Genomic DNA, 57,671 nt, shown 5'->3' on the forward strand with positions numbered 1-57,671 from the left:
GGCTGTAGCTGACCAGCAGGTTCTTGGTCTGCTGGTAGTGATCCAGCATCATCTTGTGGGTCTCGCGTCCCATGCCCGACTGCTTGTATCCGCCGAACGCGGCGTGCGCCGGGTAGGCGTGATAGCAGTTGGTCCACACCCGTCCCGCCTTGATGGCCCGGCCCATCCGGTAGCAGGTATTCGCGTCCCGGCTCCAGACCCCGGCCCCCAGCCCGTAGAGCGTGTCGTTGGCGATGGCGAGCGCGTCGTCGGCGGTCTTGAACTTCGTCACCGACACCACCGGCCCGAAGATCTCCTCCTGGAAGATCCGCATCCGGTTGTGGCCCTCGAAGATCGTGGGCTGGACGTAATACCCGTCCTTGAGCTCACCCGGGTGCACCCGGCGGGCGCCACCGGTCAGCAGCTTTGCCCCCTCCTTCTTCCCGATGTCGATGTAGCTCAGGATCTTCTCGAGCTGGTCGTTGGAGGCCTGGGCGCCGATCATCGTCTTGGGGTCGAGCGGATTCCCCTCGACGATCTGCCTGGTCCGGGCCACCGCCCGCTCCATGAACTTGTCGTAGATCGACTCCTGCACCAGCGCCCGCGAGGGACAGGTGCAGACTTCGCCCTGGTTGAGCGCGAACATGGTGAAGCCTTCCAGGGTCTTGTCGAAGAAGTCGTCGTCCGCTTCCATCACGTCGGCGAAGAAGATGTTGGGCGACTTGCCGCCCAGCTCCAGCGTGACGGGGATCAGGTTCTGGCTGGCGTACTGCATGATCAGGCGGCCCGTGCCCGTCTCGCCGGTGAAGGCGATCTTGGCGATGCGCGAGCTGCTCGCCAGCGGCTTGCCGGCCTCGAGGCCGAAGCCGTTGACGACATTGAGCACGCCGGGCGGCAGCAGGTCGCCGACGACTTCCATCAGCACCAGGATCGACACCGGCGTCTGCTCGGCGGGCTTGAGCACGATGCAGTTGCCGGCCGCCAGCGCCGGCGCGACCTTCCAGGCGGCCATCAGCAGCGGGAAGTTCCACGGGATGATCTGGCCGACCACGCCCAGCGGCTCATGCAGGTGGTAGGCCATGGTCTCGTGGTCGACTTCGCCGATGGTGCCTTCCTGGGCGCGCACGCAGGCCGCGAAGTAGCGGAAGTGGTCGACGGCCAGCGGCAGGTCGGCGGCCATCGTCTCGCGGATCGGCTTGCCGTTGTCCCAGGTCTCGGCGGTGGCGAGCAGCTCCAGGTTCTGCTCCATCCGGTCGGCGATGCGGTTAAGGATGTTGGCCCGCTCGGTGGTCGAGGTCTTGCCCCAGGCGGCCTTGGCGGCGTGGGCGGCATCCAGCGCGCGCTCGACGTCGGCCGCGGTCGAGCGCGGGATCTCGCAGAAGGCCTTGCCGGTGACGGGGGTGATGTTCTCGAAATACTCATTGCCGGCCGGGGCGACCCACTGGCCGTTGATGTAGTTGCCGTAGCGCTTCTTGAAGCTGACGGGGAAGCCGAAACGGCCGGGTTCGAGCATGTCCATGCGTGTCTCCAGGGAATCAGGGCACGGTGCCCTGCGTGTCACAGCGAAAGAGGCTGCGGGTTGCCTGGTGCCAGCGGCGTGCCAGCCCCGATCGGTCGCGCTGTCACCGCAAAAGGACCAGAATCGGGCGATTGGCCGCGGGTTGACCCTGAGCGCGCGTTCCAAGTTGGGCAGGTATGCACGGTCGTGCCGTACCGCGGCGGCGCAGCCTGCGCCAGGCGGGATGCCCGCGATTGCTGCTGATCAAGGCCGGCGTGCCGCGATGGGGCGATCGTCGCGAATCAGCGCCCCGCCGGCCGCCGGCATTCCCGACAGGAGAGCGTGGTGAACCCAGGCAGCCCCTTGCGACGAGAGGCCCAGCACTTCATCGACCCGCGGCGCGGGCCGTTGCCGGCTCCCGTGCGCTCGGTGCTCTTCGGCCTGGAGCGCTTTCGCCAGCATGGCATCAGCCTGGCGCAGGCGCAGCCCGTCGAGCGGCGGCGGGCCTGGCGGCGCCGCGTGCGCGCCCCGCGCTTCTTCCCGCGGCTCGAGTCCAACGTGCGCATGCTCGAGCGCACCCGGCGCTACCTCGAGTTGCTCGAGCACGAAGGCGACGCGCTCAGCCCCGCGGCCGAATGGCTGCTCGACAACTTCCACCTGATCGAGGCCCAGTTGCCCGACATCCGCAGCGGCATGCCGCGCGGCTACTACGCGCAGCTGCCCAAGCTGCGCACGCCGCCGCTGGCCGGGCTGCCGCGCGTCTACGGCATCGCCTGGGCCTACGTCGCCCACACCGACGCCAACTTCGACGCCGCGCTGCTCGCGCACTTCCTCAAGGCCTACCAGGAGATCGACCAGCTCACGCTCGGCGAGCTTTGGGCGCTGCCAAGCACGCTGCGCGTCGTGCTGCTCGAGAACCTCGGCCGGCTCGCCGAGGACGTGGCCACCGCCAAGGCCGCGCGCGAGGCGGCCAACTGGTGCTGCGACCGGGAGTCGACGCTGCCGCTGGCGCAGCTCGACGCCATGTTCCAACGGGTCGACGAGCGTGGCGTGCGCCTGGTCTTCCTGTCGCAGCTGGTCCAGCGCCTGCGCAGCCAGGAGCCGCCTGGCCCGGGCGCCGAGCCCTCGCGCTTCGCAGCCTGGCTGGATGACAAGGTGCACGACCCCAGCGCGCTGCTCGCCGCGGCGCAGGAGGCCCAGGCGGCCGACAACGTCAGTGTCGGCAACGCGGTGACGGCGCTGCGCAAGATCAACAACCTGGACTGGGTCGAGCTGGTGGCCCAGGTCAGCCCGGTGCTGCAGGTGCTGGCGCGTGCGCCGGCTTTCCTGGCCGACAGCGAGCTGACGCGCGACCAGACCACGCATGCGATCGAGCGGCTGGCGCGCCGCCTGCGCCGGCCCGAGCTGGAGGTGGCGCGCAAGGTGCTGCAGCTGTGCGAGGCGGACGCCGCGGATCCCTCGCACGGCCCGGCGCACTGGACGATCGGCGCCGGCCGACAGGCGCTGGTGGCCATGCTGGGCGCACCGGCCGAGGCGGCCGAAGAGGCGGTCACTCAGTGGTGGGGCCGCTGGCGCACCACGCTGTACGGCACCACGCTGGCGATGGGCGCGGCCGCGCTGCTGGCCTGGCTGCTGCAGGGGCAGCAGCCGCTCGGTGCGCTGGGCGTCGCCGCGCTGGTGCTGATGGTGATCCCGGTGCTGGAGTGCGTGGTCGCGCTGGTTCACCGCGTGCTGACCGAGGCCGTGCGCGTGCAGCGCCTGCCGCGTCTGGCGCTGGACGATGGCCTGCTGCCCGGGCACCGCACGCTGGTCGTCGTGCCCTGCCTGCTCAGCTCGGCGGCCACCGTCGAATCGCTGGTCGACCGGCTGACGCAGCACCACCTGGCGAACCCGGAAGCCGAGACCTCGTTCGTGCTGCTGAGCGACTGGGTCGACGCGCGCGCGGCCACGCTGGCGGAAGACGCGCCCTTGCTCGATGCGGCGCGCGCCGGCATCGAGCGCCTGAACCGCCAGTACGCCGGCCCCGACGCCGGCCCGCGCTTCCTGCTGCTGCACCGGCAGCGCAGCTGGAGCGAGAGCGAAGGCGTCTGGATGGGCTGGGAGCGCAAGCGCGGCAAGATCGAGCAGCTGCTCGCGTTGCTGGCGGCTGACGGGGATGACCCGTCTCCCTTCGTCGATCTGGGGCTGCTGTCACGCCCGCCCATCGGCGTGCGTTACGCGGTCGTGCTCGACGCTGACACCGAGCTGCCGCCCGGCGCGCTGCGCGAGATGGTGGCGATCGCGGCCCACCCGCTGAACCACCCGCGCATCGACGAACGTAGCCGCCGCGTGGTCAGCGGCTACGGGATCCTGCAGCCGCGCGTGGCGATGCCGTTCCCGGCCGCCAGCGAGATCACCGCCTACGGCTGGCTGTTCGCGGCGCCGTGGGGCACCGACGCGTACAACGGCGGCAGCTCCGAGGTCTACCAGGACGTGTTCGGCGAGGGCAGCTTCGTCGGCAAGGGCCTGTTCGACGTGCATGCGGTGCACGACGTGCTGGAGGGCCGGGTCGCCCCCGGCAAGCTGCTCAGCCATGACCTGTTCGAGGGCCTGTGGGCCCGCTGCGCCTTCCTCAGCGACGTCGTCGTGCTGGAGAGCCACCCGATGCACCCCGAGGTCGCCGCCTCGCGCGTGCACCGCTGGACGCGCGGCGACTGGCAGCTGCTGGCCTTCCTCGGCGCCGTGCTGCGCGGCGGCGTGGGCGCGGTGAACGTCTGGAAGGTGCTGGACAACCTGCGCCGCAGCCTGCTCGCGCCGGCCTGCGTGGCGCTGCTGTGGCTGGCCTTCACGACGGGGGTCGTCGGGCCGGGCGTGGCGGTCGCGCTGGTGCTGGCGGCCTATGGCCTCGGGCCGATGGTCGGCGCCGTGGCCGGGCTCGCGCCCGGGCGTGGCCACCTCGCCTGGGGCCACCTGGCCCGCGAGGCCGGGCGCGAACTCGGGCGGGCGGCCGCCGGCGCGCTGTGGCACATCGCCACGCTGCTGTACGCGGCCGCCTTGCAGCTCGACGCGATCGTGCGCGCGCTGTGGCGCATGGCGGTCAGCCGCCATGGCCTGCTGCAATGGACGACCGCGGCACAGGCCCAGGCCTTGTCGCGCCGCGACCTGGCCGGCTTCTGCCGCCGGCACGCCGGGGTGACGCTGACGGCCGTGGCCTGGGTGGCGCTGGGCTGGATGGTGCCGGGCGCGGCGCGCGGCTGGCTGCTGGGTGCCGGCCTGCTGTGGGCCGCGACACCGTTGTGGCTGTGGGCCAGCGCGCAGCCGCTGCGCCGCGCGCCGCGCGATGCGCTGAGCGGGGCCGACCGCGAGTACCTGCTCGGCGTGGCGCGCGACACCTGGAGCTACTTCGCCGACTGCGTGACGGCCGAAGACCACGAGCTGCCGCCCGACAACCTGCAGCTCGAGCCGCAGCCCATGCTCGCGCGCCGCACCTCGCCGACGAACATCGGCTTCTACCTGCTGAGCGCCCTGTGCGCACGGCGTTTCGGCTTCATCGACGTGGCCGAGCTCGGCGCGCGCGTCGACCGCACGCTCGCCACGCTGGAGCGCCTGCCGCGCCACCGTGGCCACTTCTACAACTGGATCGATACCGAGACGCTGCAGACGTTGCCGCCGGCCTATGTGTCGGCGGTCGACAGCGGCAACCTCGCCGGCGCGCTGTGGGCCCTGGCCCAGGCGTGCCGTGAAGAGGGCGGTCAAGCGTGGGCCGAACGCGCCGCCCGCGCCGATGCGCTGGCCGGCGCGATGGACTTCCGCTTCCTCTACGACCGCAAGCGCCGCCTGTTCCACATCGGCTACCGGCACGACGACGCGACGCTGGACCCGGCCTACTACGACCTGCTGGCCTCCGAATCGCGGCTGACCAGCTTCGTCGCAATCGCCAAGGGCGACGTCTCGCGCCGCCACTGGGAGTCGCTCGGCCGGCCCTTCGTCGCCTGCCGCGGCGACCCGGCGCTGCGCTCCTGGTCCGGCTCGATGTTCGAGTACCTGATGCCGGCGCTGCTGATGGAGGAGCCCAGCGGCGGCCTGCTGCGGCGCATGGAACGCGTCGCGGTGCAGGCCCAGCGCGCCTTCGGCGAGCGCCACGGCGTGCCCTGGGGGGTTTCCGAATGCGCCTACTTCGCGCAGGACCACACGCTGGCCTTCCAGTACTCGCCCTTCGGCGTGCCGGCACTCGCGCTGCGCCGCACGCCGCCCGAAGACCGGGTGATCGCGCCTTACGCCACCGCGCTCGCGCTGCTGGTCGATCCGCCGGCGGCGCTGGCCAACCTGCGCAGCATCGAGCGCCATGGCGGCCGGGAACGCCACGGCTTCATCGAGGCGCTGGACTTCTCGCGCTCGCGCGCCGGCGAGGGCGGGGCGCCGCAGCGCGTGGCGACGTTCATGGCGCACCACCAGGGCATGAGCCTGGTCGCGCTGACCGACTTGCTGTGCGACGGCGCACCGCGCGGCTGGTTCGGCCGCGCGCCGCTGGTGCGCGCGCACGCCCGCCTGCTGCACGAGCGCATGCCGCGCGAGATCGTGCTGCAGGAGCCGATCCTGTCGCGCGAGCCGCCGCCGCCGGCCGAGGAGGCCGCCACCGTGGTGCGAGAGTTCGGGCTGGCCATGCCGCTGGCGCTGCCGCCCACGCATTGGCTGGGCAACGGCAGCTACAGCGTCGCCTTGCGGCCCAATGGCGCCGGGCAGAGCCGCTGGCGTGGCCACGCGATCAGCCGCGCCCGCGACGACCTGCTGCGCGATGCCTACGGCAGCTGGCTGATGCTGCGCTGCCCGGGCCGCGCGGCTTTCGAATCCTTGACCCAGGCGCCGTGCCCGCGCCCCGGTGCCAGCTACCTGACGCGCTTCTTCGCCGACCACGTCGAGTTCCACCGCCGCTGCGATGCCTTCGAGGCCGAGACGGCGGTGTGGGTCAGCGCCGACGAGGATGTCGAATTCCGCCAGGTCACGCTGCACAACCTGTCCGACGCCAGCGTGACGGTCGAGCTGGTGAGCTGGTTCGAGGCGGCGCTGAGCCCGCAGGCGGCCGACGAGTCGCACCCGGCCTTCGCCAACCTGTTCGTGCAGGCCCATGCGCTGGACCCGCGCGCCGCGCTGCTCGAGCGTCGGCCACGCCTGCCGGGCGAGCAGGGCCTGTGGGTCGCGCATTTCCTCGGTGCCTGCGACGTGGAGCCCGAGGCGGTGGCGGTGTGCTGCGACCGCGAGGCCCTGTTGCCGCGCGGCGGCCGGCTCGACCAGTTGCACGGCGGCCCGCCGACCCGGCCGCTGGCCGACGGCCGGCTCGACACCGGGCTGGACCCCGTGGCATCGCTGACGGTGTGCGTGAGCATCGCGCCACGGGCGCGTACCACGCTGACCTTCGCCACCGCCGCCGCGCCCGACGCCGACACGCTGCTGAGCTGGATGGACGAGTACCGCCAGGACGTGCACGTCGCGCGGTCGCGCCGCATGGCCGCGGCGCTGGCGCGCATCCGCCAGCGGGAGCTGCGCCTGGTCGCCGCCGACCTGCATGCGACGCAGGACATGGCCACGCTGGTGGTGATGAACCGTTCGCACCGCCGCGCGCCACCGGCACTGGCGCTGGACCGGCGCGCGCTGTGGCGCTTCGGCGTCTCGGGGGACCGGCCGATCATCGTGGCGCGCATCGGCGCCGCGCAGGGCCTGCCCGCCGTGCGCGCGCTGCTGGCCGCACTGCGGCTGTGGGAGCTGGCCGGCCTGGCGATCGATCTGGTGATCGTCAACGGCGAGCCGGCCTCGTACCTGATGCCGCTGCAGGACCAGATCGCCAGCCTGCGCCACAGCCTGGATGGCGGGCGCATCGTGCAGCCCGAGCGCGGCTCGGTCGTCGTGCTGCGCCAGCCCGACATCTCGCCGGCCGAGGCCGCGGCACTGCACGCGGTGGCCCGGCTCGATCTGGTGACCGACGGGAGGCCGCTGCCGCGCCTGCTGGCGCTGGCCACGGCCGACGAGACCGCTTCGCGTCTGGCCTCCGCGCCGCGCCGGCCCGCGCCTTGGCCCGACGCGCTGGCGCCGAGCCGCCTTGCCGACGGCGGCCGCCGCTTCGAGATCGACATCGACGCCGCCCACGTCACGCCGCGCCCCTGGGCCAACGTGATCGCCAACAAGGACTTCGGCTGCCTGGTCACCGAATCCGGCGGCGGATTCACCTGGGCCGGCAACAGCCGCATGAACCAGCTCACGCCCTGGAGCAACGACCCGCTGCTGGACCCGCCGGGCGAGCACTTCCTGCTGCAGGACACCACCCACGGCGTCGGCGCCGCCCCGTGGTTCGGCGCCCTGCCGACACTCGACCGCAACGGCAGCGCCGGCTACCGGGTGCGGCACACGCAGGGCGTCAGCGAATTCACGCACGAGCGGCAGCGCCTGAGCGTGCAGGCGCGGCTGGCCGTGCACCCGACGGAGGCGGTGAAGTGCCTGCACCTGCGCCTGGGCAACCTCGGCGGCGAAACGCGCCGCCTGCGCCTGCTCGGCCTGGTGGAGTGGGTGCTGGGGGCACAGCGGCGCGAGCGCATGACGCTGGCCACCGAGTACGTGCACGACGCACAGGCCGTGCTCGCGCGCCAGCTCGAGCACCAGGGCGGCTTCGGCGAGGGCGCGGCCTTCCTGATGCTGCACGGGCTGCCGGTGCAGCGCTGGACCTGCGCGCGCAGCGAGTTCTTCGATGCCCACGGCGGGCTGGACGTGGCCGAGCGCCTGCAGGGTGCCAGTGGCTTCGGGCTGGACCCGTGCGGCGCGCTCGATGCGGTGGCGACGCTCGCCGTCGGCCAGCACATCGATGTCTACTGGGTCATCGGCTACGCGCCGGGCCGCGAGGCGGCGCTGGCGCTGGCGCGGCGCATGGCGGTGCCCGGCGCGCTGGCAGGCCTGGCCGACCAGGCCGCCGCGGCGTGGGACGAACGGCTCGGCGCGATCCAGGTGCACACGCCCGATCCGCTGTTCGACGCCATGGTCAACCGCTGGTGGCTGTACCAGTCGGTCGGCTGCCGCATGTGGGCCAAGGCGGGCTTCTACCAGGTCAGTGGCGCCACCGGTTTTCGCGACCAGCTGCAGGACGCGCTCGCGCTGGCCTGGGGCGAGCCGGCGGCCCTGCGCGAGCAGATCCTGCTGCACGCGACGCGGCAGTTCCCCGAGGGCGACGTGCAGCACTGGTGGCACGCGCCCACCGGCGCCGGCGTGCGCACCCATTTCAGCGACGACCTGCTGTGGCTGCCGTTCGCGGTGCAGCACCACCTCGCATCGCTCGGCGACGGCGGGCTGCTCGACACCGAGCTGCCGTTCCTCGACGGCCCGCCGGTGCCCGAGGGCGCGGAAGATGCCTACTACGTGCCGAGCACCAGCGCCCAGACGGCGACGCTGTACGAGCACGCCGCGCGGGCCATCGACCACGCGCTGCGCTTCGGGGCGCACGGCCTGCCGCTGATGGGCAGCGGCGACTGGAACGACGGCATGAACCGCGTCGGCCACGGCGGGCAGGGCGAGTCGGTCTGGGTCGGCTGGTTCCTGCTGGCCATCCTGCCGCCGTGGCAGCGCCTGGCCGAGGCGCGCGGCGACCACCAGCGCGCGGGGCACTGGGCCGCATCCGAGGCGGCGCTGGAACGCGCGATGCGCGATTCGGCCTGGGACGGCGAATGGTTCCGCCGCGCCTACTTCGACAACGGCCAGCCGCTGGGCTCGCAGCTCAACACCGAGTGCCGCATCGACCTGATCGCCCAGGCCTGGGCGGTGTTCGTGCGGCCGCCGGGCGACGCCCAGGCGGCGCAAGCCATGGCCGCGGCCGATGCGCAGCTGGTGGACCGCACGCATGGCCTGATCCGCCTGCTCGACCCGCCGCTGCAGCGCTCGGAAGACCACGCCGGCTACATCCAGTCCTACCCGCCGGGCGTGCGCGAGAACGGCGGCCAGTATTCGCACGCCGCGGCCTGGGCCCTGATCGCGCAGGCCCGGCTGGGCCATGAAGCGAAGGTGGCCGAGTACCTCGCGATGCTGAGCCCGGCCCACCGTGCGCGCAGCGAGGCCGAACAGCGCCGCTACCGGCTCGAGCCCTACGTGATGCCGGGCGACATCTACGCCGCGCCGCCCTACGAGGGCCGCGGCGGCTGGAGTTGGTACAGCGGCTCGGCGGCCTGGATCTGGCGCGCCGCCGTCGAAGCCATCCTGGGCCTCGAGCAGCGCCCGGGCGGCCTGCGCGTCTCACCCTGCCTGCCGCCGGATTGGCCGCAGGCGCGGGTGGATTTGCGGATCCAGGGCCGCCGCCTGCAAGTGCTGCTGCAACGCGCGCCGGTGTTGCCGGGCGGCGTGCTGCCGCTGCAGCGGGGCACCTGGGTCGAGCTGGCGTCGCTGGCCGACGGCGTGACGCTGGGGGTGCTGGTGCCGGCCGGCGCCGACCAGCCGGTCGGCGCGCTGGGCACGCCGATCGGTGCCGTGGGGCGCTGAGACCGCGAGCGTGCCGTCAGGCGGCCAGCGAAGAGGCTGCCGCCAGCAGCACCAGCAACAGCGCCGTGGTCACCAGGTGCTTGTGCAGGAAGGCCAGGCCGACCAGCACCACGTGGCGCAGGCTCTCTCGGCGGTTGTGCGGCCCCGCGCAGCGTCGCAGCTGGTCGGCCAGCGCGCCATGGTCGGACTGGACGAAATCCAGCACCTGCGAGTGCTGGTGCAGCAGACCGTGGTGGAAGTGCAGTCGCTCAGCCACGGCGAGTCTCCTTGGCGGCAGCGGCGAGGTGGGTGGTGAACCAGCGCCCCGCGAGTTGGGTCACGCGCTCCAGCGCGCCGCTTTCCTCGAACAAGTGGGTAGCGCCCGGCACGACGGCCAGCTCGCTGGGCTTGCGCAATTGGGTGAGCGCTTCGCGGTTCAAGGCGAGCACCTCGGCGTCGGCGCCGCCGACGATCAGCAGCGTCGGCGCGGTGACGCGGCGCAGCGCATCCTTGGCCAGGTCGGGCCGGCCGCCGCGCGAGACGACCGCCTTGACGCGCTTGGGCCGCTCGGCCGCGCCGAACAGGGCAGCGGCCGCGCCGGTGCTGGCGCCGAACAGCCCCAGCGGCAGGTTGGCCAGCGCGGGGCGGCGGTCGAGCCAGTCGATCGCCTCGACGATGCGCTGGCCGAGCAGCTCGATGTCGAATACGTTGCGCCGGTCCTCGGCCTCGGCCGGCAGCAGCAGGTCGAACAGCAGGGTGGCGAGGTCTTCGTCGTTCAGTGCCCGGGCCACCTGCTGGTTGCGCGGGCTGCGGCGCGAACTGCCGCTGCCATGCGCGAAGACCACCAGCCCGCGGGCCTGCGGCGGGACGATCAGGTCGCCATCGAGCGCCTGTGGCCCGATCTGGACCCGTTTGGGCGTCAACAGCAGGTCTTGCATGGTCCTTGTCTCCTTCAATCGATCGGCGGTCCCGAACGTGGGTGCTATTTATGCGCGGGTGGCGGCCGGCATGCTTGCGAAGCGTCAATTCAAGCGACGCGGAAATTGCGGAACTGCCAGGGGTCTTCCCGGTCGAGTTCCTCGTCGAACAGCCAAGCCCGGCCAACCAGCGGCGTCCAGTCGCTATAGGCGCCGACCAGGTCGCCCAGGTACGGCTGCATGAGATCCAGCATCTGCGCGAAAGGCAGGTCGTCTGCTTCCACGATGCCGGCGGCGGGATGGCGCATCGCCCAGACCACGCCGGCCATCACCGCGGCGGTCACCTGCAAGCTGGTTGCGCTGTTGTGCGGGCACAGGGCCCGTGCGTCGGCCGTCGAAAGGCGCGAACCGAGCCAGTATGCGCCTTTGGCGTGCCCCATGAGCAGCACGCCCAATTCGTCCCTACCGGCGGGTTCGATCTCGTCCTTCAGCACCCGTTCCCCTTCGCCGAGGCGCCACTCGCGGGCGGCTGCGTCGGCCAACGACAGCACGGCGTCGTCGCAGGGCCGGTAGGCGTAGTGCACGGTGGGCCGGTAGCGCGGCGCCGCCGCGTCGCCGAGCGTCAGGTGGTCGGCGATCGAGATCGATTCGGCGTGCGTCACCAGAAAGGCCTGCTGCGGCCCGGCCAGCGGCGTCCAGCTGCGCACCCGGGTGGCGGCGCCCGGCCGGTTCAGGTAGATCGCGGCCTGGCAGCCGCTGTCGTGGCGGCGGGCGTCGGCCGGCCATTCGCGCTCGTGGGTGCCCCAGCCGAGTTCGGCCGGCTGGTGGCAGGCCTCGTCGACGAAACCCTCGACCGACCAGGTGTTGAGGAACTCGCCGGGCCGGCGCGGCGGCTGGCCGGGCGCGGCCACCTGCCAGTCGCGCTCGGCGATGTGGATCACGCGCACGCCCAGGCCCTCGGCGAGCGCGGCCCAGCCGTCGCGCCGGGTCGGCGCGGCGACCGGCGCACCCACGTCGCGCGCCAGGTCGATCAGGGCCTGCTTGACGAGGTAGGACACCATGCCCGGGTTGGCGCCATGGGCGAGCAGCGCGGTGGGCCCCTCGTTGCCTGGCGCGCGCAGGGCCAGCGCCTGCTCGCGAAAGGCGTAATTGGTGCGCCCGGCCACTTGCAGGCGGGTGTCGGTGTAGCCGCCGTCCCAGGGCTCGACGCAGGTGTCGAGGTACAGCGCGCCCAGTTCCCGGCACAGGGCGATCAGCGCGAGGCTGCTGACGTTGACCGACAGGTTCAGCACGAAGTCGCTCGCGCCGATGCGGCGCTGCAGTTCCTGGCGCAGATTCGCCGGCGTCAGCTCGACCGCCTCGGCCACCACGCCGTGGGCGCGCGCGATGCCGCTCGGGTCGCCGCGGCGCGACAGCACCAGCAACTGCTCGGGTGGCATCTCGATGTGGCGCAGCAGCAGCGGCAGCACGCCCTGGCCGATCGAGCCGAAGCCGATGATCAGCAGGCGGCCGCCATATCGGTGATGGTGTTGTGGGTATCGGGCAGGGCCCATGTCTCGCTCCCGGGCAAAACGGCTGGTTGCATTCTTTGCACGCACGACCAGACTCGCTTGCGTGCGATCAAGCCACGACCGGGTACCGTGCCTAGAGTCAAAAGAACACCCGTCGTTGGGAAGGAAATCGTCGCCGTGATGAGCGCAAACAGCGTGCCCGAACCGCAGGGGCAGTCCAGCGCGGCCGAGCCGACGCCGAAGATGAATGCAGACTCGGGGTGGCGGCGAGCGAGTCGGAGTTGCCGCCTGCGCCCGGCGCCGACGGTGCGCGCCAAGCTGCTGCGCTTGGTACTCGTGTGCATCGTGCCGGTGTCGCTGGCCGCGGCCGCGGCAATCGTCGCGGTGTACCGGGAGAGCCAGGCCAGTCTCGTCGCCCATGCCCGGGCCGATGCGCGCGCGCTGAGCCTGGCGACCGACGCCGAACTCGGCCGGGCGGTGGCGGCGCTGCAGGGCCTGGCGACCTCGCCGGCCATCGTGTCGCAGGACTGGGCCCGCTTCCGTGCCCAGGCCCTGCAGGTGCTGTCCCAGCAGGATGGCAGCCACATCGTCGTGACCAGCGCCGACAACCGCCAGGCCCTGAACACGCTGCGGGCCGAAGGGACCGCGGCGCCCGAGGCGGACAGTCCGGCACGCCTGATGGACGCGATCGCGGCCGACAAGCCCGTCGCATCGGATCTGTACCTCGGCGCGGCGGCCCGGCGGCCGCTGCTGGCCGTGGCGGTGCCGGTGCACGAGGACGAGCGAATTCCGTACTACCTGGCGCTGGCCTTCCGGCCCGAGCGGCTGGCGGCGCCATTGGCCTCGGCGCCGCTGGCCGGCGAGGCGTTCGCATCGATCGTCGACGGCGCCGGCATGGTCGTCATGCGCACCGGCCAGGCCGGAACCGTCAGCGGTCGGCCGGCCTTGCCCGCGCTGCGCGAGGCGATGGCGCACGCGCCCGAGGGCGTCATCGACGGCGACATGCTCGACGGCGTGCCGGTGTTCGCCGCCTATGTGCGCTCACCGATGTCCGGCTGGACGGTGGTCGTCGGCATGCCGCAGGCCACGCTGCTTGCGGCCCTGGGCCCGTGGGTGGTGGGGCTGCTGGTCATCAGCCTGAGCCTGCTGCTGATCGCCGTGTACGCTTCGCGCCGCATGGCGGACCGGATCGAGCGCTCGATCGCTGCGCTGATCCCGCCGGCCGCGGCGCTGGGCGAAGGCGCACCGGTGGCCGTGCAGGCGCAGGGGCTGGCCGAGGTCGACGCGGTCGGCGCGGCGCTGACGCGGGCCGCCGGGTTGCTGAGCGCGCGCACGGCCGAGCGTGACGAGGCCACGCGAGGTCGCGAGGCGATGCGCGCGCGCAGCCAGCGCCTGGCCCACGCGGCCAGCCACGACGCCTTGACGGGCCTGCTGAACCGCGCACGCTTCGGCATCGAGATCGAGGCACGCCTGGCCGATGCCCGGCGCGGGGGCGGCCGGCTGACGCTGTGCTTCATCGACATCGACGACTTCAAGCCGGTCAACGACCTGCACGGCCACGCCGTCGGCGACGAACTGCTCCATGCCTTCGCGCAGCGCCTGCGCGACGGCGTGCGAGCTTCCGACCCGGTGGCTCGCCTGGGCGGCGACGAATTCGCCGTGCTGCTCGACGGCATGTCCCCGCACGAAGCCATGCCGGTGGCGCAGACCCTGATCGATCGCCTGTCGCGGCCCTACGCGGTGCGCCAGGAGCGCATCGTCATCTCGGCCTGCATCGGCCTGGCCGGCTTCCCCGACCATGCGGAGACGGCGGGCAAGCTGCTCGAGCAGGCCGACGCCGCGATGTACCGCGGCAAGCAGGCCGGCAAGCGGCACTGCACGGTGTCGGGCTTCATGGACCTGTGATCGGCCGGCAGCGCCCGAGTGCGGCGAACTCGCGCTCGAAGCCGCGCGCGATCGCCTCGGGGTCGGGCACCAGCCGCGCATCGGCGATCACGCCCAGCGTGACCTGGCCGGCGTAGCTGAGGATGCTCAGGCCCATGCCGACCTCGGTGCCTGGGTGCGGCACGCAGAACAGCAGGCGCTCGACCTCGGCACCCGCCAGCTTGACCGGCGCGCTCGGGCCGATCACGTTGGTCATCACGACGCTGGTCTTGCTCGCGAACAGCAGGCTCGCCACGTCCTGCACGGCCTTGGGGCCGCGGCCGAAGATGTCGAACAGCAGCCACATCGCCAGCGGCTCGGCCGAGTGTTTCAGCGCTTCCATCCGCTCGCGGGTCAGCGCGAGGCGCTGCGCGGCGCGGGGTGTGTCGACCGGCAGATCGAGGATCACGAGGCCGAACTCGTTGCCCAGCCGGTCGGCATGCTCGGGCGGCCGAAGGTCGACCGGCACCATTGCGCGCAGCGTGCGGCCGGTGAGCGCGGCGCCGCGGTGGTGCAGGTAGCCGCGCAGCGCGCCGGCCACGGCCGCGACCAGCACGTCGTTGAGCTTGGCGCCGTGCGCGGCACCGATGGCCCTGGTGTCGGCCAGCGGCAGGGGCTTCGACCAGGCCACGCGCTTGGCCAGGCCGAACTCGCCCTTGAACGGCGACGGCGGGTCCGGCCACTTCAGCAGGTCGGCGACGAGCGTCGCGCCGCCGCGCAGCGCCAGCGCGGCCTTGTCCGCCAGGCCCGGCGGTGCCTGGCGCTCGCGGCGCGGCGGAGCCACCGGGCGCGCGGCGGCGGGCATGTCGAACAGGCGCGCGCCGACGGTCATCATGGCCCGGCCGTCGCCCAGGCAGTGGTGGTAGCGCAGCACCAGGGCGCTGCCGCGGCCGACCCGCTCGACAAGGACCATCTGCCACAGCGGGCGGCTGCGGTCCAGCGGGGTGCTGGCCAGTTCGTCGAGCAAGGTGCGCAGCGCGGCCTGGTTGCGCGGTGCGGGCAGGGCGGCGTGGTGCAGGTGCGCGTCGAGGTCGAAGTCGGGCACTTCTTCCCAGGCGGGCTCGGGCAGCAGCAGGCCATGCTCGACGACGCGCTGGCGAAAGCGCGGAAAGCTCAGCAGGCGGCGCCGCACGAGCGCCCGCAGGCGGGTGAAGTCGACGGGCGTGCGGGTGATCGACACGCCGATCACCACCGCCGGGTTGGCCGGGCCGTCGATGTGCAGCCAGGCGGCGTCGACGGGGTCCAGCGGCTCGGCGGCGGGCGGCCCGTCCGGCGTCATGCCCAGCCGTCCTCGTCCGGCAGGTCGAGGTCGGGGTGGTGGTGCGCGGCCCATTCCTTGGCCTTGGCGATCGCGATGCGAATCGCCTTGCCTTCGTCCATGCCTTCGGCGAGCAGGGCGTTGGCGATCTCGATCGCCTTGTCGCGCACCAGCAGCGGCAGATGGCGCATCGAGACGGGGTAGCGCTCGGCCGTCCAGGGCATGGCTCAGCTCCGGCCGCGCTTGTCCGCCAGATAGACGACCAGCGCATCGAGCGAATCGACGCGGCCGTAGTCGGCCTCGGGCACCTCGACACCCAGGCGCTCGTGCAGCGCGATCAGCAGGTTCAGGAAATCGAAGGAATCGAGGTCGAGCTGCGCGCGCAGCGAGCGCGCCGGGTCGACGGTGGCGAAATCGGCCTCGGGGGCGATGGCGAGCACCGCTTCGATCACCGCTTGCCGGACGCTCTCACGGTCGTTCATGTTCAGTGCTCCACGGTGCGGCTGACCGGAAGGAAGCGTGGGGGCCGTTTCACGGCAGGTCAGGCTGTGCGAGGCGCCGCTGCACCGCGGCGAGGAAGCGCGCGCCGATCAGGCCGTCGCTGGCGCGGTGGTCGGCGGCGAGCGACAGGTGCACGGTGCGTGCCGCGATGACCGCGCCGTCCTGCACCACCGGGCGCGAGGCGACGCGGCCCAGGCCGATCAGTGCGACCTGCGGCGGGTAGATCACGCCGTAGACCATGTCGGTGCCCAGCTCGCCCAGGTTGGTGACGGTGGCGGTGGAGTCGGCCAGGTCCGAGCTGCGCAGCTGGCCGGTGCGCGCGCGCGTCAGCGCCTCGCGCAGGGCCTGCATCAGCTCGGGCAGCGGCAGGCGATCGGCATCGTGGACGGTGGGCACGACCAAGCCGCCGCTGCGCAACGCGGTGACGACGCCCAGGTGCACCGAGGCCGAGGGCTCGAAGCGCCCGCCGACGAAGCGGCCGTTCAGCTCCGGCGCCTCGCGCAGCGACAGCGCGATGGCGCGCAGCGCCAGGGCCGCGAACAGCACGCGGTCGGCCAGCGCACGGCCGGTGTTGAAACCCTCCAGCGCCCTCAGCGCAGGCTCGACCAGAGTCTCGCAGCCGAGGTAGTAATGCGGGATCTCGCGCTTGGAGCGGGCCATTGCGGCGGCGATCGCGGCGCGCATGCCGCTTTCGCCCGCCACCGGCGCCGCCCGCGGGCCAGCGGCTTGCTCGATATCGGCCAGCGTGAGCGGGGCGCCCGCGTTGGCCGCCAGCGTGTCCAGATCGACACCGAGCTCGGCGGCCCGGCGGCGCGCCGCGGGCGAGATGCGCAGCGCGGGCGCCGTCGCCGGCGCGGATGCAGTGGCCGGCACAGCCGCCGCCGGCGCGGTGGCCTCGGCCTGGCGAGCCACCGCGTGCCAATCCTCCGCGGCGTCGGCCAGCCAGGCCAGCGTGTGGCCCACCGGCAGGCGCTGGCCCGGTTCGGCGACGAGTTTCGCCACGGTGCCGTCCTGCCAGACCTCGACGTCGATCGCGCCTTTCTGCGTCTCGACCACGCAGGCGATGTCGCCGCGCTTCACGGCCTGGCCCGGCTCGACGTTCCAGCGCACGAACTCGGCGTCGTCCATGTCGGCGCCGAAGGAGGGCAGGCGCAGCTCGATCATCGGCCCAGCACCTCGTGCACCGCCGCGACGATGCGCGGCACGTTGGGCAGCGCGGCGTCCTCCAGGTGCTTGGGGTAGGGAATGGGCACCTCGGCGCTGCACACCCGGGCCAGCGGCGCATCGAGCTCGTAGAAGCCCTGCTCGACGATGGTGGCGATGATCTCGCCGGCCAGGCTGCCGGTCTTCCAGCCTTCGTCGACGACCACGGCGCGCCGCGTGCGGCCCACGCTGGCGGCAATGGCGGGCACATCCAGCGGGCGCAGCACCCGCAAGTCCAGCACCTCGGCTTCGATGCCCTCGGCTTCGATGCCCTCGGCAGCGAGCGCCTCGGCCGCCGCCAGGCAGCGCGGCAGCGAGCCGCCGAAGGTGATGAGGCTGATGTCGCGGCCCGCGCGGCGCACGGCGGCATGGTCGATGTCCACCGGCGCGGGCTCGCCGGCCAGCTCGCCCTCGGCGTTCAGCAGCAGCGCGTGCTCGAAGATCACCACCGGGTCGTCGCAGCGCAGGGCCGCCAGCAGCATGCCGCGCGCATCCTCCAGCGTGGCCGGCGCCAGCACGCGCAGGCCCGGCACGTGGGCGTACCACGCCTCGAGGCTGTGCGAGTGCTGCGCCGCGAGCTGCCGTCCGGCGCCGGTGGTCATGCGGATCACGACCGGCACGCCCACCTGGCCGCCCGACATGTGGCGCAGCGTGGCCGCGTTGTTGACGATCTGGTCCAGCGCCAGCAGGCTGAAGTTCACCGTCATCACCTCGACGATGGGCTTCATGCCGTTGATCGCCGCGCCGATGCCGCAGCCGACGAAGGCCGATTCCGACAGCGGCGTGTCGCGCACGCGCTCCTCGCCGAACTCCTCCAGCAGGCCCTTGCTGACCGCGTAGGTGCCGCCGTAGCGGCCGACGTCCTCGCCCAGCAGGAAGACGCGCTCGTCGCCCAGCAGCGCCGCGCGCAGGCCGGCGCGCAGGGCGTCGCGGTAGGTCGTGCGTGCCAGGCTCATAGGCGTACCTTCTGGCTCATGCGGCTCTTCTCAGCCCGGCAGGCGGCGCGAGGTTCGCGCGCAGCGTGGCGGCAAAGGCGTCGAGCTTGGCCCCGGCGGCGCCGGAATCGAGCTCGCGGTCGGTCACCGCCAGCGTCGCCAGCGGAGCCCGGCCGAGCACCTGCTGCAACTCGGCCAGCGCGGCCTCGGCGCCCGAACCGCCCAGCGTGCAGAACAGCGCGGCGCGCTTGATGCGCCCGCGGTGCCGCCCGGCGAAGGTGCGGGCCGGCGACGAGGGGCGCGAGGCCCACACCGGTGTGCCGATCAGCACCAGGTCGAAATCCGCCGGGTTGGTGGCGGGCAGGGCGATGTCGGCGTCGATGCGCCGCAGCGCCTCCCACGCCGAGCGCCAATAGCCGAAGATGCCGCGGCGCGAGCGTGCCTCCTCGATGGGCAGCAAGCTCGCGTCCAGGCGCTCGGCCAGCGCTTCGGCGGCGCGCTGCGTGTAGCCGCTGCGCGAGTAGTAGACGATCAGGATTCGGCTCATGAGGGGACTCCTGGGGTGGGTGCCGGGGCAGCGACGACACCGTCCATTAGATGCTCGACGGGCTCCCAGGTCCCAGCCTCGGCAAAAGCCACTGCGGCGGCGAGCTCGTCGGCGATCTCCCGCTCGATCGCCGGCACGTCGATCTCGATCCCGAGCGCCTTCAGGTGCGCTTCGAAGGCCGCGATCGGGCAGTGCTGCTTCCAGTGCTCGACTTCGGAGCGGGGCCGGTACAGCTCGGGGTCGAACATCGAGTGGGCGCGGAAGCGGTAGGTGCGGAACTCGACGAACATCGGCCCCTCGCCGCTGCGCACATGGGCCACGGCGTGGCGCATCGCGTCGCGCACCGCGCCGATGTTCATGCCGTCGACCGACAGGGCACCGAGCCCGTGGCTGCGCGCCTTGGCGCACAGATCGGTCTCGGCCTCCGATCGGGCCAGCGCGGTGCCCATCGCGTAGAGGTTGTTCTCGCACAGCAGCAGCAGCGGCAGCCGCCACAGCGCGGCGAGGTTGGCCGTCTCGTGGAACTCGCCTTCGGCCACGGCGCCCTCGCCGAAGAAGCAGGCCGCGATGCGGTCGGTGTGGCGCAGACGCTCCGCCAGCGCGAAGCCCGCGGCCATGGGCAACGCGCCGGCCACGATGGCATTGCCGCCGAAGAAGCGCCGGCTGGCGTCGAACAAGTGCATCGAGCCGCCACGGCCACCGCTGCAGCCCTCGCGCTTGCCGAACATCTCGGCCATCACGGCCCCCATCGGCACGCCGCGGGCCAGCGCGTGGCCATGTTCACGGTAGGTGGCGAGCACGCTGTCTTCGGGCCGCAACTCGGGCATCGCGCCGGCGGCGATGGCCTCCTCGCCGATGTACAGGTGCAAGAAGCCGCGAATCTTGCCGGCGCCGTAGAGCTCGGCGCAGGCTTCCTCGAAGCGGCGGATGCGCAGCATCTGCCACAACAGGCGCCTGGATTCGCTGGCGTCCGGCTTCACGACGGTTCCAGAGTCGAGGTGTCGCCCTCGGGCAGGCCGAGCTCTCGGGCGCGCAGCAGGCGGCGCATGATCTTGCCGCTGCGGGTCTTGGGCAGGTGCTCGGCGAAAGCGATCTCCTTCGGGGCGACCGCGGCGCCCAGGCGCTGGCGGGCAAAGCCGAGCAACTCGCGCTTGAGCGCCTCGGTCGGCTCCACGCCGGGCTTGAGCGCGACAAAGGCCTTGACGATCTCGCCGATCACCGGCTCGGGCTTGCCGATCACACCGGCCTCGTGCACGGCCGGGTGCTCCATCAGCGCCGATTCGACCTCGAACGGGCCGATGAAGTGGCCGCTGGACTTGATCATGTCGTCGGCCCGGCCGACGAACCAGTAGTAGCCGTCGGCGTCGCGCCGCGCCAGGTCGCCGCTCAGATACCAGTCGCCCGCGAAGCACTTGGCGTATCGGGCCTCGTCGTTGAGGTAGGCGCGGAACATCGACGGCCAGCCCTTCTTCAGCGCGAGCTCGCCCTCGACGGCCGGGTCGTCGACGAGCCGGACGCTGCCGTCCGGCTGGCGCTGCACGATGGCCGCCTCGATGCCGGGCAGCGGGCGGCCCATCGAGCCGGGGCGGATGTCCATCGCCGCGCAGTTGGCGATCATGATGCCGCCGGTCTCGGTCTGCCACCAGTTGTCGTGGATCGGCAGGCCGAAGGCCTCGATGCCCCAGCGCACCGCCTGCGGGTTCAGCGGCTCGCCGACGCTGGCGATGAAGCGCAGGTCGGGGCAGGCGTGGGCGCGGGCAGCCTGCGAGCCGCCGCGCATCATCATGCGCACCGCCGTCGGCGCGGTGTACCAGACGCTGACGCACTCGCGCTGCAGCGTGGCGTACCAGCGTTCGGCCTCGAACTCGGCCTCGTCGACGACCAGCGTCGCGCCGATCGCCAGCGGCGCGAGGATGCCGTAGGAGGTGCCGGTGACCCAGCCGGGGTCGGCCGTGCACCAGAACACGTCGTCCGGCCGCAGGTCCAGCGCCATGCGGGCCGTGGCGACATGGGCGACGATGGCCTCGTGCACGTGCAGCGCCCCCTTGGGCTGGCCCGTGGTGCCGCTGGTGAAGTGCAGCAGGGCGGGCGTCTGGGCGTCGGTGGGCGGAATGGCGTAGGCGGCATCGGCCGCGTCGAGCAGGGCTTGCAGATCCTGCGTGCCTTCGGGCAGCGGCGCCTCGTCGTCGCGCAACAGCAGCACGTGCTCGAGCTGCGGCAGCCCGGCGCGCACCGGGGCCACCTTCTTGCGGTACAGCGACGTGGTCGTCAGCAGCAGCTTGCCGCCGCCCAGGCGAAGGCGGGTGGCGATGGGCTCGGGCCCGAAGGCCGAGAACAGCGGTGTGACGACGCAGCGGTGCTTGAGCGCGCCGAGCATCGCCACATAGAGCTCGGGCAGCCGGCCGCTGAGCAGGAACACATGCTCGCCGGCCGCCAGGCCCAGCGCGGCAAGCACGTTGGCGAAGCGGCTGCTCTGATCGGCCAGCTCGCGGTAGCGCAACTCGCGTCGTGCACCGGCCTTGCCGAGCCAGCGCAGCGCGACCCGCTCGCCGGCGGTGCCGGCGGCATGGCGCTCGATCACCTGCGCCATGTTCAGGCTGCCGGGCGGCAGGCCCGTCTCGATGGCGCTGCGGGCGTCGCTCCAGCGGAAGCGCCCGCGTTCGGCTTCGGGGTCAGCCAGGATGGCCGGTTTCGCGGCCGCCGGCTTGCGAATGATGTCGGTGGTCTCGGCCATCGCGTTCGCCATTCCGGGCGGGCCGGTTGGCCGAGGCCTCAGGCGCCGGGGCCCGGCGCGTGGGTGGCGGCCAGGGCGCTCGCGACGCGGCGCTCGATCTCGTCCAGGCCGAAGCTGGTCAGGTCGAGGTTGATCGACGAGCTGGTGTGTTTCGTGGCCGCTTCGCTGAGTGCGCTCTTGAGCTCGCCGAGGAAGGGGTTGGAAGCGAACAGCACCAGGCGACCGCAGTCGCCGCCGGCCAGCGCTTCATCGAGCCGGCTCGCCACCACGTGGGCGAACTTCAGGTCGGCCTTGCGCTGCGGATCCAGCTTGGGCTCGAAGGCCACGCCACCGGGGCGGGTGTCGCTGCTGCCGTGGCCCGGCCGGTCGCCGCCGGCGTCGCTGGGCTTCAGATGGGCGTCCGGTTGCTCGAGCGTGGCCAGTGGGACCAGCGGTTCATCGGCCGAGGCGCGGGTGAACAGGCGCGCGACGCGGCTGTTCGCGATCAGGATCAGGTCGGATTTCATCAGGGAGCCTCCAGCAGAGTCGGTTGATTCTTTGCCCCGTGCCGCGGCACCCGTTTGAGAAATCTCAGTTCATGGCCTGGGGCCTTGCGCGATCGTGGGGCCATGCGAAACGAGCTGTTCCGAGATCGGGTCGACGCCGGGCGGCGCCTGGCCGAGGCGCTGAAGTCACGCGACTTCGCCGACCCGCTGGTGCTCGCGCTGCCGCGCGGCGGCGTGCCCGTGGCGGCCGAGGTGGCGAAGGCCTTGAAGGCGCCGCTGGACCTGTTGCTGGTGCGCAAGATCGGCGCGCCGGGCCAGCCCGAGCTCGCCATCGCCGCGGTGTCGGACGGCGCCGAGCCGGTGGTCGAGTTCGACGAAGAGACGATGTCGATGTGCGGCGCCACGCGGGAGGACGTGATGGGCGAGGTCCCCGGCCAGCTGGCCGAGATCGAGCGCCGGCGCCAGCTCTACCTGAAGGGCCGGGCGCCGCTGCCGGTCAAGGGCCGCACGGTGCTGCTCGTCGACGACGGCATCGCGACCGGCACGACGGTGCGCGCGGCGATCCGGGCGCTGAAGGCACAGGGGCCGGCGCGCCTGGTCCTGGCGGTGCCGGTGGCCCCGGCCTCCGAGCTGCCGCGGCTGCGCGGCGAGGTGGACGAGCTGGTCTGCCTGGAGGCACCGGCCTGGTTCGGGGCCGTCGGCGCGCACTACCGGCATTTCGGCCAGACCTCGGACGAGGAGGTCGTGGCCTTGATGGAGGCATCGACATGAGTACCCTGACCAAGTTGGTGCTCGGCGCGATGGGCGCCTTGCGCCCCGAACCGGTGCTGGGCGATGCCGAACGGCGCATTGCGCTGCCCGCCGCCGAGAGGAGCCAGCCATGCCCCTTGATGCAGGCCCTGGGTGAGCGGCGTTCGGTGCGCGAGTTCCGCACCGACCCGCTGCCCCGCCAGCAGTTGGCCAACCTGCTGTGGGCGGCCGATGGGGTCAACCGCGCGCACGGCGGGCGCACGGCGCCGTCGGCCATGGGAGCCAACGAGATCCGGCTGATCGTGGCGCTGCCGGACGGCGCCTACGCCTACGAGCCGGCGTCGCACGCGCTGGAGTTGGTCGCCGCCGCGGACGTGCGCCGGGTGACGGGCTACCAGGATTTCGTCGACGACGCGCCGCTGGACCTCGTCTACGTGGCCGACCACGGCCGGATGAGCCAGGTCGCGGTGATGCAGCGCGAGGGCTTCGCCTGGGTGGCGGCCGGCGCGATCGCGCAGAACGTCTACCTCTATTGCGCGGCGGCCGGGCTGGGTTCGGTGCTGCGGGCCTGGATCGACCGCGAGGCGATCGCGCGGGCGCTCGGCCTGCCGCTGGACCAGCACGTCCTGCTGTCGCAGACGGTGGGCTATCCGGCCTGAGGCGGGGCCACGAAACGCCCGGGCCGACCCTGACAGTGCAATCCCCCGGTGGGTATCGAAATCGCGCCGCCTAGAATCTTTGTGCAATCGCACAATCCCACCCACGTCCGCAGCGCACAACCCGCCTGCCCAAGGAGTCCCGCCGCATGTCCACCGCCCGCCGCACTGCCGCCGACGCCGCTCCTGCCGAGGCGACGGCACCGCGGGTGCTGAAGAAGTACCCGAACCGGCGGCTGTACGACACCAGCGCGAGCACCTACATCACGCTGGCCGACGTCAAGCAGATGGTGCTCGAGGGCACCGAGTTCGAGGTGCGCGACGCCAAGACCGGCGACGACCTGACCCGCAGCATCCTGCTGCAGATCATCCTCGAGGAAGAGACCGGCGGCGCGCCGATGTTCACCGCCAACATGCTGGCGCAGATCATCCGGTTCTACGGCCATGCGATGCAGGGCATGATGGGTTCGTACCTCGAGAAGAACCTGCAGACCTTCGTCGAGATGCAGGCCCGGCTGGCCGACCAGGCGCGCGGCCTGTACGACCCCAAGGCCTTCACGCCCGAGATGTGGGCCCAGTTCATGAGCGGCCAGGCGCCGGTGATGCAGGGCCTGATGGGCAACTACCTCGAGCAGTCGAAGAACCTGTTCATGCAGATGCAGGAGCAGATGCAGAAGCAGACCGGTGGGCTGATCCCCGGGTTCCCGGGCTTTCCGCCGCCGCCCTCGCAGAAGTAGCCCTCGGGCGGCTTGCCCAGGAGCCGGTTTGAGACAATCCGGCCCATGACTGCAGACTCCACCGCGCTGGCCGACAAGCCGGCGCCGACCATCGGCTTCGTCTCGCTGGGCTGCCCGAAGGCGCTGACCGACTCCGAACTGATCCTGACCCAGCTCTCGGCCGAGGGTTACCGCACCGCCAAGACCTACCAGGGCGCCGACCTGGTGATCGTCAACACCTGCGGCTTCATCGACGATGCGGTGAAGGAAAGCCTGGACACGATCGGCGAGGCCCTGGCCGAAAACGGCAAGGTCATCGTGACCGGCTGCCTGGGCGCCAAGCAGGGTGACGGCGGCGGCAACCTCGTGCAGCAGGTGCACCCCAAGGTGCTGGCCGTGACCGGCCCGCATGCCACGCAGGAGGTGATGGACGCGGTGCACGTGCACGTGCCCAAGCCGCACGACCCCTTCGTCGATCTCGTGCCGCCGGCCGGCATCAAGCTCACGCCCAAGCACTACGCGTATCTCAAGATCAGCGAGGGCTGCAACCACCGCTGCACCTTCTGCATCATCCCCAGCATGCGCGGCGATCTGGTCTCGCGGCCGGTGGGCGATGTGCTGAAGGAGGCCAGGGCGCTGTTCGAGGGCGGCGTGAAGGAGCTGCTGGTCGTCAGCCAGGACACTTCCGCCTACGGCGTCGACGTGAAATACCGCACCGGCTTCTGGGACGGCAAGCCGGTCAAGACCCGCATGCTGGACCTGGTCGAGCAACTGGGCGAGCTGGCGAAGGCGCATGGCGCCTGGGTGCGCCTGCACTACGTCTACCCGTACCCGCACGTCGACGAGGTCATCCCGCTGATGGCTTCGGGCCTGGTGCTGCCCTACCTCGACGTGCCGTTCCAGCACTCGCACCCCGATGTGTTGAAGCGCATGAAGCGCCCGGCCAGTGGCGAGCGCAACCTCGAGCGCATCCAGCGCTGGCGCGAGATGTGCCCGGAGTTGGTGATCCGCTCGACCTTCATTGCCGGCTTTCCCGGCGAGACCGAAGACGAGTTCGCCCACCTGCTGCAGTTCATGCAGGAGGCACAGATCGACCGCGCCGGCTGCTTCGCCTACTCGCCGGTCACCGGCGCGGCGGCGAACGACCTGCCCGGCGCGCTGCCGAACGACGTGCGCGAGGAGCGCCGCGCGCGTTTCATGGCGGTGGCCGAACAGGTGTCGATCGAGCGCCTGCGCCGGCGTGTCGGCGCGACGATGCAGGTGCTGGTCGACCGCGCGCCGTCGCTCGGCCGCCAGGGCGGGGTGGGGCGCTCGTACGCCGATGCGCCGGAGATCGACGGGACCGTGCGCCTGCTGCCGCCGACCAAGGCGTCCACCCGGCTGCGCGTGGGCGAATTCGCCAAGGCGCGCATCGTGGCCGCTGAGGGGCACGACCTGGTGGGCGAGCCCGTATGAGCGCGGACAAGGACAAAGCCACCGAGCTGATCCACCACGCCTACCAGCCGCCGGCCGGCTTCGAATCGCCCGTGGTCGGGGTGCACAAGGGTTCGACGGTCTTCTTCCCCAGCGTCGCGGCGCTGCGCAACCACCACTGGCTGGACAAGCAGGCCTACACCTACGGCCTGCACGGCACGCCGACGACCTTCACGCTGGAAGCGCGGCTGGCGACGCTGGAAGGCGCGAAGCACGTGATGCTGGCGCCCAGCGGCCTGGCGGCGCTGACCAGCGTCAACATGGCCTTGCTGGCCAGCGGCGACGCGGTGCTGCTGCCCGACAACGTCTACAACCCCAGCAAGGAATTCGCCCGTCACGAACTGGCGCAATGGGGCATCGCGCACCGGCTGTACGACCCGATGCAGCCCGCATCGTTGCGCACGGCGCTGGGGCCCGACGTGAAGCTCGTCTGGCTCGAGGCGCCGGGCTCGGTGACGCTGGAGTTCCCGGACCTGCCCGCGCTCGTCCGCACGGTGCGCGAGGCGGCGCCGCAGGCAGTGATCGCGCTCGACAACACCTGGGGCGCTGGGCTCGCTTTCGACGCCTTCGCGCTGGGGGTGGACCTGACGATCCACGCGCTGACGAAGTACCCATCCGGCGGTGGCGACGTGCTGATGGGCTCGGTCGCCTGCCGCGACGAGACCCTGTACCGGCGCCTGGCCATGACCCACAGCCGGCTCGGCCTGGGCATCGCGGCCAACGATGCCGAGGCCTTGCTGCGCTCGCTGCCGAGCCTGCCGCTGCGTTATGCCGCGCAGGATGCTTCGGGCCGGCGCGTGGCCGAATGGGCCGCCCGGCAGGGGCCGGTGGTCCGCCGCGTGCTGCACCCGGCGCTGCCCGGCTCACCCGGCCACGCGCATTGGGCGGCGACCTGCCGCGCCGCCGCCGGCCTGCTGACGCTCGAGTTCGACCCGGCAATCGAGCCGGAGAAGATCGATGCCTTCGTCGAGGGCCTGTCGCTGTTCCGCATCGGCTGGAGCTGGGGCGGGCCGGTGAGCCTGGCCGTGCCGTACCGCGCGTCCTTCATCCGCCAGCTCGGCAACGCCTACGCCGGCACGCTGGTGCGCCTGTCGATCGGCCTGGAATCGACCGACGACCTGATCGCCGACCTGGCGGCCGGCATCGAGCGACTGAAGGCCTAGAAGCGGCCGTCGCGCGCGAAGCGGTTCGTCGCGTCGACCAGCGCGGCGGCGATGCCGGGTTCGTAGGACGAGTGGCCGGCGTCCGGCACGATGCGCAGGTCCACGCCGGGCCACGCATCGGCAAGCGCGTGGGCGTAGCGCACCGGGCAGATCACGTCGTAGCGCCCGTGCACGATGAAGCCGGGCAGGTGGCGGATGCGCGCCATGTTGTCCAGCAACTGGTTCGGCCGCAGGAAGGCCTTGTGGCGGAAGTAGTGGGCCTCGAGCCGGCCGATGCCCAGCGCGATCGCGTCTTCGGTGAAGGCGTCGGCCGTCTCCGGATTCGGCAGCAGGTGCAGGCAGGAGCCCTCGTAGCGGCTCCAGGCGCGCGCCGCCGGGGTGTAGACCGCCGGGTCGGCGGATTCGAGCCGGCGGCTGTAGGCCGCGAGCAGGTCGCCTCGCTCGGCCTCGGGCAGGTGGCCGGCGAAGGCCTCCCACTCGCGTGGGAAGAAGTTGCGCACGCCGTGGAGCCACCAGTCGATTTCCTCGTCGCTGACCAGCCAGATGCCGCGCAGCACCAGGCCCAGGCAGCGCTCGGGGTGGGCCTGGGCATAGGCCAGCGACAGCGTCGAGCCCCACGAGCCGCCGAAGACCAACCAGCGCTCGATGCCGAGCATCTCGCGCAGGTGCTCGATGTCCTGGATCAGCAGCTCCGTCGTGTTCTCGCGCGTTTCGCCCAGCGGGGTCGACTGCCCGGCGCCGCGCTGGTCGAACAGCACGACGTGGTAACGCGCCGGGTCGAAGTAGCGGCGGCTCTTCGGCGAGATGCCGGCACCGGGGCCGCCGTGCAGGAAGAGGGCCGGGATGCCCTGCGGGTGGCCGCAGGTCTCCCAGTAGAGATCGTGCAGGCCGCTCACCGCGAGGCGGCCGCTGCGCAGCGGCTCGACCGCCGGGTAGAGAACTTCGTCCAGCGTCATGGCGTGTTCATTCCTTCGGACCGGATGAGACCTTGTGTCTCATCAGGCGTCCCTTTTCACGTTCCCAATCGCGTTTCTTCTCGGTCTCGCGCTTGTCGTGCTGGGCCTTGCCCTTGGCCAGCGCGATCTCGCATTTCACGCGGCCGCCCTTGTAGTGCAGGTTCAGCGGCACCAGCGTGAAGCCGCGCTGCTCGACCTTGCCGATCAGGCGGCGGATCTCGTCCTTGCCCATCAGCAGCTTCTTGGTCCGGTCGGCCTCGGGGTGCACGTGGGTCGACGCGCTGCGCAGCGCGTTGATGCGGCAGCCGATCAGGTACAGCTCGCCGCCCTTGATCACCACATAACCATCGGTCAGCTGGACCTGCCCGGCGCGGATGGCCTTGACCTCCCAGCCTTCCAGCACCATGCCTGCTTCGAACTGTTCCTCGATGTGGTATTCGAAACGGGCGCGGCGGTTTTCGGCGATGAAGGCGGACATGGAGGGCTTGGCGGCGGCACCTTCGGTTCGGAAGAGGGGTGCCTAGAATCGAGCCATTGTATGAAGCACGTGAAGAAGTCCGTCCTGCTGTGGTACTCGCCGGCCGAGATGTACCGCCTCGTCACCGATGTGCCGCGCTACCCGGAGTTCCTGCCCTGGTGCGAGCGCGGCGAGGTGCTGGAGCAGCACGACAACGGCATGACGGCGCGCATCAGCCTGGCCTACGCCGGCGTGCGCCACGCCTTCACGACCCGCAACGAGCATGAGCCGGACCGCCAGGTGCTGATCAAGCTCGTCGACGGTCCCTTTTCGTTGCTCGAAGGTTGCTGGGCGTTCGCGCCACTGGGCCGGCCGGGCGCCGACACGCCGACGGCCTGCCGCATCGAGTTCGACTTGCGCTACGCGTTCTCGAGCCGGCCGCTGGAGGCCGTGCTGAGCCCGGTGTTCGACCGCGTGGCCAACACCTTCGTCGATTCCTTCGTCACCCGGGCGGAGCAGGTCTATGGACAGCGATAGCGCCGCCGCCCTGGGCCCCCTGTCGGTGCAGGTCAGCTACAGCCCGGCGCCGCGGGAAGTCGACAGCGTGGCGCTGAAGATGCCGGCCGGCAGCACGGTGGCCGATGCCCTGCGCGCCAGCGGCCTGCTGGAGCGCCACGGCCTGGCACTCGATGCCGGCCTGAGCGTGGGTGTGTGGATGAAGGCCAAGCCGCTGGACACGCCGCTGCGCGAAGCGGACCGCGTCGAGATCTACCGCGGCTTGAAAGTCGACCCGAAGGAAGCCCGGCGACTGCGCTACCGCAAACAGCCGAAGTCCCGCTGAGTCAGTTGCAGTTCGCGTCGGCGACTTGGCGCGTGCGCGCAATTTCAGCCGCGCGGCCCTGGTCGTCGAGGATCTCGCGCTCGCCCTTGTCGTTCATGCGCCCGATGCGCTGGCCGCCTTCGAGCGCGGCCAGCTGGTTGCGGGCGCGCTGGCAGGTCTCGGCCCGGGCCTGGTCGCGCTTGGCCTTCTCGGCGGCCTGCTTGGCCTTCTCGGCCGCGGCCTGCTCGGTCTGGGCCTTGTTGCGCTTGGCCTCGAGGGCCGGGTCGACGCCCGACACGGCCGTCGATGCGGCCTCGCTGGCAGCGGGGCCCGGCATCGGCGCGCGCGCGGCGTGAGGCCGCTGCAGGATGTCCTTCTCCGGCACCTCCATCGGCGGCGGCCGGTCGCTGACCTGCACACGGCCGTCCTTGTCGCGCCACTTCCAGATGCTTTGCGCGGTCGCTGCCCCGGCGCCGACGGCCAGGATCAGTACGAGGAGGCCGAAACGCCCGATGCTGGCGAACGTGGGAGCGTTGTACTTCATGAAGTGGTGGCAGGTCGCCCGGGCCGGTGGGCGCTGAGGGTTGCAACGAGTCGTCAGTGTACGGCGTCGGCCCGTAACGAGGGGTTGCGCCGGCGCATCCGTATAATCCGCTTTTGCGTCTGGAGCTTTCCCATGCGCCTTCTAGGCAAAGCGCTCACCTTCGACGATGTGTTGTTGGTGCCGGCGTATTCCCAGGTGTTGCCTCGAGATACCTCGCTGGCCACCCGCGTTTCACGCAACATCCTCCTGAACCTGCCGCTCGTGTCCGCCGCGATGGACACGGTCACCGAAGCGCGCCTGGCGATCGCCATCGCGCAAGAGGGCGGCATGGGCATCGTCCACAAGAACCTGAGCCCGAAGCAGCAGGCGGCCGAAGTGGCGCGCGTCAAGCGCTACGAATCGGGCCTGCTGAAGGATCCGATCACGATCGCCCCCGGCGCCCGGGTGCGTGACGTGATCGAGCTGTCGCGCCAGCACGGCATCTCCGGCTTCCCGGTGGTCGAAGACGGCCGCGTCGTCGGCATCGTCACCAACCGGGACCTGCGCTTCGAGTCGCGTTTCGACGCCCCGGTGCGCGAGATCATGACGCCGCGCGAACGGCTCGTGACCGTGAAGGAAGGCGCGTCGCTGGCCGAGGCCAAGGCACTGATGCACCAGCACAAGCTGGAGCGCGTGCTGGTCGTCAACGACGCCTTCGAACTGCGCGGCCTGTTCACGGTGAAGGACATCACCAAGCAGACCACCTTCCCGAACGCCGCGCGCGACGCCAACGGCAAGCTGCGCGTCGGCGCCGCGGTCGGCGTCGGCGAGGGCACCGAAGAGCGCGTCGAGTTGCTCGCGCGCGCCGGCGTCGACGCGCTGGTCGTCGACACGGCCCACGGCCACTCGCATGGGGTTCTCGACCGGGTTCGCTGGGTCAAGAAGAACTTCCCCGAGGTCGATGTGATCGGCGGCAACATCGCCACTGGCGCGGCCGCGCTGGCGCTGGTCGAGGCGGGCGCCGACGGTGTCAAGGTCGGCATCGGCCCGGGTTCGATCTGCACGACCCGCATCGTCGCCGGTGTCGGCGTGCCGCAGATCACCGCCATCGACAACGTGGCCACCGCCTTGCGCGGTACCGGCGTGCCGTTGATCGCCGACGGCGGCATCCGCTACTCGGGCGACATCGCCAAGGCCATCGCCGCCGGCGCCAGCACGGTGATGATGGGCGGCATGTTCGCCGGCACCGAAGAGGCGCCGGGCGAGGTCATCCTGTACCAGGGCCGCAGCTACAAGGGCTACCGCGGCATGGGCTCGATCGGCGCGATGAAGGCCGGCTCGGCGGACCGCTACTTCCAGGAAAACGACGAGACGACCAACCCGAACGCCGACAAGCTGGTGCCGGAGGGCATCGAGGGCCGGGTGCCCTACAAGGGCTCGATGGTCTCGATCATCTTCCAGATGGCCGGCGGCCTGCGCGCGGCGATGGGCTACTGCGGCTGTGCGACGGTCGACGAGATGCGCGAACGCGCCGAGTTCGTCGAGATCACGTCGGCGGGCATCCGCGAGAGCCACGTGCACGACGTGCAGATCACCAAGGAAGCGCCCAACTACCGCCTGGAATGAAGCGCTAGATGGTGAACGAAGCGAGCGGGCCGAGCGCCGGAGGGGCTGGCAGGGCGGCGGCCATGCCATTCATCTTGATCACGGTGCTGATCGACATGGTGTCGATCGGCCTGATCATTCCCGTGCTTCCGCTGATCGTCGGCAGCTTCACCAGCTCGCCGACCGAGCAGACCTGGTGGTACGGGGTGGTGACGATCACCTTCGGCATCGCGAACTTCTTCGGCTCGCCGGTGCTGGGTGCGCTGTCCGACGCCCACGGCCGCCGCCCGGTGCTGCTGCTGGGGTTCTGCGGCCTGGCGCTCAGCTTCATCGTGACGGGCCTGGCCACGGCGCTGTGGATGTTGGTCGCCGTGCGGGTCTTCTCGGGCGCGATGCAGGCCAATGCGGCCGTCGCCAATGCCTACGTGGCCGACATCACCCCGCCCGAAGAACGCGCCCGCCGCTTCGGCATGCTGGGCGCGATGTTCGGCATCGGCTTCATCCTGGGGCCCATGCTGGGCGGCATCCTGGGCCGCTTCGACATCCACCTGCCGTTCTTCGCGGCCGGTGGCCTGGCGGTGCTGAACTGGCTTTACGGCTTCTTCGTGCTGCCCGAGTCGCTGCCGCCGGAGCGCCGCCAGGCGTTCAGCTGGAAGCGGGTCCACCCGTTCGCGGCGCTGGCCGGGCTCACCCGTCTCGAAGGCGTGGGGCCGCTGGTGGCCGTGATCGGCCTGGCCTCGCTGGCCCAGTTCACGCTGCACACGAGCTGGGTGCTCTACACCCACTTCAAGTTCGGCTGGGGTCCGTGGGAGGTGGGGTGCTCGCTCTTCGCGGTGGGCGCGATCGCCGCGGTGGTGCAGGGCGTGCTGCTCAAGCACATGCTGGCCCGCTTCTCGGCCCGCACGCTGGCGACGGTCGGCCTCGCTTCCAGCGCACTGACCTACCTCGGCTTCGGCCTGGCCACCGAGGGCTGGATGATGTACGTGATCATCGTCATCGGCGGCATCATCGGCGGTGGCGCCCAGGCGGCGATCCAGAGCATGGTCGCCAACGCGGCGCAGTCGCACGCGCAGGGCGCGACCATGGGTTCGGTGGCCTCGCTGAACAGCCTGATGGCCGTGCTCGCGCCGATGGCTGCCACGCCGCTGCTGGGCCTCGTGTCCCACCGCCCGCCGGGCGACTGGCTGATGGGCCTCCCGTTTTTCTTCTGCGCCGCCCTGCAGGCCGCGGGCGCGGTGATCGCGATTCGATTCTTCCGCCGGCGCGCGCGCCTTGCCGCGGCACCGGCCTGATGCCATGAACCACGACAAGATCCTCATCCTCGACTTCGGCTCCCAGGTCACCCAGCTGATCGCTCGCCGCGTGCGCGAGGCACACGTCTACTGCGAGATCCATCCGAACGATGTGACGGACGAATTCGTCCGCAGCTTCGCGCCCAAGGGCATCATCCTCTCAGGCAGCCACGCCAGCACCTACGAGGAACACGACCTGCGCGCGCCGCAGGCGGTGTGGGACCTGGGCGTCCCGGTGCTGGGCATCTGCTACGGCATGTTCACGATGACCGTGCAGCAAGGCGGCCAGGTCGAGGCCAGCACGCACCGCGAGTTCGGCTACGCCGAGGTCCGCGCGCACGGCCACACGAGGCTGCTCGACGGCATCGAGGATTTCCGCACCGCCGAGGGCCACGGCATGCTGAAGGTCTGGATGAGCCACGGCGACAAGGTCACCCAGTTGCCGCCCGGCTTCAAGCTGATGGCCAGCACGCCGAGCTGCCCGATCGCCGGCATGGCCGACGAGGCGCGCGGCTACTACGGCGTGCAGTTCCACCCCGAGGTGACGCACACCGTGCAGGGCAGGGCGCTGCTCGAGCGCTTCGTGCTGCAGATCGCCGGCGCGAGGCCCGACTGGATCATGAAGGACCACATCGCCGAGGCGGTGGCGAGGATCCGCGAGCAGGTCGGCGACGAAGAGGTCATCCTCGGCCTGTCCGGTGGCGTCGATTCCTCCGTGGCGGCGGCGCTGATCCACCGCGCGATCGGCGACCAGCTGACCTGTGTCTTCGTCGACCACGGCCTGCTGCGGCTGAACGAAGCCCTGCTGGTGATGGACATGTTCGCCGGCCGGCTGCACGCCAAGGTGATTCACGTCGACGCGAGCGACGCGTTCCTGGGCCAGCTCGCTGGCGTCAGCGACCCCGAAGCCAAGCGCAAGATCATCGGCCGCGAGTTCGTCGAGGTCTTCCAGGCCGAAGCCGCCAAGCTGAAGTCCGCCAAGTGGCTGGCCCAAGGGACGATCTACCCGGACGTGATCGAGTCCGGCGGCGCCAAGACCAAGAAGGCGACGACGATCAAGAGCCACCACAACGTGGGCGGTCTGCCCGAGACGCTGGGCCTGAAGCTGCTGGAGCCGCTGCGCGACCTGTTCAAGGACGAGGTGCGCGAGCTCGGCGTCGCGCTCGGCCTGCCGCCGGAAATGGTCTATCGCCATCCGTTCCCCGGCCCGGGCCTGGGCGTGCGCATTCTCGGCGAGGTCAGGAAGGACTATGCCGACCTGCTGCGCCGCGCCGACGCGATCTTCATCGATGAGCTTCGCGCCTGGAAGGACGAGGCCACGGGCAAGAGCTGGTACGACCTGACGAGCCAGGCCTTCGCCGTCTTCCTGCCGGTCAAGAGCGTCGGCGTGATGGGCGACGGCCGCACCTACGACTACGTGGTGGCGCTGCGCGCGGTGCAAACGAGTGACTTCATGACCGCCGACTGGGCCGAGCTGCCCTACGGCCTGCTCAAGCGCGTGTCCAGCCGCATCATCAACGAAGTGCGCGGCATCAACCGCGTGACCTACGACGTCTCGAGCAAGCCGCCCGCCACCATCGAGTGGGAGTGAAGGTGGCCGAGCCGGCATCCCCCGCCGACGAATACGCGATGCGCCTGGCGCTGGACCAGGCGCACAACGCCTGGCTGGCCGGCGAGGTTCCGGTCGGGGCGGTGATCATGCGCGACGGCAAGCTCGTTGCCACGGGCTACAACCGGCCGATCACCACGCACGACCCGACCGCGCATGCCGAGCTGGTGGCGCTGCGCCACGCCGCCCAATTGCTCGAGAACTACCGCCTGCCGGAGTGCGAGCTGTACGTGACGCTGGAGCCTTGTGCGATGTGTGCCATGGCGCTGATGCACGCCCGCTTCAAACGCGTGGTGTTCGGCGCGCTGGATCCGAAGACCGGCGCCGCGGGCTCGGTGATCGACCTCTTTGCCCAGGCGAAGCTGAACCACCACACCGCGGTGCAGGGCGGCGTGCTCGCCGAGGGCTGCGGCCGGATCCTGCGCGAGTTCTTCGCTGAGCGGCGGGCGCAGCAGAAAGCCGCCCGGGCCGCCTTCCCGGCGGAACCCGGTGAGGACGACGAAGACGACCCTGTCGATGAGGGCGGCCCGATCCCCACCGGCCAGGCCATCGAACTCACGCCCGACGACCCCAACAACAAACTCGAATGACCAGCCTGACCCTGTTCACGCCCGCCGGCGTGCTGTTGAAAGCGGCACCACTGCGCCTGGCTGCCAAGCGCCTGTCGGCGATGGGTTTCTCCGTCACGATCGACGAGGCGGCACTCGCCAAGCTGCAGCGCTTTGGCGGCAGCGACGACGTGCGTCTTGCCGCGCTGCACCGGATCGCCGCCGAAGCACCGTCCATTGCCATGGCCAGCCGCGGCGGCTACGGGCTGACGCGCCTGCTCGACCGGCTCGACTGGAAGAAGCTCGCGCGCAGCGTCGAGCGCGGCACACGCTGGGTTGGCTACAGCGACATGACGGCGCTGCAAATGGGCCTGCTCGCGCACACCGGTGCGTCGACCTGGTGCGGCCCGCTGGCGGCGGACGATTTCGGCCGCGAGCAGCTCGATGAGGTCACCCCCGACTGCTTTGCCGAAGCGATGAGCGGCGAACTGGAAGCGATCGGCTTCCGCACGGAAGCGGGCTTCGATGGCCTGCAGGCCAAGGGCGTGCTGTGGGGCGGCAACCTGACGGTGCTGCTGTCGCTGCTGGGCACGCCGCACTGGCCGCAGGTCAAGGGCGGCATCCTGTTCATCGAGGACGTCAACGAGCACCCCTACCGCGTCGAACGCATGCTGCTGCAACTGCACCAGGCAGGGGTGCTGGCGCGGCAGAAGGCGGTGGTCCTCGGTGCGGTCAGCGACTGGAAGCGCTCGCCGATGGACCGTGGCTACGACCTGAAGGCGACGCTGGCGCACATCCGCTCGGTGACTCGCACGCCAGTGCTGACCGGGCTGCCGTTCGGCCATGTGCCGACCAAGGTGACCATGCCATTGGGCCGGCCGGTGACCCTGCTCGTCGAGGGCCGGGACGCGCTCGTCGGCTGGTCGCACGCGCACTGACGGGGTGACCCTCAACTGGTGGAATTCGCTGCCGCTGCTGAAGTTTGTTGAGGATGCTTCGCCGCTTGGCGGCCTGAGCTTGCGGAAACCCTAACCCGGGCCCCTTGCGGGCGGGCATAGAATCTGCTCGACACGCCTCGCCGCATCCCCGGGCACAAGCCGGGGGTTGCCGCAGGCGGTTTTGTTTTGTCCGCTGGCTGCGCCTATCCGCGCGGCGGCCAGCACTTCTTGGGAGTCTCCGCATGGGCGGTGTGATGTCGGCTTTCGGCCGGGTGTGGCGACCCGGCGCGTGGCTGTGGGCCGGTGGTCTGGCGCTGCTGAGCGCGCTGACCGGCTGCGACAACAGCCCGTGGCCCAAGGGCGCTGCCGAGTCCCAGATGATCCACTCGGCGATGATCGAGAACACGCCGCGCCACCTGGATCCGACGGCGTCGTACTGGTCGAACGACACGCTGGTCACCTACCAGGTCTACGAGCCGCCCTACGGCTACCACTACCTGAAGCGCCCGTTCGAGCTCGTGCCGAAGTCGGCCGAGCAGGTCGTCGCGCCGATGTACTTCGACAAGAACGGCCAGCGCCTGCCCGACGACGCCCCCGGCGACCAGGTCGCCGAGAGCGTGTACGAGGTGCCCATCAAGCGCGGCATCATGTTCCAGCCGCACCCGGCCTTTGCCAAGGACGAGCAAGGGCAGTACCGCTACCACCACATGAAGCCGGGCGAGGTCGGCGACCGCCGCTCGCCGATGCAATTCGAGCAGGGCACTCGCGAGCTGGTGGCCGACGACTTCGTCTACGCGCTCAAGCGCCACGCGACGACCCGCATCACGACTCCGATCTTCGGCATCTTCTCCGAGTACGTCGTGGGCCTGAAGGAATACGGCGAGATGGTCAAGAAGGAGGATGCGAAGCTGCGCCAGGGGACGGACCCGGCCAGCCTGGACAAGCCCTTCCTCGACTTCCGCAAATGGCCGCTGGCCGGCGCCACGGCACCCGAGAAGTATCTGTTGCGCATTCGCCTGAATGGCAAGTACCCGCAGTGGAAGTACTGGATGCAGATGACCTTCATGGCGCCGGTGCCCTGGGAGGCCGATGCCTTCTACGCCCAGCCCGGCATGGCCGAGCGCAGCATGACGCTGGACAACTGGCCGGTGGGCACGGGCCCCTTCATGGTCACCGAGTTCGTCAAGGACCGGCGCATCGTGATGAAGCGCAACCCGAACTACCGGGGCGAGCCGTATCCCTGCGAGGGCATGCCCGGCGACAAGGAGAAGGGCCTGCTCGACGATTGCGGCAAGAAGACGCCGTTCGTCGACGGCATCATCGCGACCGTCGAACGCGAATCCACGCCCCAGCGCAACAAGTTCCGCGACGGCTACTACGACCTGGAGGTTTTCGAGCGCACGGACACCGGCATCTACTACCTGACCGAAGCCGTCGATTCCGAAGAGGTGCGCGAGGCCTACGCGAAGAAGGGTTTCACGTTCCCGAAATACAGCGACGTCAACAGCTATTTCATCGCCTTCAACATGATCGACCCGGTGATCGGCTGGGGTGAGAACGACGCGCAGCGCGAGCGCAATCGAAAGTTGCGCCAGGCGATCACGATTGCGCTCGACTGGGACGAGTACTCCAAGGTCTTCCCGAAGAAGGCCGGTGTCACCGCGATGAGCCTGCTGCCCGAGGGCATTCCCGGCTCGCGTGAGGGCACCCCGGAGGGGGTCAACCCCGTGACCCACCGCCTGGTCGACGGCAAGTACGTGCGCCGCCCGATCGAGGACGCGAAGAAGTTGATGGTCGAGGCCGGCTACCCCGACGGGCGCGAAGCCACGAGCGGCAAGCCGCTGGTCCTCAACTACGACTTCTATGCGCCGCCTACGCCCGAGCGCAAGCCCGAGATCGACTGGGTTGTCAAGCAGTTCGCCAAGCTGGGCATCCAGCTCGAGGTGCGCGCGACCGACAACAACCAGTTCCAGGACAAGGTACGCAAGGGCAAGCACCAGGTGTTCTGGCTGGGTTGGAATGCCGACTACCCGGATGCCGAGAACTTCCTGTTCCTGTTCTACGGCCCGAACGCAAAGAGCGTTTCCGATGGCGAGAACACGTCCAACTACATGAACCCCGAGTTCGACAAGCTGTTCGCCCAGTTGAAGACGATGGACGATGGCCCCGCCAAGCAGGTGATCATCGACAAGATGAACGACATCCTGCGCCGCGATGCGCCGCTGAGCTTCGGTTTCTACCCGTACGCTTCGGCGGCGGTGCAGCAGTGGGTGACGAACTCGAAGCCGGCGATCCTGATCCGCGACCACGGCCGCTACCTCAAGCTCGACAGTGCCAAGCGTGCCTCGATGCTGGCCGAATGGAACCGGCCGGTCTGGTGGCCGGTGACGCTCATCATTGCGGTGATCGCCGCGGGCGTGCTGATCGCTCGCAACAGCTTGCGCCGCCGCGAGCGCATGAACGCGCGCGGCGAGATCCTGGTCTGACTCGGGCTGCGGCCCAGCTTCCAACATGCTGTCCTATACCTTGCGCCGCCTGCTCTATGGCGTGCTGATCCTGCTGGGCGTGAACCTGGCGACCTTCTTCCTCTTCTTCACCGTCAACACGCCCGACGACATGGCCCGCCTGAACATCGGCGGCAAACGGGTCACCCAGCAACTGATCGAGAAGTGGAAGACCGAGCGTGGCTACGACAAGCCGTTGTACTGGAACGAGAAAGAGCAGGGCAGCGGGAAGCTGACCGACACGATCTTCTGGGAGCGATCGGTCTCGCTGTTCACACTGAACTTCGGCCGGGCCGACAGCGAGGCCGGTGGCGACCTGGGCCATGAGGTCGCCACGCGCATGTGGGTCAGCATCCAGCTGGCCCTGCCGATCTTTCTCTTGCAGGTGATATCAAGCACCAGCTTCGCCCTGCTGCTCGTGATGTTCAGGCACACCAAGCTCGACCTGTGGGGGGTGGTGCTGTGTGTGCTGATGCTGTCGATCTCGAGCCTGTTCTACATCATCGTCGGGCAGTACCTGTTCTCTCGGGTGCTGAAGCTGGTGCCGATCTCGGGTTACGCAGGTGGCCTCGATCTGGTTCGTTTCCTGATCCTTCCAGTGATGCTGTCGGCACTGGCGCGGTTGGGCACCGAGGCTCGGCTGTACCGGGCGATGTTCCTCGAGGAGATCGGCAAGGACTACGTTCGCACGGCGCGCGCCAAGGGCCTGCGTGAAACGGTCGTGCTGTTCCGCCACGTGCTGCGCAATGCGCTGATCCCGATCATCACCAGCATGGGCGGCTACTTGCCGTACGTCTTCATGGGCAGCCTGGTGTTCGAGAGCTTCTTCGGCATCCCGGGGCTCGGCGCCTACGTGATCGAGGCGATCGGCAAGCAGGATTTCGCGATCGTTCGCACGATGGTCTTCGTGGGTTCGCTGCTCTACATCGCGACCTACATCCTGATCGACATTGCCTACTCGTGGGCCGATCCCCGCGTGCGCCTGGCCTGACGGAGTTCATGGTGATGCCGAAGTTTGTGATGTTGTGGACCGACGTGGCCATCTGGCTGCTGGTCATTGCGATGGTGGCTTATGGCTGGGCGGTCTCGCGCAAGGCCAATCTGGCTGCCAACTGGGGCAAGGTGTTCCGCAGTGCGCCGGCGCTTGCGTCGTCGCTGGTGCTGCTGGCCTGCCTGCTGGTCACGCTGTTCGACAGCGTGCACTTTCGCGCGATGCTGCCGCCGGCTGCGGGTGCCCCGGCGGGCAGCGTGGCCTACGACGTGCGCGTGCAGTCGCTGCTCGACAGGGCCCTGGCGCGAGTCGTGCAATCGCGCGAATCCACCTACTCGCGGCCGTTGGACTACGTCAGTTTCACCAAGGAATCCCAAGAGATCAACGGTGAGGTGCAGCGCGTGGCGCCGCGCCTGAATTTCGGCGGGGCACACCTGAAGGACCCGGCCAGCCAGTGGGCCGGCGATGTAGCGAAACGCATCGTCATGGGACTGGCCGGCGGAGCCGCCGGGGCGGCCGTGCTGAGCGCGCTGCTGCTGCTGGCTGTCGCGCGCGGCCGGCGCGAGGCCATGTCGGTCACCCTGGCCAAGGTTCGGCGCGCCGAAACCCCCGTGCCGTGGATGACGGCGGTCTGGACGCTCTTCGGGCTCGGGCTGGCCATCGGCGTGCTGGTTTCCCTGATGGGCCACTACCACGTGTTCGGCACCGACATCACGGGCAACGACGTGATGTACCAGACGCTCAAGAGCATCCGCACCGCGTTCGTGATCGGCACCTTGGCCACGCTGGCCACGCTGCCGCTGGCGGTGGTGCTGGGCATCATGGCCGGCTACCTGAAGGGCTGGGTCGACGAAGTGATCCAGTACCTCTACACGGTGCTGTCGTCGATCCCGAACATCCTGTTGATCGCGGCTTGCGTGCTGATGGTGCAGGTGTTCCTCGACAAGCACCCCGAGCTGTTCGAAACCGGCGTCGAGCGTGCCGACCTGAAGCTGTTCCTGCTGTGTGCGGTGCTGGGGCTCACCGGCTGGGCGGGCCTGTGCCGGCTGCTGCGCGGCGAGACCCTGAAGCTGCGCGAGCTCGAATTCGTGCAGGCGGCCAATGCATTCGGCGTTGGCCCGGGGCGGATCATGATCCGCCACATCTTCCCGAACGTCGCGCACCTGATGCTGATCGTGACGGTGCTCGAGTTCTCGGCGCTCATCCTCTACGAAGCCGTGCTGTCCTACGTCGGGGTCGGCGTGGACCCGTCGATGAACAGCTTTGGCGGAATGATCAATTTCGCGCGCAACGAGATGAGCCGCGACCCGGTGGTCTGGTGGCCGTTCGCCGCTGCGTTCATCTTCATGGTCACGCTGGTGCTGGCCGCCAACCTGTTTGCCGACGGGGTGCGCGACGCTTTCGATCCGCGCGCGCGCATCTTCCGCCCGCGGCCGATCACCCACCAGAAGAAGCCCGCCTGAGGCCCTGCCCGCCATGCTGGAAATCAAGAACATCAAGGTCGAGCTGGACGCCGAATCCGGCCTGGTGCGTGCCATCGACGGCATGCGCTTGACGCTGCAGCGCGGCGAGACTTTCGCGCTCGTCGGCGAGTCGGGCTGCGGCAAGAGCATGACCGCGTTGGCCCTGATGCGGCTGCTGCCGGAAAACGGCGCCATCGTCTCGGGCGACATCCTCGTCGACCAGCAGGACGTGCTGGCGCTGCCCGAGTCGCAGATGCGGGCGATCCGCGGCGGCAAGATCGGCATGATCTTCCAGGAACCGTCGACGAGCCTGAACCCGGTCATGAAGATCGGCGACCAGATCGTCGAGGCGATCGAGTCCCACACCGCGTTGCGCGGCGAGGCGGCCCGGGCCAAGGCGCTCGACTGGCTGCGCAAGGTCGGCATCCCGGAGCCCGAGCGCCGCATCGACGACTACCCGTTCCGCATGAGCGGCGGCCAGAAGCAGCGCGTGATGATCGCGATGACGCTGGCCGGTGAGCCCGACTACATCATCGCCGACGAGCCGACGACGGCGCTGGACGTGACCATCCAGGCCCAGGTGCTGGACCTGCTCAAGCAGCTCCAGGCCGAACATGGCCTCGGTCTGCTGCTGATCACCCATGACCTGGCGGTCGTGTCCGGCATGGCCCACCGCGTGGCGCTGATGTACGCCGGCCAGATCATCGAGGTGGCGACGGCCGACGAGTTCTTCTCCGCGCCGAAGCATCCCTATGCCAAGGCGCTGCTGCGGGCGCTGCCCGATGCCACGCGCCGTGGCCAGGCGTTGGCCGCCATTCCCGGCACGGTGCCGCCGTTGTCGACGCAGTTCGAGGGCTGTCGTTTCGAACCGCGCTGCTATTGCGCCGAGCCGGCCTGCAAGACGACCCTGCCCGAGCTGTACACGCTGGCGGGCACTCGTTCGGTGCGCTGCCTGCGCTACGCACCGGGGCACGACCCGCAGGCGACCGAAGCGGTGATCAACATCGTGCCGGCCGACAAGACGGTTCAGCGTGCCCAGGCAACGGTGTCGGCCACGGCAACGCCCTTGCTGCGGGTGGACAAGCTTCGTGTGCGCTTTCCGATCCGCAAGGGCATCCTGCAGCGGGTGCACGGCTATTTCGATGCTGTCGATGGCATCTCGTTCCAGGTGCAGGCCGGCCAGACGCTGGCGCTGGTCGGCGAGTCGGGTTGCGGCAAGACGACCACCGGCAAGGCCATTGTCCAGTTGCTGCGTCACCAGGCCACCTTCGAGGGCCATGCGCTGCTGAACGGCCAGAACCTGTTCGAGCTGCAGGGCGAGACGCTGCAAAACGCCCGCCGCGATATCCAGATCATCTTCCAGGATCCGTTTGCCTCGCTCAACCCGCGAATGCGGGTTTTCGAGATCCTGGAGGAGGGGCTGCAGGCGCTGCAGCCGGATCTCGATGCGCCCACCCGCCGGCAACGCCTGGAACGTCTGGCCGACCAGGTCGGCCTGCGTCGGGATGCGTTGGACCGCTACCCCCACGAATTTTCGGGTGGCCAGCGCCAGCGCATCGCCATCGCCCGCGCCCTGGCCGTGCAGCCCAAGCTGATCGTCTGCGATGAGCCGACCTCGGCCCTCGACGTTTCCGTCCAGGCCCAGATCCTGAATCTCCTGCGCGAGCTCCAGCGCGAGCTGGGTGTGTCCTACCTCTTCATTACCCACAACATCGGCGTGGTCGAATACATCGCCGACGAGGTCGCCGTGATGCGCGCCGGCCGCATCGTCGAGCAGGGCTCGAGCGACGATGTGCTCAGCCGGCCCAAGGATGCCTACACCCGCAAACTGATCGCGTCGGTGCCGCGGCTGGTGGCCGCGGCCGTTTGATTGATTATCTAGGGAAGGGTTAACGCTAGATTTTACTGACCTAACAGGCGAGTGAAGCGGTCCGGCGCGCGAGCGTACGGGCCGCTTCGTTTTTTGGCGCCCGGAGCATCGGTCGAGCTATTGACTAGACAAGTTGATCTTCGCTGACGAAGTTGCTGCGTAAACACAACAGACTCCCCTCCAAAACGGGCCTAGAGGGTTTCCCGGGAGCGGGGCCAGAAAAGGGTTCAGTGACAATCCGGACACATGTTTTTGAGGTGAGTACATCCTGGCTTCACAAGACCGGCATGTGACTTGCTTCGAAGCAGGGTCTATCGATCAACCTTCCCTTACTCAGGAGTGGTACGTATGTTCCAGAAAACAAAGCTCTGCACGAGCTTGCTGCTCGCCTTCAGTGGCGGGATGATCCTGGCGTCCGGCTCGGCCTCCGCGCAAGAGCGCGTCGAGATCACGGGTTCGCGCATCAAGACCGTTCAGACCGAAGGCACGTCGCCGGTGGTCGTGCTGGGCAAGGAAGCAATTCAGCTCGAGGGCGTGCGCAACGCCGAGCAACTGCTGAACAACCTGCCGCAGGTCTTCGCCGATCAGGGCGGCAGCGTGTCGAACGGCGCAACGGGTACTGCGACCGTCAACCTGCGCAACCTCGGCTCGAACCGGACTCTGGTCCTGGTCAACGGCCGCCGCCTGCCTGGCGGGAGCCCGCGCGATATTTCCACTGACTTGAACCAGATTCCGGTTTCGCTGATCAAGCGCGTCGAAATCCTGACCGGTGGTGCCTCGGCCATTTACGGTTCTGACGCCGTGGCGGGTGTGGTGAACTTCATCCTCGACGACAAGTTCGAGGGCGTTCAGATCGACCTGAACCATGAGTTCTACAACCACCAGCAGCACGCGTCCCAGGGCATCAAGGACGCCAACGCGGCCCGCCAATTCGCGCTGCCGGGCGACAAGGGCGCCGATGGCAAGGTCACCGACTTCAACTTGACCTTGGGCGGGAACTTCGCCGACGGCAAGGGCAATGCGGTCCTGTTCTTCGCCCACAAGACGGAAGACGCGTTGCGTGAGGACCAGCGGGACTTCTCGAACTGCGCGCTGCTCGCCGTTGGCGGGCAATGGACGTGCGGCGGTTCGTCAACTGCCTACCCCGGCCGGTTCATCGACCTTGCCGAAGACGGTGGTGACTGGAACCTGGGCCCCGACGGCGCTCCCCGTCCCTGGGTGGGCTCGCGCGATCAATACAACTACGCACCGTCCAACTACTTCCAGCGACCGTCTGATCGCTACAGTGTCCAGGCGCTGGCGCACTATGATCTAGCCGATTACGCGCGTGTCTACGGTGAGTTCTCGTTCCACGACGATCACACCGTGGCTCAAATTGCCCCGAGCGGCATCTTCCTCGGTGGCTTCGTGACCACGGTCGACTACGACAACCCACTGTTGTCCGATGCCTGGAAGGCTGCGCTGAATCTGACCGCTTCGGGCGACACCGCTGATCTGTTCATCGGTCGACGCAACGTCGAAGGCGGCGGTCGGCAGGACGACATTCGCCACAGTTCCTACCGCGGCGTGATCGGCGTCAAGGGCGACATCAATGACGCATGGAGCTATGACGTGTCGGCCCTGGTCGGCAAGGTGCTCTACCAGGAAACCTACAAGAACGACTTCTCCAACACGCGCCTGCTGCGCGCCTTGGACGTGGTCGACGACGGCGCGGGCAACGCGGTCTGCCGCTCGGCCCTCGATGGCACCGACCCGAACTGTGTGCCGTACAACATCTGGTCGATCGGCGGCGTGACGCCGCAGGCGCTAGCCTACCTGCAGACGCCGGGGTTCCAAAAGGGCTTCACGTCGACCGAAGTGATTTCGGCTTCCGTCAACGGTGACCTGACGGGTTATGGTGTGAAGACGCCGTGGGCCAAGTCCGGTCTCGGCGTGGCGCTCGGTGTCGAGCACCGCACCGAAGAGATGGACCTCAGCACCGACACCGCGTTCACCACCGGCGACCTGGCCGGCCAAGGTGGCCCGACGATCGGCGTGGGCGGCGCGTTTGACGTGACCGACGTCTTCACCGAAATGCGCATGCCGCTGATCGAGAAGGCTCCGTTCGCCGAACTGCTGGCGCTCAATGCGAGCTACCGCTATTCGGACTACAGCACTGGCAAGAAGACGAGCACCTGGGGTGTGGGCGTCGAATGGGCTCCGATGAACGAGTTCAAGGTTCGTGCCAGCGCCCAGCGCGCTTCGCGCGCCGCCAACATCATCGAACTGTTCTCGCAGGCGGCTCTGGGTCTTTATGACAACGAGACAGGTGATCCTTGTGCCGGTGACTTCGACGCCGGGACGTCCACTCCGCCACCAACCGCGACAGCTGAACAGTGCGCCCGCACCGGGGTGTCAGCGGCGCAGTACGGTCACATTCGTGGAAACCCGGCCGGTCAGTACAACGCCATCTTTGGTGGCAACGCGAACCTTTCGCCGGAAACCTCGAAGAGCTGGACCGTCGGCTTCGTGGTCAATCCGATCAGGGACATGAACCTGACCCTGGATTGGTTCCACATCCGTGTCGATGACATCATCGGCAACATCCCGGCCACGAGCATCCTGAACCAGTGTCTGGAGACCGGCGATTCGTTCTACTGCAACTTGGTGCACCGCAGCAGCCTGACCGGTGATCTGTGGACGGGTACGCCGCCGGATGGTGGCTTCATCGTTGCCACGAACAGCAACCTGTCGTTCAAAGAGACCGAAGGCTTCGACGTCGGCGCCGACTACCAGCTCCGGCTGGAAGGTATGGGGCGCATTGACTTCACCTTCAAGGGCACGTTGCTGAGCAAATTCGAGGCGGAGGACGCCCCGGGATTCGGCTCCTACGACTGCGCTGGCTACTACGGCGGCACCTGCGGAACGCCGGCACCCAAGTGGCGGCACTCGCTGCGCACGACCTGGCGCTCGCCGTGGAACCTGGACCTGTCTCTGAACTGGCGCTACATCGATTCGGTGAAGAACGAAGGGATGAGTTCGAACCCGTTGCTGAACGGCGAAGTCGACCCGCTGGTCGCGAAACTGAAGTCCATCAGCTATTTCGACGTGGGTGCTTCGTACAAGGCGACGAAGAACATCACGTTGTCTGCCGCGATCAACAACATCCTCGACACCGACCCGCCGATCCGCAACAACGGTGCTGGCTTCACGAACGGCAACACCTACCCGGTGGTGTACGACGCCCTGGGTCGTCGCGTTTCGCTGACGCTGAACGCAAAGTTCTGATCTGAACCGGCGGTTACCGGTCACAAGGAAAAGGGGACGCCATGGGCGCCCCCTTTTTTTTTGCGGGGCATGGCCCCTCAGGCCGTGGGCGACATTCTGTCAATCAGCCGGGCGTATGCCGGCCTGGCGATCTCGTCAATGGCCCGGCGCAGTTCGGGCGTGGCCTCGGCACGCTTGCGTTCACCGTCCGGAACGAACACGTCGGTTGGCCGACCGACCTGCGACTTCGAGTGGTGTCGAGACGCGATCATCATGGTTTGCCTGGAAGCATCGGCAACAGGCAAACCAAAGTGAGCTGCCAGGCGGTTCCACACCGCATCCGGCAGCGATTCATAAGGCATCAGTACGCCTCGTGTCGGATCGAGTCGGCCTGCGGCATCGCAGAACGCCGCGAAGACGCTGGCCAATTCGTGTTCGGCAGTTCGTGGCTCGACGCCGGGAGCGACGAATCCCGAGAACAACGCCGCGTACCGGTCGCGCAACCAACCTGGCTGGCGCTGCTGCAGCGATACACAGACTTCGAGCGGATCACGGATGCACAGTGCCCATGGCGTTCGAGGGAAGGCCTCAGCCACGATGTCGCAGAAGAGCGTGTTCCAGCTCGAGAGCTTGAGCACATAGGGCGACCCTGCGTGCACGGCAAAGTGATGACCGACGGTGCGTAATGCCGCCACCAATTCATCGCGTGTTCCGGCGTGTGGAGGAACGAGCAGTTCGCTGACCGCCAGGGGCTCGGAGTAGACGACCGACTCTCCCCGCAGTTTCAGCAACTGGGAAACGAGCGTCGATCCGCAGCGTGCAACGTGGAAGATCACGCCCGCCGGGGCGGTGGAGGAGAGCGGCCGACCCAGTTGCGACTTCGGCACATGGATCACAGAGTGCGTGGCTCGCAGGCGGAGTACCGTGTCCTGCAGGAAAGGGTCGCGCAGTTCATCGCGCGCAATATCGACAAGCGCAAGGTGCAGGCCTGTCGCATCGAGTGCCGATCGTGCGGGCAGGCCCGGCGAGTCGGGGGCAGGCATCAGCGGGGCCATCGGTCAGCGCATCTCGGTTTCGACGATGGCGCCAACCTGAAGGAGCTGCTGCAACACGGCTTGCAGCTCGCGTTCGTCGATGAACGGAAAACGCGCAATCAAGTCGTCGCCCGAGAAGAGCTTCTGTTGCAGCAACCAGCTGACCGCCTGGTAGCAGGCGCCGACGTCGATCCGCGCATGGTCGATCTGCACGCTGAAGCCTTCGTGACGGCGTTCAACCCGGCCCCTCTTGGTGGTCGAGTAGTACTGCGCCCGCGTTCGTGCCGGTAACTCGAACGTGGCAGATGACGTCGCGAGCGATCGTTGATGGTTGCGGACCTCGACGGCAAACGAGGGCGAGGTCATCAAGCGTTCGAGTTGTTGCGCCAATCGAGCAAGGTGCCTGCCGAGTTCGGCGGCGTTACTCGCATCCGGCAGGTATGCCCTGAATTCGCTGTCCAGGGCAGCGTCTGCTTCAAGCAACTTGAAGAGCGACAGCCCGGTAGCGGGTTTGACCCAGAACGTCACGTGCAGCGATGCATCGGCGCCGGTGACTGCGTCGTGATACTGCCCCCGCGGCAGGTACAACAAGTCGCCGGGCTTCATCAGAACTTCCTGCAGGACCCTGCCTCGGCTGGCGACGAGCCACTTCTCCGCCTCGTCGCCAGGCGGCAGGCTCGCCATCGGGTTGTCCGCACGCGCCTCGTAGATGCGCCAGAGCTTTTCGCCCTCGGTTTGGAGGGCGAACACGTCGTGCAAGTCGTAGTGCGTATTGAACGCCTGCACGCCCTGAAACGAGCAGTACACGTTCGCACCGGCACTGGCTGCGAACTCCCGCTGCAGCATTTGCACCAGATGAGCCGCATCAGGCGACACGCGCTGGATCTGATTGGCCACGAGGCTGGCACCAAACCCAAGCAGCGCCTTGACCTTGCGCGGATTGGCGGGTGCCTTCTCGCCGGGCGCGATCTCGCCGACATCACAGTAGTTGTCGCGCAGGGCGAGCCTGTTTTGATAGAAGACCTTCAGCGTGTCTTCATTCCAAAAGGCGGTGAGTTCGAGTATGTCGTTGAGGCGTCGCCAAGTCAGTGGATTGTCGAGGGTGCGCCCGCGAGCATCGAGGTGCAGCGGCTTCTTGCCGTAATAGTGGCTCTTGAACTCGACTGGGTCGAACGGCGCGAGAAACTCGGCGAAATTAGGCATACGACTCAGGCATCATAGCGTGTCGGCCTGCCGCAGCTGACCTGTGCACGGCTCGTCACGCGGGCAGTTGGCGGTCATTGTCCAATCGCCATCGAAGTCTTCGCAATGACACCACTTCCCTCCACCGATTTGCCGGCCACCGACCAGCAGGCTTGGTCGCGATACTGGGCGGCGGTTGCACCCGAAGCTGCTGGCTGCCTGCCGGGTCTGCCCGGGTCGATTGCAGGGCTTTTCGAATCGCGCTGGAGCGCGTACTTTCGCAGCCTGCCGCGTGGGGCGCTGGTATTGGACCTGGGCACCGGCGGCGGCGCAGTGCCGCGATTGGCAGCAAGCCTGGATCTGGGGTTGAAGCTCGTGGGCGTCGATTACGCCGATGTCGTGCCGGTCAACGACGACCCAGGAATCGAGTACAGGGGGCGGGTGGACATGAGGGCGCTGCCCTTTGTCGATGGCCACTTCGATGCAGTGACGAGCCAGTTCTCGATCGAATACGTTGGCATGGAGGCCGTGGACGAACTGCTGCGGGTTCTGTCAGATCGGGGCTCCTTCATGATCATCGCCCACCACGCGGACAGTGTGGTGCTGGACCAGAACAGGAAGCGCCTGTTGGCATTGGAGGGCCTGCTCGCCGAGGGGGGGATAGTGCAGTCCGCGCGGATTGCAGTCGATGCGGGCCGAGAAAGAGACCAAGCGACGCGCCACGACCTGGCCGGCCAATTGAAGGCGCTCAGGCTCCAACACGAGGGTCAGGGGGTCGTCGAGGAGATTTCAGGCTTGGTGGCGCGCATGATGCTGGAGCCTGATGCGCGCGCTGGTCTGCAGTGGCTGCATTCGCAGGCCCGAATGGAACAGGTTCGCCTTCGTGCGCTCTCGGCAGCCGCGTTGGACGAATCCTCGGTTGCCGCCTTGAGGGCCAGGCTCGCGCGACCGGGTCGGGCCGTCAGCTGCAATGTGATGTCGGCGCCGGAACTGGGGATGCCGATCGCCTGGCATCTCCAATCGCCGGCCTGGTGAGCATCCATGCAGGGTCCGGTCCAACCGATCCGCTGATCACTTCGGCGCCAACCGGATCGCCCCATCCAGCCGGATCACCTCGCCATTGAGCATGTCGTTGGTGATGATCTGGTGCACCAGCTTGGCGTAGTCCTCTGGCTTGCCGAGGCGGCTGGGGAAGGGGACGCTGGCGGCCAGCGCGTTCTGCACTTCCTTGGGCATCGAGAAGAGCATCGGCGTGCCGAAGATGCCCGGGGCGATGGTCATGTTGCGGATGCCGTTGCGGGCGAGGTCGCGGGCGATGGGCAGCGTCATGCCGACCACGCCGCCCTTGCTCGCCGAATAGGCGGCCTGGCCGATCTGGCCGTCGTAGGCGGCGACGCTGGCGGTGCTGATCATCACGCCGCGCTCGCCGGTGGATTCCGGCTCGTTCTTGCACATGGCCTCGGCGGCCAGGCGGATCATGTTGAAGCTGCCGATCAGGTTTACCGTGACCACCTTGGTGAAGGTGTTCAGCGGGTGGGCGCCGTCCTTGCCGACGGTCTTCACCGCCGGGGCGATGCCGGCACAGTTGACCAGGCCCATCAGCTTGCCCAGGCCCGTCGCGGCAGCGACGACGGCGCGGCCGTCGGCTTCCTGGCTCACGTCGCAGCGCACGAACACGCCGCCGAGTTCCTTCGCCAGCGCTTCGCCCTTGTCAGCCTGAAGGTCGGCGATGACGACCTTGCCGCCGTTGGCCGCCAGCATGCGCGCCGTGCCTTCGCCCAGGCCCGATGCCCCGCCGGTGACGATGAAGACCTTGCCGGAGATGTCCATGAATGCTCCTGATGTTCGAGGGGGCCGAGGGCCCGATTGACGTTGACGTAAACGTCAATTGTGCGTCAAAAGAAAAGGCGGCCGAGATGCGGCCGCCTCTGATCAACGGGTCCGCGGCGGCGCGCCGCGGTGCACTCAGCCGAGCGCTTGCAGGGCCCGGGCCGTGATCTCCTCGACCGTACCGAGGCCGGAGATCCTCGCGTAGCGGGGCGCCTGTGCATCGCCGGTGGCGGCCCATTGGCTGTAGTAGTCGACCAGCGGGCGGGTCTGCTGCTGGTAGACCTGCAGGCGGGTGCGCACGGTGGCTTCCTCGTCGTCCTTGCGCTGGATGAGCTCTTCGCCGGTCGCGTCGTCCTTGCCGGCGACCTTCGGCGGGTTGTACTTGACGTGGTAGGTGCGGCCCGAGGCCACATGCACGCGGCGGCCGCTCATGCGCTCGATGATCGCTTCGTCGGGCACGTCGATCTCCAGCACGAGGTCGAGCTTGACGCCGGCCTGCTTCATCGCCTCGGCCTGCGGGATGGTGCGGGGGAAGCCATCGAACAGGAAGCCCTTGGCGCAGTCCGGCTGCGCGATGCGCTCTTTGACCAGGCCGATGATGATGTCGTCGCTGACCAGCGCACCGGCGTCCATCACCTTCTTGGCGGCCAGCCCGAGCGGCGTGCCGGCCTTGACGGCCGCTCGCAGCATGTCGCCGGTGGAGATTTGCGGGATGCCGTACTTCTGGCAGATGAAAGCCGCCTGGGTTCCTTTCCCGGCGCCGGGTGCGCCCAACAGGATCAATCGCATGGTGGTTGTCTCAGTGAAGATGATTCTGTGACAGCCGTGCCGGACGGCTGTAGTGCTCGATGGGCCCGGCGCTGGGCGCGGGCGGCCCGCCGCACTGTTGCGGGGCAGGATAGCATGTGCAAACCTGCGCCTGGCTGACAGGCCGGGCCGGCTCAGCGCGGACGCAGCAGGGCGCGCACGCGGGCCAGGTCCTCCGGCGTGTCGACCCCGGCCGCGGGCGCCTGGGCTGCGCGGTGCACGGCGATGCGCTCGCCATGCCACAGCACGCGCAGCTGCTCGAGCGACTCGAGTTGCTCGATCGGGGCGGCGGCCAGGGTGGGGAACCGGCGCAGGAAGCCGGCGCGGTACGCGTACAGGCCGATGTGACGCAAGGCTTGGCCGGGCGGCAGCGCCGGCGCACCGGGGCTCGACGCATCGCGCCACCAGGGCAGGGGGGCGCGGCTGAAATACAGCGCGCGCGCTTCCCGGTCGCAAACGACCTTGACGACATTCGGGTTCACGAAATCGGCCGGATCGGTGATGTCATGGGCGGCGGTCGCCACGGCGCAATCGGGCCGCTCGGCCAGCAGGCTGGCACAAGCGCTGACCAGCGCCGGGTCGATCAAGGGCTCGTCGCCTTGGACGTTGACGACGAGGTCGTCGCCGCTCAGGCCGAGTTGTTCGCAGGCTTCGGCCAGGCGGTCGCTGCCGCTCACATGGTCTTGCCGGGTCAGCAGCGCCTGCACGCCATGCGCTTCGCAGGCGGCAACGGTCTTCGGATCGTCGGCCGCCACCCAGACCGCCGTGGCGCCCGCTTCGGCCACGCGCTCGGCGACCCGCACGACCATCGGTTTGCCGTGGATGTCGGCCAATGGCTTGTTCGGCAGGCGCGTCGACGCCAGCCGCGCCGGGATCAGCACGGTGAAGTCCATCACTCCTCTTCAGGCGCCAGGTGGCGAGCTTCGCTGTCGAGCATCACCGGAATGCCGTCGCGTATCGGGTAGGCCACCCGGTCGGCCGGGCAGAGCAATTCGACCGGGCGCGCGGTCTCGTCGCGCCGCAATTGCAGCGGGCCTTTGCAGACCGGGCAGACCAGCATCTCGATCAGGCGGTGATCCATGTTCATCGTGGCAGTGAGGGGGTGGCGCGGTCGGCCGGATCGGGCAGGCGCTGGCGCAGCGCCGCCGTGAACTCGGGAGGGAGCGCGAAGTCTAGCGCCACCACCCACACGCGGGTGGCACCCACGCGCTCCGGCGGCAGCTTGACGGCGTCTTTCTCCGTCACCAGCACCTCGGACGTGTCGGCGGGCCAGGGCAGGGGCGCGAAGCTGGCGTGGTCGGGCAGCGGCAGCCGCTGGATGGTCAGCCCAGCTGCCTCGAGCATGCCGAAGAAGCGCTCGGGGTCGCCCATGCCGGCCGCCGCCAGCAACAGGCGGCCTTGCAGCGCATCCAGCGGCTGCACGGCCTCGCGGCGGCCCTGCCACCACGCGTCCAGCGGCATCGCGCCGGCGAGTGCGCGGCGGGCCACCGTGCCGGGCAGTCGCGTGCTGGGCCGCGTGGCGTTGTACAGCACCTGCATCTGGGCCGGCAAGTGAGCGGGCAGCGGCTGGCGCAGCGGTCCGGCCGGCAGCATCAGGCCATTGCCGGCGCCGCGGTCGTCGAACACGACGATCTCCACGTCACGAGGCAAGCGGTGGTGTTGCAAACCGTCGTCGGACAGCAGGATGTCGACCTCGCGGTGATGATCGAGCAGCGCTCGCGCGGCGGCGATGCGGTCGCGACCCACGACCACCGGCACGCCGGTGCGGCGGTGGATCAGCAGCGGTTCATCGCCGGCTGCAGCGGCGGGGGTGTCGGCGCCAAGATCCACGATGGCGTCCCCATCGATCCGGCCGTAGCCCCGCGAAACCACCCCAGGCCGCCAGCCTTCACGGCGCAGCCACTCGGCCAGTGCGATCACGGTCGGCGTCTTGCCGGCGCCGCCGACGACCAGGTTGCCCACCACGATGACGGGGCAGCCGCCGAGCGGCGCGGCCCGATGGCGTGCGCGCCATCGCTGCCATGCGCGGTGGCCGGCGGCCAGCGCGCCATACAGCATCGACAAGGGTTGAAGCAAGCGCATCGCCAGGCTCGCCCGTGGGCGCCACCAGTGCGCCTGCAGGGCCTCGGCCCAGCGGTGGCTCAAGGCGAGGTGCCGGCCTGCGCCGAGCTCTGGGCGGCGAAGGTCACGCGCACCAAGCCGGCGCGGCGGGCGGCATCCAGCACGTTGATCACCGACTGGTGCGCCGCGGTGGCGTCGGCCGAGATGATGAGGAAAGGGTCCTGGCGTTGGCCGGCCGCGGCGCGCAATGCGGCGGCGAGCAGCTCGACGCTGCGGCCTTCCACCGGCTGCCGGTCGACGAGGTAGCGCCCGTCTGCGGCCACGGCCACGATGATCTCGGCCGGCCTGTCGCGCGCCGCGTCGGCGTCGGCAGCCGGCAGCGTCAACTGCAACTCGGTGAACTTCGAGTACGTCGTCGACAGCATCAGGAAGATCAGGATCACCAGCAACACGTCGATGAACGGGATCAGGTTGATCTCGGGCTCGTCGTGGCGGTCGCCGCGGAAATTCATCGCCATCGCCGGTCTCCTGCGCTCAACTGCGCGCCGCCAGGCGCAACAGCATGTGGTGCAGCACGCGCTCGGCGCCTTGCTCCATGTCGTGCAGGTAGTCGTTGACGCGCCCGCGGAAGTAGCGGTGGCACATCAGCGACGGAATGGCGACCATCAGGCCAAAGGCCGTGTTGTAGAGCGCCACCGAGATGCCATGTGCCAGTTGCGCCGGGTTGCTGCCCGAGCCGGGCGACTGCGAGCCGAAGATCTCGATCATGCCGATCACCGTGCCGAGCAAGCCGAGCAGGGGCGCCGCGGAGGCGATGGTCGCGAGCGCGTTCAGATAGCGCTCCAGGTGGTGCGCAGCGTTGCGGCCGGCGGCCTCGAACGCGTCACGCAGCAGCGTCTCGCTGCAACGCGGGTCCTGCGCGACAACCCGGATGCCGCTCGCCAGCAACAGGCCGAGCGTGGAGTTTGACGCCAGCTTGCCGAGCACATCCGCCGAGGGCACGCCCTGGCGCAGCACCTGCAGCACCTCGTCGACCAGCCCCGGGGGGGCGACGCGCGCGCGGCGCAGCGCGACAGCCCGTTCGATGATGAGGGCCAGCGCGGCCACGGAACACAGTAGCAGGGGCCAGATCGGCCAGCCGGCGGCTTGTATGATCGACAGCAAGATGCCTGTAGGCGCCAAGGCCCGAAACGAAAGACGCGCGATTATGAACTGATCGTTCGTCGCGGCCTTCGCCCCGGGGCCACTCAGCTTTCCACAGCGTGTGTGGAAAACACTGTGGGCAAGCGGCGCGCAACCTTCACGAAGCCTGCAACGGCGCGGCCTGCCGACGCGTTGCACAAAAAACAGGCGCTCCGGCGCCGGTGAACAACCCGATGGAACCCAACGCAGTACCCGGCCTTCGGGTCTGGGATGTGGCCGGCCTCCTGCTGGCCGTTTCGGACGCGCTGGCGGCGCGCTTTGCCGCCGTCGCGGTGCGCGGTGAGCTGTCGGGCTTCAGCCGCGCCGGCAGCGGGCACTGCTATTTCACGCTGAAGGACGGCTCCGGCGCCAACGCCGGCCTGCGCTGCGCGATGTTCCGTCGCGCCGCACTGATGCTGCCCTTCAACCCGCAGGACGGGCAGCAGGTGGAATTGCGTGGCCGCCTCGCGGTGTATGAGGCGCGCGGCGAGCTGCAGATGATCGTCGAGTCAATGCAGCGGGTCGGCGTCGGCTCCCTGTACGAGGAGTTCCTGCGCCTGAAGGCCCGGCTCGAGGCGCAGGGCGTGTTCGACATGGCGTACAAGCGGCCGCTGCCGGCTTTTCCGCGTCGGCTGGCCGTCGTCACCTCGCCCAGCGGCGCGGCGATCCACGATGTGCTGACCACGCTGGCGCGCCGGGCGCCGCAGGTCGGTGTGGTGCTCGTCCCCACGTTGGTGCAGGGCGTTCAGGCGCCCGAAGCGATCGTGCAGGCGCTCGCGCAGGCGAACGGGCTTGCCGATGTCGAGTTGATCCTGCTGTGCCGCGGTGGCGGCTCGCTGGAAGACTTGTGGGCGTTCAACGACGAGCGGGTCGTGCGGGCGGTGCGGGCGTCGCACCTGCCGGTGGTCTGCGGCGTGGGCCACGAGACCGACGTGACGCTGGCCGACCTCGCCGCCGACCTGCGCGCGCCGACACCGACCGCGGCGGCCGAGCTCGCTGCGCCCGAGCGCGAGGCCCTGTTGCAGGCCTTGCAGGCGAGGGCGCAGACACTGTCGCGCCGGGTGCGCCAGCGGCTCGATGGTGCGTCGCAGGGCCTCGACACACTGGCCCTGCGCCTGCAGCGCCCGGCGCAGCGCCTGGGCACCGAGCAGGCCCGGCTGGCCGCCCTCGCGCAGCGGCACGGCGCCACCCTCAGTCGCTCGCTGGAGGCGCAGCGCGTGGCGCTCGCCCATCGCAGCCAGCGCCTCGTGCAGGCGGCGCGCAGCGCGCAGGCTCGCCAGGCCGACCGGCTGCGGGCCGAGGCGGCCCGCCTGGCGGCGCTGGACCCGCGGCGGGTGTTGTCGCGCGGCTACGCCTGGGTCGAAGCGGAGGATGGACGGGCCATCGTCTCGGCACACAGCTTGCAAGCCGGGCAGACGCTGAGGGCTGTGTGGTCCGACGGCACCGCGCGCGCGACCGTCGATGAAGTGAACCTTGGCGCCCCGGCCGCCGATCACCCTTAGCCCCGTGTCAGGCGGCAAGCGCTGCCTACAATGCCGCCGCTCAACCTCACTGCCGTGCGCTGGACAAGGCGCCGCGCCCACCTCGAAAGGAAAAAAGCATGGAACACACCCTGCCGCCGCTGCCGTTCGGCCTGGACGATCTCGCCCCGCACATGAGCCGCGAAACGCTCGAGTACCACCACGGCAAGCACCACAACGCCTATGTGGTGAACCTGAACAACCTGCAGAAAGGCACCGAGTTCGAATCGATGCCGCTCGAAGACATCGTCAAGAAGTCCAGTGGCGGCATCTACAACAACGCCGCCCAGATCTGGAACCACACCTTCTTCTGGAGCTGCCTGAAGAAGGGCGGCGGTGGCGAGCCCGGCGGTGCGCTGGCCGCTGCGATCAACGCCAAGTGGGGCTCGTACGCGGCCTTCAAGGAAGCCTTCGCCAAGAGCGCCGTCGGCAACTTCGGTTCGGGCTGGACCTGGCTGGTGAAGAAGGCCGACGGCTCGGTCGACATCGTCAACATGGGCGCCGCCGGCACCCCGCTGACCACCGGCGACAAGCCGCTGCTGACGATTGACGTGTGGGAGCATGCCTACTACATCGACTACCGCAACCTGCGCCCGAAGTTCGTCGAGACCTTCCTGAACTCGCTCGTGAACTGGTCGTTCGCGGAGAAGAATTTCGGCTGACCCGAGGACGCATCGACCACCGAGCCGGCCCCGCGCCGGCTTTTGTTTTTGTTACGCTCGCGCCCCACGGACGACGACAAGATCGACGAGGAGACAGATGCGGATCCTGCTGGTGGAAGACGACCCGGCGCTCAGCCTGGGCGTGGCGCGGGGCCTCGAGCGCGAGGGCTGGCAGGTGGACGTGCTGCACGATGGCGAGCAGGCGATGACCGAGGGCGTGATGGGCCAGTACGATCTGGGCATCCTCGACCTCGGCCTGCCGCGGCGCGACGGCATGGAGGTGCTGCGCCACTGGCGCGCCAAGGGCATCCGCATGCCGGTGCTGCTGCTGACCGCGCGCGACGAGTTGCACGACCGCGTGCAGGGCCTGGACGCCGGTGCCGACGACTACCTCGTCAAGCCCTTCGACCTGCCCGAGCTGCTGGCCCGCATCCGGGCCTTGAAGCGCCGCGCCCAGGGCCGGATCGACGAGGTGCTGCAGTGCGGCGAACTGAAGCTCGACCTTGCCCACCGTGAGCTGACCCACCAGGGCCAGCGAATCGCGCTGAGCCCGCGCGAACTGGCGCTGACCGAGTTGCTGATGCAGAAGGCCGGCCGCGTCGTTCCCAAGGACTCGATCGTCGCCCGCATGTCGAGCTGGGAAGCCGATTTCAGCGAGAACTCGGTCGAGGTCTACGTCCACCGCCTGCGCAAGCGCTTCGCCGACCTTGGCGTCGTGATCCGCACCGTGCGCGGCTTCGGCTACCTGATGGAGGCCGCCTCCGGCAGCCATGGCTCGCCCGCCTGAGCCGGCCGTTGCCGGCCCGAGCGTGCGGCGGGCGCTCCTGCGCCCGTTGCTGTGGAGTTGGGGCATCGGCCTGCTCGCCGCGGTCATCGGGGCCTATTGGCTGGCGCGCACCAGCGCCAACGTCGCCTTCGACCGCGGCCTGCAGGACGAGGTCAGCGCGCTGGCCGCCAAGGTGACCTGGTCCGACCGCGGGCCGCTGCTCGATCTGTCGCGCCAGGCGATGGAGATCGTCACCTGGGACCGCGACGATCGCAACGGCTATGCGATGGTCGACGTCGAGGGCAACACGCTTGCCGGCGATTCGCACGTGCCGGTGCCGAACGCGCGGCTGCGCCAGGCCGGCTTCGCGCAGCCGCGCCTGTTCGACGCCGAGTTCGACGGCGAGCCCGTGCGCGGCGCGGTGTTCTCGCTCAAGTCGCCGATGCTGGACCGCTCGGTCTCGGTGATCGTCGTGGAGACCAAGAACAAGCGCACGGTGCTGATGCGCGACCTGCAGCTGTCGATCGTGTTGCCGGCGCTCGCCCTGGGCGCCGTGACCTTCGCGATGATCGGCTGGGGCATCCGCCGCGGCCTGCAGCCGCTGCGCGACGTGGCCACCGAGGTGTCTCTGCGCGACGCGCAGGACTGGCGCCCCTTGCCGCTGCAGAACGTGCCGCGCGAGGCGGTGCCGCTGATCGAGCGCATCAACAGCCTGCTCGCCAACGTCGAGTCGTCCGTCCAGCTGCAACGGCGCTTCGTGGCCGATGCGGCGCACCAGTTGCGCACGCCGGTGGCCGGCATTCGCGTGCTGGCGCAGAACCTGGCCGAGGAACTGGCTGCAGCGCCCGGCGACCAAGCCTCCTGGCGCCCGATGCTGGCCCAGCTCGAACGCTCGACCGACCGGCTGTCGCGCCTGATCGGGCAACTCCTGAGCCTGGCGCGCTCCGAGACCGCACTGTCGATGGACGGCGAGCACCAGACCATGGACCTCGTGCCGCTGTTGCGCGAGTCGGCCGAGCCGCTGGTGCTGCAGGCGCTGCGCCAGGGGCGCAGCATCGTGCTCGAGGCGCCCGAGGCGCCGGTGCCGGCG

At 69.5% G+C, this 57,671-nt stretch carries 49 protein-coding genes (1 of these 49 running past the window's edge); 24 read left to right on the forward strand and 25 right to left on the reverse strand.

Features of this window, described 5'->3' with window-relative positions:
* On the reverse strand, positions 1-1,498 hold a 1,498-nt coding region (adh, locus tag VJ693_RS13485), incomplete at its 3' end, for an aldehyde dehydrogenase (protein WP_324154879.1).
* Positions 1,499-1,822: 324 nt separating this feature from the next.
* On the opposite strand from adh, the gene VJ693_RS13490 reads away from it, so the two are divergent.
* Positions 1,823-9,964: a GH36-type glycosyl hydrolase domain-containing protein gene (locus VJ693_RS13490; protein WP_324154881.1), complete on the forward strand. Its 8,142-nt coding sequence runs from the start codon at positions 1,823-1,825 to the stop codon at positions 9,962-9,964.
* 16 nt (positions 9,965-9,980) lie between these two features.
* Here VJ693_RS13490 and VJ693_RS13495 read toward each other — a convergent pair whose 3' ends face one another.
* The 3 genes from VJ693_RS13495 to VJ693_RS13505 form a co-directional block, all read right to left on the reverse strand.
* Positions 9,981-10,220 (reverse strand): hypothetical protein, encoded by a 240-nt coding sequence (locus VJ693_RS13495; RefSeq protein WP_324154882.1) that lies wholly within the window; start codon positions 10,218-10,220, stop codon positions 9,981-9,983.
* A complete protein-coding gene (locus VJ693_RS13500; protein ID WP_414652281.1) occupies positions 10,213-10,872 on the reverse strand; it encodes a dienelactone hydrolase family protein in 660 nt (219 codons plus the stop codon). The genes VJ693_RS13495 and VJ693_RS13500 overlap by 8 nt, the downstream gene beginning before the upstream one ends.
* A gap of 98 nt (positions 10,873-10,970) precedes the next feature.
* Positions 10,971-12,413 (reverse strand): homospermidine synthase, encoded by a 1,443-nt coding sequence (locus VJ693_RS13505; RefSeq protein ID WP_324154886.1) that lies wholly within the window; start codon positions 12,411-12,413, stop codon positions 10,971-10,973.
* Between the two features lie 264 nt (positions 12,414-12,677).
* Here VJ693_RS13505 and VJ693_RS13510 point away from each other — a divergent pair, with 264 nt between their 5' ends.
* Complete coding sequence (locus VJ693_RS13510; protein WP_324154888.1) at positions 12,678-14,276, forward strand: GGDEF domain-containing protein; 1,599 nt, start codon at positions 12,678-12,680, stop codon at positions 14,274-14,276.
* Here the strand turns inward: VJ693_RS13510 and VJ693_RS13515 are convergent.
* The 9 genes from VJ693_RS13515 to VJ693_RS13555 are packed head-to-tail and all read right to left on the reverse strand — an operon-like array spanning position 14,263 to position 21,978.
* Positions 14,263-15,573, reverse strand: coding sequence for a wax ester/triacylglycerol synthase domain-containing protein (locus VJ693_RS13515; protein ID WP_324154890.1), 1,311 nt, complete (start codon positions 15,571-15,573; stop codon positions 14,263-14,265). The two genes, VJ693_RS13510 and VJ693_RS13515, sit on opposite strands and share 14 nt — an antisense overlap.
* On the reverse strand, positions 15,570-15,776 hold the full coding sequence (locus VJ693_RS13520; RefSeq protein ID WP_324154892.1) for a hypothetical protein: 207 nt from the start codon (positions 15,774-15,776) through the stop codon (positions 15,570-15,572). Before VJ693_RS13520 ends, VJ693_RS13515 begins: the two co-directional genes overlap by 4 nt.
* Positions 15,777-15,779: 3 nt before the next feature.
* Entirely contained in the window at positions 15,780-16,034 is a 255-nt protein-coding gene (locus tag VJ693_RS13525; RefSeq protein WP_324154894.1) for an acyl carrier protein, read from the reverse strand.
* A gap of 49 nt (positions 16,035-16,083) precedes the next feature.
* Positions 16,084-17,217 carry a dihydrolipoamide acetyltransferase family protein gene (locus tag VJ693_RS13530; protein WP_324154896.1) on the reverse strand — a complete coding sequence of 378 codons (1,134 nt, stop codon included), beginning with the start codon at positions 17,215-17,217 and terminating at the stop codon, positions 16,084-16,086.
* Positions 17,214-18,212, reverse strand: coding sequence for an alpha-ketoacid dehydrogenase subunit beta (locus tag VJ693_RS13535; protein WP_324154898.1), 999 nt, complete (start codon positions 18,210-18,212; stop codon positions 17,214-17,216). Before VJ693_RS13535 ends, VJ693_RS13530 begins: the two co-directional genes overlap by 4 nt.
* 16 nt (positions 18,213-18,228) lie before the next feature.
* The gene (locus VJ693_RS13540; protein ID WP_324154900.1) at positions 18,229-18,738 is read right to left on the reverse strand and encodes a flavodoxin family protein; all 510 of its coding nucleotides are present in this window, start codon (positions 18,736-18,738) and stop codon (positions 18,229-18,231) included.
* Complete coding sequence (pdhA, locus tag VJ693_RS13545; RefSeq protein ID WP_324154902.1) at positions 18,735-19,718, reverse strand: pyruvate dehydrogenase (acetyl-transferring) E1 component subunit alpha; 984 nt, start codon at positions 19,716-19,718, stop codon at positions 18,735-18,737. The genes VJ693_RS13540 and pdhA overlap by 4 nt, the downstream gene beginning before the upstream one ends.
* Entirely contained in the window at positions 19,715-21,472 is a 1,758-nt protein-coding gene (gene acsA / locus VJ693_RS13550) for an acetate--CoA ligase (RefSeq protein WP_324154904.1), read from the reverse strand. Before acsA ends, pdhA begins: the two co-directional genes overlap by 4 nt.
* A 38-nt stretch (positions 21,473-21,510) precedes the next feature.
* On the reverse strand, positions 21,511-21,978 hold the full coding sequence (locus tag VJ693_RS13555; protein WP_324154906.1) for a host attachment protein: 468 nt from the start codon (positions 21,976-21,978) through the stop codon (positions 21,511-21,513).
* Between the two features lie 102 nt (positions 21,979-22,080).
* Between VJ693_RS13555 and VJ693_RS13560 the strand changes: the two genes are divergently transcribed.
* The 5 genes from VJ693_RS13560 to VJ693_RS13580 all read left to right on the forward strand — a co-directional run bounded on the left by VJ693_RS13560 (position 22,081) and on the right by VJ693_RS13580 (position 26,715).
* Complete coding sequence (locus tag VJ693_RS13560) at positions 22,081-22,728, forward strand: phosphoribosyltransferase (protein WP_324154908.1); 648 nt, start codon at positions 22,081-22,083, stop codon at positions 22,726-22,728.
* A complete protein-coding gene (locus VJ693_RS13565; protein ID WP_324154910.1) occupies positions 22,725-23,366 on the forward strand; it encodes a nitroreductase family protein in 642 nt (213 codons plus the stop codon). The genes VJ693_RS13560 and VJ693_RS13565 overlap by 4 nt, the downstream gene beginning before the upstream one ends.
* A 146-nt stretch (positions 23,367-23,512) precedes the next feature.
* Entirely contained in the window at positions 23,513-24,100 is a 588-nt protein-coding gene (phaR, locus tag VJ693_RS13570; protein WP_324154912.1) for a polyhydroxyalkanoate synthesis repressor PhaR, read from the forward strand.
* Positions 24,101-24,145: 45 nt separating this feature from the next.
* Positions 24,146-25,534 (forward strand): 30S ribosomal protein S12 methylthiotransferase RimO, encoded by a 1,389-nt coding sequence (gene rimO, locus VJ693_RS13575; protein ID WP_324154914.1) that lies wholly within the window; start codon positions 24,146-24,148, stop codon positions 25,532-25,534.
* Positions 25,531-26,715: a PLP-dependent transferase gene (locus VJ693_RS13580; RefSeq protein WP_324154916.1), complete on the forward strand. Its 1,185-nt coding sequence runs from the start codon at positions 25,531-25,533 to the stop codon at positions 26,713-26,715. Before rimO ends, VJ693_RS13580 begins: the two co-directional genes overlap by 4 nt.
* Here VJ693_RS13580 and pip read toward each other — a convergent pair.
* Together pip and smpB are read right to left on the reverse strand one after the other, a co-directional pair.
* Complete coding sequence (gene pip, locus VJ693_RS13585; protein WP_324154917.1) at positions 26,712-27,671, reverse strand: prolyl aminopeptidase; 960 nt, start codon at positions 27,669-27,671, stop codon at positions 26,712-26,714. The genes VJ693_RS13580 and pip overlap by 4 nt on opposite strands.
* A 7-nt stretch (positions 27,672-27,678) precedes the next feature.
* Entirely contained in the window at positions 27,679-28,149 is a 471-nt protein-coding gene (smpB, locus tag VJ693_RS13590) for an SsrA-binding protein SmpB (RefSeq protein ID WP_324154919.1), read from the reverse strand.
* Between the two features lie 60 nt (positions 28,150-28,209).
* Between smpB and VJ693_RS13595 the strand changes: the two genes are divergently transcribed.
* A complete protein-coding gene (locus VJ693_RS13595) occupies positions 28,210-28,665 on the forward strand; it encodes a type II toxin-antitoxin system RatA family toxin (protein WP_324154920.1) in 456 nt (151 codons plus the stop codon).
* Positions 28,652-28,969 (forward strand): RnfH family protein, encoded by a 318-nt coding sequence (locus VJ693_RS13600; RefSeq protein ID WP_324154922.1) that lies wholly within the window; start codon positions 28,652-28,654, stop codon positions 28,967-28,969. The genes VJ693_RS13595 and VJ693_RS13600 overlap by 14 nt, the downstream gene beginning before the upstream one ends.
* Before the next feature lies 1 nt (position 28,970).
* Here the strand turns inward: VJ693_RS13600 and VJ693_RS13605 are convergent, their stop codons facing one another.
* Positions 28,971-29,492: a DUF4124 domain-containing protein gene (locus VJ693_RS13605; RefSeq protein ID WP_324154923.1), complete on the reverse strand. Its 522-nt coding sequence runs from the start codon at positions 29,490-29,492 to the stop codon at positions 28,971-28,973.
* A 132-nt stretch (positions 29,493-29,624) separates the two neighbouring features.
* On the opposite strand from VJ693_RS13605, the gene guaB reads away from it, so the two are divergent.
* From guaB to VJ693_RS13655, 10 genes are all read left to right on the forward strand, one after another.
* A complete protein-coding gene (guaB, locus tag VJ693_RS13610; protein WP_324154925.1) occupies positions 29,625-31,097 on the forward strand; it encodes an IMP dehydrogenase in 1,473 nt (490 codons plus the stop codon).
* Between the two features lie 62 nt (positions 31,098-31,159).
* Entirely contained in the window at positions 31,160-32,368 is a 1,209-nt protein-coding gene (locus VJ693_RS13615) for an MFS transporter (protein ID WP_324154927.1), read from the forward strand.
* Positions 32,369-32,372: 4 nt separating this feature from the next.
* A complete protein-coding gene (gene guaA / locus VJ693_RS13620) occupies positions 32,373-33,959 on the forward strand; it encodes a glutamine-hydrolyzing GMP synthase (protein WP_324154928.1) in 1,587 nt (528 codons plus the stop codon).
* 38 nt (positions 33,960-33,997) lie between these two features.
* Positions 33,998-34,567, forward strand: a complete 570-nt coding sequence (tadA, locus tag VJ693_RS13625; RefSeq protein ID WP_324155028.1) for a tRNA adenosine(34) deaminase TadA — start codon at positions 33,998-34,000, stop codon at positions 34,565-34,567.
* A complete protein-coding gene (locus VJ693_RS13630) occupies positions 34,564-35,463 on the forward strand; it encodes an LD-carboxypeptidase (RefSeq protein WP_324154930.1) in 900 nt (299 codons plus the stop codon). Before tadA ends, VJ693_RS13630 begins: the two co-directional genes overlap by 4 nt.
* A 254-nt stretch (positions 35,464-35,717) precedes the next feature.
* On the forward strand, positions 35,718-37,949 hold the full coding sequence (locus tag VJ693_RS13635; protein ID WP_324154931.1) for an ABC transporter substrate-binding protein: 2,232 nt from the start codon (positions 35,718-35,720) through the stop codon (positions 37,947-37,949).
* Between the two features lie 25 nt (positions 37,950-37,974).
* Positions 37,975-38,958, forward strand: coding sequence for an ABC transporter permease (locus VJ693_RS13640; RefSeq protein ID WP_324154933.1), 984 nt, complete (start codon positions 37,975-37,977; stop codon positions 38,956-38,958).
* 14 nt (positions 38,959-38,972) lie between these two features.
* On the forward strand, positions 38,973-40,421 hold the full coding sequence (locus VJ693_RS13645) for an ABC transporter permease (protein ID WP_324154934.1): 1,449 nt from the start codon (positions 38,973-38,975) through the stop codon (positions 40,419-40,421).
* A 13-nt stretch (positions 40,422-40,434) separates the two neighbouring features.
* Complete coding sequence (locus tag VJ693_RS13650) at positions 40,435-42,291, forward strand: dipeptide ABC transporter ATP-binding protein (protein ID WP_324154936.1); 1,857 nt, start codon at positions 40,435-40,437, stop codon at positions 42,289-42,291.
* Positions 42,292-42,639: 348 nt separating this feature from the next.
* A complete protein-coding gene (locus VJ693_RS13655; RefSeq protein ID WP_324154938.1) occupies positions 42,640-45,558 on the forward strand; it encodes a TonB-dependent receptor domain-containing protein in 2,919 nt (972 codons plus the stop codon).
* A gap of 77 nt (positions 45,559-45,635) precedes the next feature.
* Here VJ693_RS13655 and VJ693_RS13660 read toward each other — a convergent pair whose 3' ends face one another.
* Positions 45,636-46,592, reverse strand: a complete 957-nt coding sequence (locus tag VJ693_RS13660; protein WP_324154939.1) for a hypothetical protein — start codon at positions 46,590-46,592, stop codon at positions 45,636-45,638.
* 3 nt (positions 46,593-46,595) lie between these two features.
* On the reverse strand, positions 46,596-47,774 hold the full coding sequence (locus tag VJ693_RS13665) for a JmjC domain-containing protein (protein ID WP_324154941.1): 1,179 nt from the start codon (positions 47,772-47,774) through the stop codon (positions 46,596-46,598).
* Positions 47,775-47,879: 105 nt separating this feature from the next.
* Between VJ693_RS13665 and VJ693_RS13670 the strand changes: the two genes are divergently transcribed.
* Entirely contained in the window at positions 47,880-48,788 is a 909-nt protein-coding gene (locus VJ693_RS13670) for a class I SAM-dependent methyltransferase (protein WP_324154943.1), read from the forward strand.
* A 36-nt stretch (positions 48,789-48,824) separates the two neighbouring features.
* Here VJ693_RS13670 and VJ693_RS13675 read toward each other — a convergent pair whose 3' ends face one another.
* The 7 genes from VJ693_RS13675 to VJ693_RS13705 all read right to left on the reverse strand — a co-directional run bounded on the left by VJ693_RS13675 (position 48,825) and on the right by VJ693_RS13705 (position 53,615).
* Positions 48,825-49,583, reverse strand: coding sequence for a 3-hydroxyacyl-CoA dehydrogenase (locus VJ693_RS13675; RefSeq protein WP_324154944.1), 759 nt, complete (start codon positions 49,581-49,583; stop codon positions 48,825-48,827).
* 135 nt (positions 49,584-49,718) lie between these two features.
* Positions 49,719-50,372: an adenylate kinase gene (gene adk / locus VJ693_RS13680; RefSeq protein ID WP_324154946.1), complete on the reverse strand. Its 654-nt coding sequence runs from the start codon at positions 50,370-50,372 to the stop codon at positions 49,719-49,721.
* A 152-nt stretch (positions 50,373-50,524) separates the two neighbouring features.
* Positions 50,525-51,283, reverse strand: a complete 759-nt coding sequence (kdsB, locus tag VJ693_RS13685; RefSeq protein WP_324154948.1) for a 3-deoxy-manno-octulosonate cytidylyltransferase — start codon at positions 51,281-51,283, stop codon at positions 50,525-50,527.
* Positions 51,283-51,471, reverse strand: coding sequence for a Trm112 family protein (locus VJ693_RS13690; protein ID WP_324155029.1), 189 nt, complete (start codon positions 51,469-51,471; stop codon positions 51,283-51,285). The genes kdsB and VJ693_RS13690 overlap by 1 nt, the downstream gene beginning before the upstream one ends.
* A 2-nt stretch (positions 51,472-51,473) precedes the next feature.
* Entirely contained in the window at positions 51,474-52,535 is a 1,062-nt protein-coding gene (lpxK, locus tag VJ693_RS13695; RefSeq protein WP_324154950.1) for a tetraacyldisaccharide 4'-kinase, read from the reverse strand.
* The gene (locus VJ693_RS13700; RefSeq protein WP_324155031.1) at positions 52,532-52,963 is read right to left on the reverse strand and encodes a biopolymer transporter ExbD; all 432 of its coding nucleotides are present in this window, start codon (positions 52,961-52,963) and stop codon (positions 52,532-52,534) included. Before VJ693_RS13700 ends, lpxK begins: the two co-directional genes overlap by 4 nt.
* Before the next feature lie 22 nt (positions 52,964-52,985).
* Complete coding sequence (locus VJ693_RS13705; protein ID WP_324154952.1) at positions 52,986-53,615, reverse strand: MotA/TolQ/ExbB proton channel family protein; 630 nt, start codon at positions 53,613-53,615, stop codon at positions 52,986-52,988.
* Between the two features lie 212 nt (positions 53,616-53,827).
* Here VJ693_RS13705 and xseA point away from each other — a divergent pair, with 212 nt between their 5' ends.
* From xseA to VJ693_RS13725, 4 genes are all read left to right on the forward strand, one after another.
* Entirely contained in the window at positions 53,828-55,135 is a 1,308-nt protein-coding gene (xseA, locus tag VJ693_RS13710; RefSeq protein ID WP_324154954.1) for an exodeoxyribonuclease VII large subunit, read from the forward strand.
* 98 nt (positions 55,136-55,233) lie between these two features.
* Positions 55,234-55,815 (forward strand): superoxide dismutase, encoded by a 582-nt coding sequence (locus VJ693_RS13715; protein WP_324154955.1) that lies wholly within the window; start codon positions 55,234-55,236, stop codon positions 55,813-55,815.
* A gap of 97 nt (positions 55,816-55,912) precedes the next feature.
* The gene (locus tag VJ693_RS13720) at positions 55,913-56,602 is read left to right on the forward strand and encodes a response regulator transcription factor (protein ID WP_324154957.1); all 690 of its coding nucleotides are present in this window, start codon (positions 55,913-55,915) and stop codon (positions 56,600-56,602) included.
* A protein-coding gene (locus VJ693_RS13725) for a sensor histidine kinase (RefSeq protein ID WP_324154958.1) crosses the window boundary here: on the forward strand, positions 56,586-57,671 show its 5' portion. Its footprint extends 339 nt past the window's final position; 1,086 of the gene's 1,425 nt are visible here — the first part of the coding sequence; the start codon lies at positions 56,586-56,588; the stop codon falls past the right edge of the window. The genes VJ693_RS13720 and VJ693_RS13725 overlap by 17 nt, the downstream gene beginning before the upstream one ends.

It is taken from the genome of Ideonella sp., assembly GCF_035254525.1.
Taxonomy (GTDB): Bacteria; Pseudomonadota; Gammaproteobacteria; order Burkholderiales; family Burkholderiaceae_C; genus Ideonella.

Coding starts and splice junctions, on each gene's coding strand:
- VJ693_RS13505 (WP_324154886.1), bottom strand. CDS start 12,413: ATGGGCCCTGCCCGATACCCACAACACCATCACCGATATGGCGGCCGC.
- VJ693_RS13605 (WP_324154923.1), bottom strand. CDS start 29,492: ATGAAGTACAACGCTCCCACGTTCGCCAGCATCGGGCGTTTCGGCCTC.
- adk (WP_324154946.1), bottom strand. CDS start 50,372: ATGCGATTGATCCTGTTGGGCGCACCCGGCGCCGGGAAAGGAACCCAG.
- VJ693_RS13670 (WP_324154943.1), top strand. CDS start 47,880: ATGACACCACTTCCCTCCACCGATTTGCCGGCCACCGACCAGCAGGCT.
- VJ693_RS13715 (WP_324154955.1), top strand. CDS start 55,234: ATGGAACACACCCTGCCGCCGCTGCCGTTCGGCCTGGACGATCTCGCC.
- VJ693_RS13700 (WP_324155031.1), bottom strand. CDS start 52,963: ATGAATTTCCGCGGCGACCGCCACGACGAGCCCGAGATCAACCTGATC.
- VJ693_RS13580 (WP_324154916.1), top strand. CDS start 25,531: ATGAGCGCGGACAAGGACAAAGCCACCGAGCTGATCCACCACGCCTAC.
- VJ693_RS13530 (WP_324154896.1), bottom strand. CDS start 17,217: ATGATCGAGCTGCGCCTGCCCTCCTTCGGCGCCGACATGGACGACGCC.
- acsA (WP_324154904.1), bottom strand. CDS start 21,472: ATGGCCGAGACCACCGACATCATTCGCAAGCCGGCGGCCGCGAAACCG.
- kdsB (WP_324154948.1), bottom strand. CDS start 51,283: ATGGACTTCACCGTGCTGATCCCGGCGCGGCTGGCGTCGACGCGCCTG.
- VJ693_RS13635 (WP_324154931.1), top strand. CDS start 35,718: ATGTCGGCTTTCGGCCGGGTGTGGCGACCCGGCGCGTGGCTGTGGGCC.
- tadA (WP_324155028.1), top strand. CDS start 33,998: ATGCGCCTGGCGCTGGACCAGGCGCACAACGCCTGGCTGGCCGGCGAG.
- VJ693_RS13525 (WP_324154894.1), bottom strand. CDS start 16,034: ATGAACGACCGTGAGAGCGTCCGGCAAGCGGTGATCGAAGCGGTGCTC.
- VJ693_RS13615 (WP_324154927.1), top strand. CDS start 31,160: ATGCCATTCATCTTGATCACGGTGCTGATCGACATGGTGTCGATCGGC.
- VJ693_RS13540 (WP_324154900.1), bottom strand. CDS start 18,738: ATGAGCCGAATCCTGATCGTCTACTACTCGCGCAGCGGCTACACGCAG.
- rimO (WP_324154914.1), top strand. CDS start 24,146: ATGACTGCAGACTCCACCGCGCTGGCCGACAAGCCGGCGCCGACCATC.
- VJ693_RS13675 (WP_324154944.1), bottom strand. CDS start 49,583: ATGGACATCTCCGGCAAGGTCTTCATCGTCACCGGCGGGGCATCGGGC.
- smpB (WP_324154919.1), bottom strand. CDS start 28,149: ATGTCCGCCTTCATCGCCGAAAACCGCCGCGCCCGTTTCGAATACCAC.
- pip (WP_324154917.1), bottom strand. CDS start 27,671: ATGACGCTGGACGAAGTTCTCTACCCGGCGGTCGAGCCGCTGCGCAGC.
- VJ693_RS13515 (WP_324154890.1), bottom strand. CDS start 15,573: ATGACGCCGGACGGGCCGCCCGCCGCCGAGCCGCTGGACCCCGTCGAC.
- VJ693_RS13650 (WP_324154936.1), top strand. CDS start 40,435: ATGCTGGAAATCAAGAACATCAAGGTCGAGCTGGACGCCGAATCCGGC.
- guaB (WP_324154925.1), top strand. CDS start 29,625: ATGCGCCTTCTAGGCAAAGCGCTCACCTTCGACGATGTGTTGTTGGTG.
- xseA (WP_324154954.1), top strand. CDS start 53,828: ATGGAACCCAACGCAGTACCCGGCCTTCGGGTCTGGGATGTGGCCGGC.
- VJ693_RS13660 (WP_324154939.1), bottom strand. CDS start 46,592: ATGGCCCCGCTGATGCCTGCCCCCGACTCGCCGGGCCTGCCCGCACGA.
- VJ693_RS13665 (WP_324154941.1), bottom strand. CDS start 47,774: ATGCCTAATTTCGCCGAGTTTCTCGCGCCGTTCGACCCAGTCGAGTTC.
- VJ693_RS13655 (WP_324154938.1), top strand. CDS start 42,640: ATGTTCCAGAAAACAAAGCTCTGCACGAGCTTGCTGCTCGCCTTCAGT.
- VJ693_RS13600 (WP_324154922.1), top strand. CDS start 28,652: ATGGACAGCGATAGCGCCGCCGCCCTGGGCCCCCTGTCGGTGCAGGTC.
- guaA (WP_324154928.1), top strand. CDS start 32,373: ATGAACCACGACAAGATCCTCATCCTCGACTTCGGCTCCCAGGTCACC.
- VJ693_RS13595 (WP_324154920.1), top strand. CDS start 28,210: ATGAAGCACGTGAAGAAGTCCGTCCTGCTGTGGTACTCGCCGGCCGAG.
- VJ693_RS13520 (WP_324154892.1), bottom strand. CDS start 15,776: ATGCCCTGGACGGCCGAGCGCTACCCCGTCTCGATGCGCCATCTGCCG.
- VJ693_RS13560 (WP_324154908.1), top strand. CDS start 22,081: ATGCGAAACGAGCTGTTCCGAGATCGGGTCGACGCCGGGCGGCGCCTG.
- VJ693_RS13630 (WP_324154930.1), top strand. CDS start 34,564: ATGACCAGCCTGACCCTGTTCACGCCCGCCGGCGTGCTGTTGAAAGCG.
- VJ693_RS13565 (WP_324154910.1), top strand. CDS start 22,725: ATGAGTACCCTGACCAAGTTGGTGCTCGGCGCGATGGGCGCCTTGCGC.
- VJ693_RS13690 (WP_324155029.1), bottom strand. CDS start 51,471: ATGGATCACCGCCTGATCGAGATGCTGGTCTGCCCGGTCTGCAAAGGC.
- VJ693_RS13555 (WP_324154906.1), bottom strand. CDS start 21,978: ATGAAATCCGACCTGATCCTGATCGCGAACAGCCGCGTCGCGCGCCTG.
- VJ693_RS13645 (WP_324154934.1), top strand. CDS start 38,973: ATGCCGAAGTTTGTGATGTTGTGGACCGACGTGGCCATCTGGCTGCTG.
- VJ693_RS13535 (WP_324154898.1), bottom strand. CDS start 18,212: ATGAGCCTGGCACGCACGACCTACCGCGACGCCCTGCGCGCCGGCCTG.
- VJ693_RS13720 (WP_324154957.1), top strand. CDS start 55,913: ATGCGGATCCTGCTGGTGGAAGACGACCCGGCGCTCAGCCTGGGCGTG.
- VJ693_RS13640 (WP_324154933.1), top strand. CDS start 37,975: ATGCTGTCCTATACCTTGCGCCGCCTGCTCTATGGCGTGCTGATCCTG.
- phaR (WP_324154912.1), top strand. CDS start 23,513: ATGTCCACCGCCCGCCGCACTGCCGCCGACGCCGCTCCTGCCGAGGCG.